The 55,526-nt window shown below is 64.9% G+C and carries 54 protein-coding genes and 2 tRNA genes (2 of these 56 only partly in view); 23 read left to right on the top strand and 33 right to left on the bottom strand.

What is annotated here, in order from left to right:
- The 4 genes from C2R25_RS07570 to C2R25_RS07560 all read left to right on the top strand — a co-directional run.
- Positions 1-683 carry the 3' portion of a hypothetical protein gene (locus C2R25_RS07570; RefSeq protein WP_103728555.1) on the top strand. 61 nt of this gene lie to the left of the window's left edge, so 683 of the gene's 744 nt are visible here — the last part of the coding sequence; its start codon lies off the left edge, out of view; the stop codon is at positions 681-683.
- Between the two features lie 154 nt (positions 684-837).
- Positions 838-1,284: a hypothetical protein gene (locus C2R25_RS07565; protein WP_233203805.1), complete on the top strand. Its 447-nt coding sequence runs from the start codon at positions 838-840 to the stop codon at positions 1,282-1,284.
- 26 nt (positions 1,285-1,310) lie between these two features.
- Positions 1,311-1,676 (top strand): hypothetical protein, encoded by a 366-nt coding sequence (locus tag C2R25_RS20165; protein WP_158250623.1) that lies wholly within the window; start codon positions 1,311-1,313, stop codon positions 1,674-1,676.
- A complete protein-coding gene (locus tag C2R25_RS07560; RefSeq protein ID WP_103728553.1) occupies positions 1,673-2,122 on the top strand; it encodes a hypothetical protein in 450 nt (149 codons plus the stop codon). Before C2R25_RS20165 ends, C2R25_RS07560 begins: the two co-directional genes overlap by 4 nt.
- Before the next feature lie 265 nt (positions 2,123-2,387).
- Here C2R25_RS07560 and C2R25_RS07555 read toward each other — a convergent pair.
- The 4 genes from C2R25_RS07555 to C2R25_RS07540 form a co-directional block, all read right to left on the bottom strand.
- A tRNA-Lys gene (locus C2R25_RS07555) sits at positions 2,388-2,463 on the bottom strand.
- 28 nt (positions 2,464-2,491) lie between these two features.
- Entirely contained in the window at positions 2,492-2,989 is a 498-nt protein-coding gene (gene folK / locus C2R25_RS07550) for a 2-amino-4-hydroxy-6-hydroxymethyldihydropteridine diphosphokinase (RefSeq protein ID WP_103728552.1), read from the bottom strand.
- Positions 2,990-3,011: 22 nt separating this feature from the next.
- Positions 3,012-3,875: an N-carbamoylputrescine amidase gene (gene aguB, locus C2R25_RS07545; protein WP_103728551.1), complete on the bottom strand. Its 864-nt coding sequence runs from the start codon at positions 3,873-3,875 to the stop codon at positions 3,012-3,014.
- A 50-nt stretch (positions 3,876-3,925) separates the two neighbouring features.
- A complete protein-coding gene (locus C2R25_RS07540; RefSeq protein WP_103728550.1) occupies positions 3,926-4,792 on the bottom strand; it encodes a class I SAM-dependent methyltransferase in 867 nt (288 codons plus the stop codon).
- Between the two features lie 119 nt (positions 4,793-4,911).
- Between C2R25_RS07540 and msrA the strand changes: the two genes are divergently transcribed.
- The gene (gene msrA / locus C2R25_RS07535; RefSeq protein WP_103728549.1) at positions 4,912-5,442 is read left to right on the top strand and encodes a peptide-methionine (S)-S-oxide reductase MsrA; all 531 of its coding nucleotides are present in this window, start codon (positions 4,912-4,914) and stop codon (positions 5,440-5,442) included.
- Positions 5,443-5,536: 94 nt separating this feature from the next.
- Here the strand turns inward: msrA and C2R25_RS07530 are convergent, their stop codons facing one another.
- Together C2R25_RS07530 and C2R25_RS07525 are read right to left on the bottom strand one after the other, a co-directional pair.
- Positions 5,537-6,886 carry a DEAD/DEAH box helicase gene (locus tag C2R25_RS07530; RefSeq protein ID WP_103728548.1) on the bottom strand — a complete coding sequence of 450 codons (1,350 nt, stop codon included), beginning with the start codon at positions 6,884-6,886 and terminating at the stop codon, positions 5,537-5,539.
- Positions 6,887-7,094: 208 nt separating this feature from the next.
- Entirely contained in the window at positions 7,095-7,745 is a 651-nt protein-coding gene (locus C2R25_RS07525) for a hypothetical protein (protein ID WP_233203804.1), read from the bottom strand.
- A 103-nt stretch (positions 7,746-7,848) separates the two neighbouring features.
- Between C2R25_RS07525 and C2R25_RS07520 the strand changes: the two genes are divergently transcribed.
- Both C2R25_RS07520 and C2R25_RS07515 read left to right on the top strand, forming a co-directional pair.
- Entirely contained in the window at positions 7,849-9,282 is a 1,434-nt protein-coding gene (locus tag C2R25_RS07520; RefSeq protein WP_103728547.1) for an FAD-binding oxidoreductase, read from the top strand.
- A gap of 122 nt (positions 9,283-9,404) precedes the next feature.
- Positions 9,405-10,193, top strand: coding sequence for a SapC family protein (locus tag C2R25_RS07515; protein WP_103728546.1), 789 nt, complete (start codon positions 9,405-9,407; stop codon positions 10,191-10,193).
- 261 nt (positions 10,194-10,454) lie between these two features.
- Here the strand turns inward: C2R25_RS07515 and C2R25_RS07510 are convergent, their stop codons facing one another.
- Positions 10,455-11,423, bottom strand: coding sequence for an N-formylglutamate amidohydrolase (locus C2R25_RS07510; protein ID WP_103728545.1), 969 nt, complete (start codon positions 11,421-11,423; stop codon positions 10,455-10,457).
- Between the two features lie 158 nt (positions 11,424-11,581).
- On the opposite strand from C2R25_RS07510, the gene cpdR reads away from it, so the two are divergent.
- Both cpdR and C2R25_RS07500 read left to right on the top strand, forming a co-directional pair.
- A complete protein-coding gene (gene cpdR / locus C2R25_RS07505; protein WP_103728544.1) occupies positions 11,582-11,956 on the top strand; it encodes a cell cycle two-component system response regulator CpdR in 375 nt (124 codons plus the stop codon).
- A 99-nt stretch (positions 11,957-12,055) separates the two neighbouring features.
- Positions 12,056-12,130 (top strand) — tRNA-Val (locus C2R25_RS07500).
- Between the two features lie 70 nt (positions 12,131-12,200).
- Here C2R25_RS07500 and C2R25_RS07495 read toward each other — a convergent pair.
- Positions 12,201-12,962 carry a crotonase/enoyl-CoA hydratase family protein gene (locus tag C2R25_RS07495; RefSeq protein ID WP_103728543.1) on the bottom strand — a complete coding sequence of 254 codons (762 nt, stop codon included), beginning with the start codon at positions 12,960-12,962 and terminating at the stop codon, positions 12,201-12,203.
- A 163-nt stretch (positions 12,963-13,125) separates the two neighbouring features.
- Here C2R25_RS07495 and C2R25_RS07490 point away from each other — a divergent pair, with 163 nt between their 5' ends.
- Entirely contained in the window at positions 13,126-14,349 is a 1,224-nt protein-coding gene (locus C2R25_RS07490; protein WP_103728542.1) for an NADP-dependent isocitrate dehydrogenase, read from the top strand.
- A gap of 133 nt (positions 14,350-14,482) precedes the next feature.
- Here C2R25_RS07490 and C2R25_RS07485 read toward each other — a convergent pair whose 3' ends face one another.
- Positions 14,483-15,328, bottom strand: coding sequence for a TauD/TfdA family dioxygenase (locus C2R25_RS07485; protein WP_103728541.1), 846 nt, complete (start codon positions 15,326-15,328; stop codon positions 14,483-14,485).
- 143 nt (positions 15,329-15,471) lie between these two features.
- Positions 15,472-16,053, bottom strand: a complete 582-nt coding sequence (locus tag C2R25_RS07480; protein WP_103728540.1) for a TetR/AcrR family transcriptional regulator — start codon at positions 16,051-16,053, stop codon at positions 15,472-15,474.
- 98 nt (positions 16,054-16,151) lie between these two features.
- Between C2R25_RS07480 and C2R25_RS07475 the strand changes: the two genes are divergently transcribed.
- From C2R25_RS07475 to C2R25_RS07465, 3 genes are all read left to right on the top strand, one after another.
- Entirely contained in the window at positions 16,152-17,222 is a 1,071-nt protein-coding gene (locus C2R25_RS07475; protein ID WP_103728539.1) for a PA0069 family radical SAM protein, read from the top strand.
- 58 nt (positions 17,223-17,280) lie between these two features.
- The gene (locus tag C2R25_RS07470) at positions 17,281-18,075 is read left to right on the top strand and encodes an enoyl-CoA hydratase/isomerase family protein (protein ID WP_103728538.1); all 795 of its coding nucleotides are present in this window, start codon (positions 17,281-17,283) and stop codon (positions 18,073-18,075) included.
- Between the two features lie 66 nt (positions 18,076-18,141).
- A complete protein-coding gene (locus C2R25_RS07465; protein ID WP_103728537.1) occupies positions 18,142-18,411 on the top strand; it encodes a hypothetical protein in 270 nt (89 codons plus the stop codon).
- A 62-nt stretch (positions 18,412-18,473) separates the two neighbouring features.
- Here the strand turns inward: C2R25_RS07465 and dnaE are convergent, their stop codons facing one another.
- The 5 genes from dnaE to C2R25_RS07440 all read right to left on the bottom strand — a co-directional run bounded on the left by dnaE (position 18,474) and on the right by C2R25_RS07440 (position 24,974).
- Positions 18,474-22,073, bottom strand: a complete 3,600-nt coding sequence (gene dnaE, locus C2R25_RS07460) for a DNA polymerase III subunit alpha (protein ID WP_103728536.1) — start codon at positions 22,071-22,073, stop codon at positions 18,474-18,476.
- A gap of 83 nt (positions 22,074-22,156) precedes the next feature.
- Positions 22,157-22,663, bottom strand: a complete 507-nt coding sequence (locus C2R25_RS07455) for a glutathione peroxidase (protein WP_103728535.1) — start codon at positions 22,661-22,663, stop codon at positions 22,157-22,159.
- Between the two features lie 23 nt (positions 22,664-22,686).
- Positions 22,687-22,965 (bottom strand): hypothetical protein, encoded by a 279-nt coding sequence (locus tag C2R25_RS07450; RefSeq protein WP_103728534.1) that lies wholly within the window; start codon positions 22,963-22,965, stop codon positions 22,687-22,689.
- A 79-nt stretch (positions 22,966-23,044) separates the two neighbouring features.
- Positions 23,045-23,740, bottom strand: a complete 696-nt coding sequence (locus C2R25_RS07445; RefSeq protein ID WP_103728533.1) for an ABC transporter ATP-binding protein — start codon at positions 23,738-23,740, stop codon at positions 23,045-23,047.
- Positions 23,733-24,974: a lipoprotein-releasing ABC transporter permease subunit gene (locus tag C2R25_RS07440; RefSeq protein WP_103728532.1), complete on the bottom strand. Its 1,242-nt coding sequence runs from the start codon at positions 24,972-24,974 to the stop codon at positions 23,733-23,735. Before C2R25_RS07440 ends, C2R25_RS07445 begins: the two co-directional genes overlap by 8 nt.
- Positions 24,975-25,240: 266 nt before the next feature.
- Here C2R25_RS07440 and purF point away from each other — a divergent pair, with 266 nt between their 5' ends.
- From purF to C2R25_RS07425, 3 genes are all read left to right on the top strand, one after another.
- Positions 25,241-26,686 carry an amidophosphoribosyltransferase gene (gene purF, locus C2R25_RS07435; RefSeq protein ID WP_103728643.1) on the top strand — a complete coding sequence of 482 codons (1,446 nt, stop codon included), beginning with the start codon at positions 25,241-25,243 and terminating at the stop codon, positions 26,684-26,686.
- Positions 26,683-27,399, top strand: a complete 717-nt coding sequence (locus C2R25_RS07430; RefSeq protein WP_103728531.1) for an SDR family NAD(P)-dependent oxidoreductase — start codon at positions 26,683-26,685, stop codon at positions 27,397-27,399. Before purF ends, C2R25_RS07430 begins: the two co-directional genes overlap by 4 nt.
- 75 nt (positions 27,400-27,474) lie before the next feature.
- Positions 27,475-27,816, top strand: a complete 342-nt coding sequence (locus C2R25_RS07425) for a PilZ domain-containing protein (protein ID WP_103728530.1) — start codon at positions 27,475-27,477, stop codon at positions 27,814-27,816.
- On the opposite strand, the gene C2R25_RS07420 is transcribed toward C2R25_RS07425, so the two are convergent.
- Complete coding sequence (locus C2R25_RS07420) at positions 27,813-29,108, bottom strand: cyclopropane-fatty-acyl-phospholipid synthase family protein (protein WP_103728529.1); 1,296 nt, start codon at positions 29,106-29,108, stop codon at positions 27,813-27,815. The two genes, C2R25_RS07425 and C2R25_RS07420, sit on opposite strands and share 4 nt — an antisense overlap.
- Before the next feature lie 52 nt (positions 29,109-29,160).
- Positions 29,161-30,528, bottom strand: coding sequence for a deoxyribodipyrimidine photo-lyase (locus C2R25_RS07415; RefSeq protein WP_103728528.1), 1,368 nt, complete (start codon positions 30,526-30,528; stop codon positions 29,161-29,163).
- A 17-nt stretch (positions 30,529-30,545) separates the two neighbouring features.
- On the opposite strand from C2R25_RS07415, the gene C2R25_RS07410 reads away from it, so the two are divergent.
- The gene (locus C2R25_RS07410; RefSeq protein ID WP_233203803.1) at positions 30,546-31,301 is read left to right on the top strand and encodes a phosphatase PAP2 family protein; all 756 of its coding nucleotides are present in this window, start codon (positions 30,546-30,548) and stop codon (positions 31,299-31,301) included.
- On the opposite strand, the gene C2R25_RS07405 is transcribed toward C2R25_RS07410, so the two are convergent.
- Positions 31,252-32,205, bottom strand: coding sequence for a metal-dependent hydrolase (locus tag C2R25_RS07405; RefSeq protein WP_103728526.1), 954 nt, complete (start codon positions 32,203-32,205; stop codon positions 31,252-31,254). The two genes, C2R25_RS07410 and C2R25_RS07405, sit on opposite strands and share 50 nt — an antisense overlap.
- 182 nt (positions 32,206-32,387) lie before the next feature.
- Here C2R25_RS07405 and C2R25_RS07400 point away from each other — a divergent pair, with 182 nt between their 5' ends.
- A complete protein-coding gene (locus tag C2R25_RS07400; protein ID WP_103728642.1) occupies positions 32,388-32,870 on the top strand; it encodes an RNA pyrophosphohydrolase in 483 nt (160 codons plus the stop codon).
- 16 nt (positions 32,871-32,886) lie between these two features.
- On the opposite strand, the gene C2R25_RS07395 is transcribed toward C2R25_RS07400, so the two are convergent.
- From C2R25_RS07395 to C2R25_RS07380, 4 genes are all read right to left on the bottom strand, one after another.
- Complete coding sequence (locus C2R25_RS07395) at positions 32,887-33,429, bottom strand: tetratricopeptide repeat protein (protein WP_103728525.1); 543 nt, start codon at positions 33,427-33,429, stop codon at positions 32,887-32,889.
- A gap of 13 nt (positions 33,430-33,442) precedes the next feature.
- On the bottom strand, positions 33,443-34,615 hold the full coding sequence (locus C2R25_RS07390; protein WP_103728524.1) for an RsmB/NOP family class I SAM-dependent RNA methyltransferase: 1,173 nt from the start codon (positions 34,613-34,615) through the stop codon (positions 33,443-33,445).
- A gap of 20 nt (positions 34,616-34,635) precedes the next feature.
- Entirely contained in the window at positions 34,636-36,093 is a 1,458-nt protein-coding gene (gene guaB, locus C2R25_RS07385; protein WP_103728523.1) for an IMP dehydrogenase, read from the bottom strand.
- A gap of 186 nt (positions 36,094-36,279) precedes the next feature.
- Positions 36,280-37,794 carry a M28 family peptidase gene (locus tag C2R25_RS07380; RefSeq protein WP_103728641.1) on the bottom strand — a complete coding sequence of 505 codons (1,515 nt, stop codon included), beginning with the start codon at positions 37,792-37,794 and terminating at the stop codon, positions 36,280-36,282.
- 205 nt (positions 37,795-37,999) lie between these two features.
- On the opposite strand from C2R25_RS07380, the gene C2R25_RS07375 reads away from it, so the two are divergent.
- On the top strand, positions 38,000-38,872 hold the full coding sequence (locus tag C2R25_RS07375; protein ID WP_103728522.1) for a neutral zinc metallopeptidase: 873 nt from the start codon (positions 38,000-38,002) through the stop codon (positions 38,870-38,872).
- Between the two features lie 48 nt (positions 38,873-38,920).
- Positions 38,921-39,556 carry a hypothetical protein gene (locus C2R25_RS07370; protein ID WP_103728521.1) on the top strand — a complete coding sequence of 212 codons (636 nt, stop codon included), beginning with the start codon at positions 38,921-38,923 and terminating at the stop codon, positions 39,554-39,556.
- Between the two features lie 59 nt (positions 39,557-39,615).
- On the opposite strand, the gene C2R25_RS07365 is transcribed toward C2R25_RS07370, so the two are convergent.
- The 6 genes from C2R25_RS07365 to sdhC form a co-directional block, all read right to left on the bottom strand.
- The gene (locus tag C2R25_RS07365; protein ID WP_103728520.1) at positions 39,616-41,364 is read right to left on the bottom strand and encodes a M56 family metallopeptidase; all 1,749 of its coding nucleotides are present in this window, start codon (positions 41,362-41,364) and stop codon (positions 39,616-39,618) included.
- Complete coding sequence (locus C2R25_RS07360) at positions 41,361-41,741, bottom strand: BlaI/MecI/CopY family transcriptional regulator (RefSeq protein WP_255400450.1); 381 nt, start codon at positions 41,739-41,741, stop codon at positions 41,361-41,363. The genes C2R25_RS07365 and C2R25_RS07360 overlap by 4 nt, the downstream gene beginning before the upstream one ends.
- A 68-nt stretch (positions 41,742-41,809) precedes the next feature.
- Positions 41,810-42,397, bottom strand: a complete 588-nt coding sequence (locus C2R25_RS07355) for an HdeD family acid-resistance protein (RefSeq protein WP_103728519.1) — start codon at positions 42,395-42,397, stop codon at positions 41,810-41,812.
- Positions 42,398-42,545: 148 nt separating this feature from the next.
- Entirely contained in the window at positions 42,546-44,354 is a 1,809-nt protein-coding gene (gene sdhA / locus C2R25_RS07350; protein WP_103728518.1) for a succinate dehydrogenase flavoprotein subunit, read from the bottom strand.
- Positions 44,354-44,737 (bottom strand): succinate dehydrogenase, hydrophobic membrane anchor protein, encoded by a 384-nt coding sequence (gene sdhD / locus C2R25_RS07345; RefSeq protein WP_103728517.1) that lies wholly within the window; start codon positions 44,735-44,737, stop codon positions 44,354-44,356. Before sdhD ends, sdhA begins: the two co-directional genes overlap by 1 nt.
- Positions 44,738-44,748: 11 nt before the next feature.
- Positions 44,749-45,144 (bottom strand): succinate dehydrogenase, cytochrome b556 subunit, encoded by a 396-nt coding sequence (gene sdhC / locus C2R25_RS07340; protein ID WP_103728516.1) that lies wholly within the window; start codon positions 45,142-45,144, stop codon positions 44,749-44,751.
- 148 nt (positions 45,145-45,292) lie between these two features.
- On the opposite strand from sdhC, the gene bla reads away from it, so the two are divergent.
- The 3 genes from bla to C2R25_RS07325 all read left to right on the top strand — a co-directional run bounded on the left by bla (position 45,293) and on the right by C2R25_RS07325 (position 47,613).
- Positions 45,293-46,189 (top strand): subclass B3 metallo-beta-lactamase, encoded by an 897-nt coding sequence (gene bla / locus C2R25_RS07335; RefSeq protein WP_103728515.1) that lies wholly within the window; start codon positions 45,293-45,295, stop codon positions 46,187-46,189.
- Positions 46,186-47,088: a 50S ribosomal protein L11 methyltransferase gene (locus tag C2R25_RS07330; RefSeq protein WP_103728514.1), complete on the top strand. Its 903-nt coding sequence runs from the start codon at positions 46,186-46,188 to the stop codon at positions 47,086-47,088. The genes bla and C2R25_RS07330 overlap by 4 nt, the downstream gene beginning before the upstream one ends.
- A 222-nt stretch (positions 47,089-47,310) precedes the next feature.
- Positions 47,311-47,613, top strand: coding sequence for a DUF1153 domain-containing protein (locus C2R25_RS07325; protein WP_103728513.1), 303 nt, complete (start codon positions 47,311-47,313; stop codon positions 47,611-47,613).
- A 72-nt stretch (positions 47,614-47,685) separates the two neighbouring features.
- Here the strand turns inward: C2R25_RS07325 and ligA are convergent, their stop codons facing one another.
- From ligA to C2R25_RS07300, 5 genes are all read right to left on the bottom strand, one after another.
- Positions 47,686-49,821 carry an NAD-dependent DNA ligase LigA gene (ligA, locus tag C2R25_RS07320; RefSeq protein ID WP_103728512.1) on the bottom strand — a complete coding sequence of 712 codons (2,136 nt, stop codon included), beginning with the start codon at positions 49,819-49,821 and terminating at the stop codon, positions 47,686-47,688.
- 101 nt (positions 49,822-49,922) lie between these two features.
- Positions 49,923-50,573 carry a hypothetical protein gene (locus tag C2R25_RS07315; protein ID WP_103728639.1) on the bottom strand — a complete coding sequence of 217 codons (651 nt, stop codon included), beginning with the start codon at positions 50,571-50,573 and terminating at the stop codon, positions 49,923-49,925.
- 16 nt (positions 50,574-50,589) lie between these two features.
- Positions 50,590-52,254, bottom strand: a complete 1,665-nt coding sequence (gene recN, locus C2R25_RS07310; RefSeq protein ID WP_103728511.1) for a DNA repair protein RecN — start codon at positions 52,252-52,254, stop codon at positions 50,590-50,592.
- A gap of 123 nt (positions 52,255-52,377) precedes the next feature.
- A complete protein-coding gene (locus tag C2R25_RS07305) occupies positions 52,378-54,870 on the bottom strand; it encodes a TonB-dependent receptor (RefSeq protein WP_103728638.1) in 2,493 nt (830 codons plus the stop codon).
- Between the two features lie 407 nt (positions 54,871-55,277).
- Positions 55,278-55,526 carry the 3' portion of an outer membrane protein assembly factor BamD gene (locus C2R25_RS07300; protein WP_103728510.1) on the bottom strand. Its footprint extends 546 nt past the window's final position, so only the last 249 of its 795 coding nucleotides appear in the window; its start codon lies off the right edge, out of view; its stop codon occupies positions 55,278-55,280.

Raw genomic sequence — 55,526 nt, 5'->3', positions numbered from 1 at the left:
GCACCCGCGCGACCACCGCGATCGATGCCACCCGGCACCCACTTCTGTCCGGCCTGTCCGCCGCCTCGGTCGCTTACGCCAATGGCGGTGCCGATGCTTATGCGACGTATCAGTCCGAGCCCGCGCTTGAACACGTCCGTAGCACCGTTGCACCGCCGATGCTGGCTGCTTTGGGCCGCGCCATGCACCTCGCCAGCGCCGAACGTCGCGCGGTGGCGGAAACGGACGCACGACTGCGTGCGGTTCCTGAGTCAGTCGATATGCGGCACGAAGGGGAACGGCGCGCCCGCGTGGCCGGAATGGATCGCGGTGCGCAGATGGCATTTGTGCAGTCGGCTGATGTGACCGACCTCGCGGCGCTAGTGGCTCGCGGCAATCTCGCCGCCATCTCGCCCGAAGCGTTCGAGGTGGCCCAGGATCGGTATCTGGCGCTTGCTCACATCGAGCGCTCTGCGTCCCACTCGCTGCACCCCAAGCGCCCAACCCTCGAACTGCTATCGCCCGCAGGCCCCGACATGGCGGCGGCGGAAGCAGCAGCACAGGCGAGCATTGCGCAGCACAACCAGCGTCGCGCTGCTCTGGATGAAGTCGAGCAGGCACTTCAAAATACCCTGTCGGTGCTCGCCGTCTCGCTCGACGCGCAGCCGTCCGATGTGCTCGACGCGGTTCTGGCGGCATCGTGACCCCGGTGTTCCTGCCTGCCCAGCCCGTCATTGCGTCCGGTGACGCTTGGCGGCGGCTGGGCTGGTCCCGTCAACTGGCCTTACACCATCAAGCCCGCAATGGCTTCCCGCGCCCAATACGGCGCGGGTTGCTCGACACGGGCGCGGTCGCCCGGTGGCTGGTGGCGCATGGTCGCAACATTCAATGGGTGTGAAAATGACAGAACAAATCGTCCGCCGCCCCAACGGCACGTTCGGTCCCGGCAATCCGGGGCGCGTCAGGGGCAGCAAGAACAAGGTGTCGCTTGCATCGCTCAAAGCGGTGCAAGATTTGTCGAGTGAAGCAATCGCGAAGCTGAAAGAACGCGTCACCGCTGGCGACATGACCGCGATCAAGTTAGTCCTCGAATACACCTTGCCTAAAGGTGGCCGAACGGTCGAATTGGACAGCAGCGATCCCAACGCAATTATCGACGCAGCGGTAATGGGTGAAATCAGTCCCGATGAAGCGGCGCGACTTGCACAAGCAACCAAAACAGCAAGTGAAGCAGCTGAACTGAAGGATTTGAAGCGTCAAGTCGAAGAACTGGAACTTCTAATCACGAGTCTGTCAAAGCGATGAGCCGGGTCAGTCTGTCAAAACGCCTCATGGCGGTACGTTCGGTCCTTTTGCCCGCAGGATCGCTTGCGCACCGCCTGCACAATTGCGAGCCATGGGAACGGAAGCGGTACGATGAGTGGCGCGATGAACGCGACGCATGGCTGGCGAGGTATGAAGCGGAGCACGGCGCAGGCGCGCTGTACGCTCACTACCTAGCCGGTGATGAACGGGCAACATCGGCACCGGCGTTGTGGCCGCTCTCGCTGCGTCTGAAGCTGTTCCCACCTGTCCCGTTTGAGCCGGTGGGCGCTGGTGGCGATGTGGGCCAGCGGCTCGCTGATCGCTGGAACGAGTTGATCCAAAATCAGGACGAAAGACCATCGCTCTTAATTTCTCGGGAGAATCGAGCATGAAGAAACTGGCGTTCCGCCCGTTCCGCGTGGCAAACAGCAGTTGGGCTGGGCTGCTGGATCGTCGTGACAACATCGTGTGGTTCGGTCGGCTTTCGTTCCCGTCCGATGATCCAGCGATCCGCATCCGCGCTGCGCGTCCACTAGAGATGCAGATGCTCGCCAGCGATGTCCTTCGTGTCGATGGGCAAGGCCTCTACGCGATACTCGATGGAATCAACCGGACCATGCCCAAGGCAAGTCCGAGGACGGTCTGGCGGCACTGCTTCGCGCTGTTCAATGTCGGATCGTTCGGCGTTGTGGAGCGGCTGCGAGCGCTGCTGCGACTTGCCTACGGACTTCCGATACCCGAGGGCGAACCCAGCTTCTGGGCCAAGCAGGTGCTGGCGGACCTATCGCGCGTTACTGACCTCGACGAAATGACGGGCAACGTTGAATGGGTGCACTGATCCTCAATCAGTCGTCGAATGAACGTAAAACGTTGAAAGTTGAGCGTAAAGCAGGACGGTAAAGCCCTACGGTAACGCGGGCGGTAACTGGAGACAGTTGATTCGTCTCAGATACCCCCCCCGGCCCCCATCGTGCCGGGCTCCAAACCTCAGGAAAAGTTGCTTGGGGGATAAACCTCGGGGTTGTTACCGTGGTGTGTCTGTAGCGATTTTAGCCACCAGTCCCAATCACTCAATTATACCACCTAAACCATTGAAATTTCGGTGGTGAGCCCTGCTGGGTTCGAACCAGCGACCTACTGATTAAAAGTCAGTTGCTCTACCGACTGAGCTAAGGGCCCTTGACTGCGCGAGGCGTCTTGGTGGAGGTCACCTAGAAGCGTGACGCGCCTTGGTCAAGCGGCCTTGCAATTGTCCCACAGTCAGGTTCGTAAGAGGATCGCGCCACTGCCGCGCAATCTTCGTCGCGGGGTCGAGCACGAAGCGCCGCTCGCGAAAGGCTGGGTGGGGTATGACGAGATCGTCCTGTGCCCAGGCACCGCCGTTCCACAGCACGATGTCGAGATCGAGCACCCGCGCGCCCCAGGCGCGGCCGGTGCGGCGTCGGCCGAAGCGGTGCTCGATCTTCTGCAGCTTGTGCAGCATCTCATCGGGCATACGCTTCGTGCGCACGATGGCGACCGCGTTGGCGTAGCGGCGACGTGAGGGACCGAGCGGCGCGCTTTCGATGACGGGAGAGCACGCGATCACCTCATACCGGCCATGGTCAAGAGCCTTCATGGCCGCAGCCAGTACGCCCCGGGGCGGGCCATAGCGGACGTGGCGCACGTTGGAGCCGAGCGCCACCAGATACCGGTTTTTCCCCATGCCCCACCCCCTCGGGTTGCGTTCAGATGTCCTGAGCGATGCGTGTGTAAAGCTGCGGGCGGCGGTCGCGGAAGAAGCCCATGCCCGCGCGGTGCCGGGCCGCGCGCGCAAGGTCGAGCTGCGCCACCAGCACGCCCGTCTCCTCCGTGCCGAATTCGGCAACGAAGTCGCCCCATTCGTCCGTGATGAAGGAATGGCCGTAGAACGTCTGGTCACTGCCGCATTCCGGCTCCGCCCCGATGCGGTTCGCGGCGATCACGGGCATGCAGTTGGAAACCGAATGGCCGACCATGGCGCGGCGCCACATCCGGCTGGTGTCAAGCGTGGCATCGTAAGGCTCGGAACCGATGGCGGTCGGGTAGAACAGCAGTTCCGCACCCATCAGGGCCATCACACGCGCCGCTTCAGGATACCACTGGTCCCAACACACGCCGATGCCGATGCGGGTGCCGAAGACATCCCACACCTTGAACCCATCGTTGCCGGGGCGGAAATAATACTTCTCCTCGTACCCGGGACCGTCCGGGATGTGGCTCTTACGGTAGGTACCCATGATCTCGCCCTCGGCGTCGATCATCGCGAGCGTGTTGTAATAATGGTGCCCGTCGCGCTCGAAGAAGCTGGTGGGGATCGCAATCTTCAGTTTCGCCGCGAGCGCCTTCATGGCGATGACCGAAGGGTGCTCGGCGGTCGGGCGCGCGTGGGCGAAAAGCGCCTCGTCCTCGATCTTGCAGAAGTAGGGACCGGAGAACAGTTCGGGCGGCAGGACGATCTGCGCGCCTTTGGCGGCAGCCTCCTCGACCAGCGTGGAGACGGCGGCGATGTTTTCGGCCTCGTCGGCGGAACCGAGGGCGAGCTGAAGGGCGGCGACGGTGATCTGGGTCATGCCGCCCAGTTATGGATTGCCCGGCCTGAAGTCCAGACCGGGCGCCCTGTTCACGCCTTCTTGCGAAACAGCAGGGTCATGCGGTCACTCTCCCCGATGGCCTGGTACTTGGCCTTGTCCTGCTCCTTCAGGGCGAGGGTCGGTGGCAAGGTCCACACGCCCTCGGGCCAGTTCGCCGTATCCTTGGGATTGGCGTTCGCCTCCGACTCGCCGACGAGTTCGAAACCCTGTCCTTCCATGAAGCGGATGACGTCCGCTTCGCGCAGGTAGCCCTTTGAGCCATCGGCATAGTCGTCCGGAGCGGTCGGCTTTGCGCGGTGCTGCTCAATGCCGATGACGCCGCCAGGCTTGAGCAGATCGCGCATGCGGGCAACCTCGCTTTCGGCGAGGTTCCAGCGCATCAGGTTGTGCAGCATGCGCGGCACGATGATGACGTCGAAGGTGCCCTTCTCCGCCTCCGGCACCGCGTCGAGCGTGTAGGCCGCGAAACGCTCTGCCGGAAAGCCTGTGAACTTCGCTACGTCCGCCGCGTAGTTGGCGGCCGCCTTGCGGATGCCGGCCTGCCGGTTCGCGTCGAAGGCGGTGCTGGTCGTATCGAAGTAGAGGCCGACAAGGCGCCCTTTCTCGCCAAGATAGAGGCCCAGGAAACGCGAGTACCATTCGCCGCCGGGCGCATACTCGCCAACCTTCATGTCCGGCTGAACGCCGAAGAAGGACAGCGTCTCGACCGGGCGGCGATACTGGTCGCGCGCGCGATCGCCGTTGCGCAGCGGATTTGCCGCAACGCGTTCGAGCGCGGGCTTGCACCCCTTGCAGGCCGGCAGTGCGGAGGGCTTCTCCGCCGCAGCCGCCGGGACGCCAAGCGACGCAGCGACGAGACCGAGGAAGGAGGACAGTGCCAGGAGGCCAGGACGCATCGCATTCTCTCCACACAGAATTGAACCGGCCGGAGAATAGGCCAGCCGCAAGCGATGACAAGGGCCGGACGCGCTCCTATCTAGCCGCTAACAGTTTGTTTCAAGGACATGTGACGACGATGGAAACGGCAATCCTGGCTGGCGGGTGCTTCTGGTGCACAGAAGCGGTGTTTCGCGACGTGGTGGGTGTAGATTCGGTGGAAAGCGGCTACATCGGCGGAACCGTCGAGAACCCCACGTACAAGGACGTGTGCTCCGGCTCGACCGGCCATGCCGAAGCGATCCGCATCGCGTTCGACACGGACGTGATTTCCTACGCCGAAGTGCTGGACGTCTTCCTCGGCACGCATGACCCGACGCAGCTCAACCGCCAGGGCAACGACGTCGGCACGCAGTACCGTTCAGCGATCTTCCCGCTTGACGACGCGCAGCGCGCGGAAGCCGAAGCCGCCATCGCGCGGTGGGACAGCGAGCACCCGGGCGAAAAGGCCGTGACCACCATCGAAGGCCCCGCCACCTGGTATCCGGCCGAGGGCTATCACCAGGAGTACTGGGAAGGCGAAGGCCAGCGCAATCCGTACTGCCTTGCGGTGATCCCGCCCAAGCTGATGAAGCTGCGCAAGAGCTTCCAGAACAAGGTCAAGGCCTGAACGAAGACAAGCCCGCCATCCTGTAAGGAAGGCGGGCTTGCAACTGGCGTCAGCGCTGCCGGTGAGCGGCGGCCTGGTGGCCCCTGCTCTGCGATCAGTGCAGCGCCGAGACGCTGAGGAATTCGGGAATCGGGCCGTTCCAGCTGCCATTGTCCTGCGCCACGACCGGCTCGGCCTCGCGGCGGCGGCCCCGGCTTTCGCTGCGATGCTCCCGACGCGGCTCTTCGGTGCGGGTTTCGCGGCGGGGTGCAGGCTCCACCGGTTCCTCGCGACGCGCTTCCCGGCGGGGCTTTTCCTCGCGGCGCTGGCGCGGCTCGGTCGCCTCGGCGAGGTCGAGCTCATAGACAGGGATCGCGCTGCCGGTCAGCTTCTCGACATTGGCGATCGCCTCGGCATCTTCCGGCGAGACGAAGGTAAAGGCCCGTCCCGTGGCGCCGCCGCGCCCGGTGCGGCCGATGCGGTGGACGTAGTCGTCCGGGTGCCAGGGCGTGTCGAAGTTGAAGACGTGGCTCACGCCCTTCACGTCAAGACCGCGAGCAGCGACGTCGGAGGCGCAGAGAATGCTGATTTCGCCCGCTTTGAACCGCTCCAGCTCAGCGTTGCGCGCGGACTGGTCCATGTCGCCATGGATTTCGCCGGCGGAGAAGCCGTGACGCTGAAGGCTCTTGGCCAGTTCGCGCACTGTGGTCTTGCGGTTGGCGAAAACGATCGCGGTTGTCACGTTGTCCGTGCGCAGGATGTGGCGCAGGGCCTCACGCTTCTTGCGGGCGGGTACGGCAACCTTGTGCTGCACGATGTTCGTGTTGGTAGAAGCGGGACGCGCCACCTCGACGTACTTGGGGTTCGTCAGGAAACGATCGGCCAGCTTCTTGATGACCGGCGGCATCGTTGCCGAAAACAGCAAGGTCTGCCGGTTAGTCGGCAGCTTCGAGCAGATCGTCTCGATGTCCGGGATGAAGCCCATGTCGAGCATGCGATCGGCTTCGTCGATGACGAGGAGTTCGCAGCCCGTCAGCATGATCTTGCCGCGCTCGAACAGGTCCATCAGGCGCCCGGGGGTCGCGATGAGGACGTCCACACCGCTCGACAGCGCCTTGAGCTGGTCGCCCATCTGAACGCCGCCGATCAGCAGCGCCATCTTCAGGTCGTGGTTCTTGCCGTACTTCTCGAAGTTTTCGGCCACTTGGGCAGCGAGTTCGCGCGTCGGCTCAAGAATGAGCGAGCGCGGCATCAGGGCGCGGCGGCGGCCATGGGCAAGAATGTCAATCATCGGCAGCACGAAGCTGGCGGTCTTGCCGGTGCCGGTCTGAGCGATGCCGATGAGATCCTTCATCATCAGGACCGGCGGGATCGTCTGCGCTTGGATCGGAGTCGGTTCCGTGTAGCCGGCGGCTTCCACCGCTTGCAGCAATTCGTCAGACAGGCCGAGGTCGGCAAAGCTCATAGGCAGTTGTATTTTCCGGAAAAAAGGTACGTTAAGCTGCGACAGAGAAGCATGGGCGGAACACAAAGCCGCCCGCGACGTTTGCCGCGCGACAGCCGGCCCTTCGCGGAAAACTGCGGGAAAGTCAAGGAAATCCGCGCGAGTGGAATGAAGCGCGGTCCTGCTCCCTCAGTCCCTCCGGCGGCGCGACCTGCCTTGAAACGCTCGCTCAGTCGTCCTGCTCGACCAGTTCCCGTATTCGTGTGAGCGTACAGCTCATCCCGCTGCGCGACAGCAGCGTGTCGCGGTCCACACAGACACGGCCGTCCGTGCTGCGCTCCATCAGGAAGCCCGAATAGAAGTCACGCGAACGGCAGGAGCGGTCAAGCTGCGCGCTCACGACACGGCGGTCCCGCATCAAAAGAAGAAGGCGATTGTCTCGACCGGGCCGCACCCCCGCAATGTCGGCAGCGGAGAGGCATTTGCCGATCTTGCGCTCCACCACATGCGGCGCGCCGTGCCCCGGCGGCCCAAGGAACATATCCGGCATCGGCATCGCGGCGCGTGGACTGATACGAATGGTCATGCGCTGTTCGACACGCACCTGCCGGGCATCCTGCGGAAAGGCCTGCCCCAGCAGCCCGCCGCCGACCGGGCCCTCGTTCATCTGCACCCCAGGCCAGTATCCGGTCACCTCCATGTCCGACTCCAGCTCCGGCCAGACAGCACTCACCGGCTGAACAGAAGACGCACCGCCCTCGTCCGGCGGGACGGCGGCATCGGCCGATCCTGCCGCTGGTAACAGCAGCATGAAAGGATACAGCAGGGCGGAGGCCAAACTCATTCTGTGATTCTTGTCCAGGAACAATGCGATGCCCACAAGATCCCTTTAGGGCAAGAGCTTGAACCGGCCCTTAACTTCGCCTCTGCAAAGCTTCAGCGCAAGTGTCGAAACCTTGGCCGCTGTGTGCCATATCAACTCGATGACTGACTCGGCATCGCCCTCCACACCATTCCTTGACGAAGCCGCCCGCCTTCTCGGCCCTCGTGGCCTGACAACGGACTCGGACCTCCTCGCCCCATGGCTGACGGACTGGCGCGGCCGGTTCACCGGGAGGGCCTGCGCCCTCGCATCGCCCGCCGACGTCGACGAAGTGGCGTCCCTCGTTCGGCTTTGCGCGCGGCATGGTGTGCCGATCGTCCCACAGGGTGGCAACTCGGGCATGTCGGGCGGCGCCACGCCGGACGAGAGCGGGGCCGCGCTGCTCCTCTCGCTGCGCCGGATGAACGCGATCCGCCGCATCGATGCCGAGGCCGGGCAGGCAACGTGCGAAGCCGGGGTCATTCTCCAGACCCTCCACGAAGCGGCCGAGGCGCAAGGGCTGCGGTTTCCCCTCACCCTTGGTGGCAAGGGCTCGGCCACCGTTGGCGGCCTGATCTCCACCAACGCGGGCGGATCGCAGGTGCTGCGCCACGGCTCCATGCGCGCGCTGGTGCTCGGGCTCGAAGCGGTGCTGGCGGACGGCCGGATCTTCTCGCAACTCACGCCGCTCAAGAAGGACAACCGCGGCTTCGACCTCAAGCAGCTGCTCATCGGCTCGGAGGGGACGCTTGGCGTCGTGACCGCCGCGACGCTGAGGCTATTGCCCGCCGTCGCGGAGCGCATCGTGATCTGGGCCGGCGTGCCGTCTCTCGCCGCCGCCCGCACGCTCCTGCTGCATTGCGACGCGGTGGAGGGCGAGGCGCTGGAGGGGTTCGAGGTCATGCCGCAGGCGAGCATCGACGCCGTTGTCGAGCATCTGCCGGCGGCCCGCCCTCCTCTGCAGGGCCGCCACGCGTGGCACGTGCTGATCGAAGTCGTCGCCGACCGCGCACAGGCCGACACCCTGCGAGCCCGGTGCGAGATCATGATGGCAGACGCCTTCGAGAAATCTCTGGTCGAAGACGCCGCTCTGTCCGCCAGCGAAGGGCAGGCGGAGGCCTTCTGGCTCATCCGCGAGACCGTCCCGGCCGCAGAACGAGCGCGTGGACCGGCCGTCCAGCACGACATCTCGGTTCCCGTGGAAGCCATGCCGTCCTTCGTTAAGACGACAGCCCCTATGCTGGAGGCTGAGTTCCCAGGTGTCGAGGCCATCGCATTCGGACATCTTGGCGACGGGAATGTCCACTACCACGTCATCGCCCCGCAGGAGACGGACGGGCGGTCCTGGAACGCCACCACCGGCAAGGCGATCAGCCGGCGCGTCCACGATCTCGTGACGGAATGGGGCGGGTCGATCTCTGCCGAACACGGCATCGGCCAGCTCAAGCGCGACGAGCTTGCCCGATTGGGCGATCCGGTGGCGCTGTCCATGCTGCGCGCGGTCAAGCAGGCGATGGACCCCGAAGGCCTGCTCAACCCCGGCAAGCTGATCTGAGACCGCATCGCACAGGACCGGTGAAATCGGGCGGATAGCCTGGGCGGCCCTGCTTGCGTGGCGGCAGGCGAGCCACTAAAGCGTGCGCCTTTCGTAGACGACACCCTCGCGGAGAGTATCCCATGGCCAGCGCGCCTCAGAATCCTGCACTGCCCCTGTTCTACCGGGACCTCATCCCGCTCAACTCGCAGCAGCACGCCAACTGGAAGACCCGTTCCACGGATAAGGCAACCTGGCTCGCCGGCATCAACTCTGTGCCGCTCACGGTCGAGGAATTCCCGCAGGCACAGCGCAATTTCCCGATCATCTTCACCGCCGGCGAGAATCCAATTCCGCTGGTGCTGATGGGCATGAACGAGGGCGTGAACGTCTTCGTCGACGAAGACGGCTCGGTGAACACTCCGGTGTACATCCCGGCCTATGTGCGCCGCTACCCCTTCATGCTGGCCAAGCTGCGCCAGGATTCGGACGAGCTTTCGCTCTGCGTCGATCCCACCAGCGACCTTGTCGGCGAAATCGAGGATGGCGAAGCCCTTTTCAACGCTGAGGCCCAGCCGACCGAAGCCACCACCAACATGCTCAAGTTTTGCGAGAACTTCGAGATCGCCGGCACCAAGACGGCGCAGTTCATGGCCGAACTCCAGAAGCACAAGCTGCTGATGGACGGCGAACTGAACATCGACGTCGGCCAGCCGCAGCCCTTCAACTACCGGGGCTTCCAGATGGTCGACGAGAGCAAGCTGCGCGAAGTGCGCGGTGACGTTCTGCGCCAGTGGAACCAGAACGGCATGCTGGCCCTGATCTACGCACACCTGTTCTCGCTGGAACTGGTTCGCGACATCTTCGGCCGCCAGGCCTCCCAGGGCAAGGTGCCCAACCTGGCCGCCGCCACGGGCGAAGTAAACGCCTGATTCACCATTCAAGTGGGTGGGGTTATGACACTTATGTCACAGTCCCACCCAATTCATGCGACGGCGCAGAGTGTCCGCTGGACTTTCAATCGGTAGCCTGCTCCAAAGAATCGCTTGAATCTCGGCTTGGGTAGACCTATGTGTGGTTTGCCCGGCCGGTGCTACCCTCATGGCCCGTTCGGGTTGGTGCACCTCGTGCACCTCCTCCCTGAACCTTGGCCACCTCGCGCATGCGCGAGGTGGTTTTTTAATGCCTGACGTTCACTCGGCGGCCAGAGGCCAGCCCTGCCCGCTGGTTTCGCGCCCCAGCTCTGCCGCACCAAGCTCCGCTACAATCCCCGCCAGCCGCCGCACTAGCCCTGCCAGATCACGGTTCATGCCGGGCATCCCCTCGCCCGGCTCGACAAGCGCCGAATCCAGGTAGCGGCTCCGGTCGATCTCGATTTGCAAAGCATGAATTCCAGCATGCGGCGCAGCGTGCCGCTCCAGAACATAACCTCCGGCGTAAGGCCGATTGTGGACCGCAGGCCGGCCAACCTGCCCGAGATACTCGAACGCGGCCGCCACTATGGCGTCATGGCAGCTGGCGCCGAACCGGTCTCCGATCACCACTTGTGCACGCGGGATACCGGCGCGGACGGGCAGCGGCGGCATCGAATGGAGGTCAATCAGCAGCGCGGCGCCCCAACGGTCACGCAGCCGCGCCAGCACGCCTGAAAGCGTCGCGTGATAGGGTTCATGGACCTGCTCGATCCGCTGGACGAGATCCTCCCTGCTGAACCGCCGCCGCCACAGATCCCCGACGATCGGCAATCGCCGGGGGACCAGTCCCAGGCCGCCCCGTGCGCGGCGACTTGGTGCGGCGATGCCCCCCGGAGGCCGGGCATCGCGCAGGAACATGTCCCAGTCGATGTCGTCCGGAGCGCGGTTGAGGTCGACCATCGCGCGCGGCGCATGAGCGACAAGCAGGCTCGCCCCGGTGACCTGCGCCACGTCCCGCGCGACGGCGTCGACGTGCCGGTCCTCCAGCCTGAGGACCGCAGAGAGGCCGTGCCGCAGATCGGCTAGCAGCCCTCGCGAATAGCCCCGGCCACCATGCGGCGCTGCGATCAGTACAGGTATTCGGGAGGGCTCTCGCTCCAGAAGGAAGAATGCGGCGCCCTCGGGAGAACCGGGAATGCTTCCCCCTGCCTTCTCCTGCGAATCTGTCTCGTCCGATCGCTCGACCATCGCAGTACGCTGGTCGTTTAACGCCGCCGTGTCAAAGCGTCCCGATCTAGGTCACCTCGGAATCGGCGGAAGAATTATAAGTCACGGCGCTGTAGATCTTCGTTCCAGACACTGGCGCCGGCTGGCGCAGGACAGACATTCCAGATTGGACCGCAACGATGATCCGCATCCTCCTTGCCGAAGACGACGAAGCCATGCGCGTATACCTCCAGGGCGCCCTGCAGAACGCGGGCTACAGCGTCGTCGCGGTCGACTGCGGGACGGCAGCGATCCCCCATCTCATGAACGATGACATAGACCTCCTGCTGACCGACATCGTCATGCCGGAGATGGACGGCATCGAACTGGCCCAGCAGTGCGCGAAGATCTCGCCGATGACCAGGATCATGTTCATCACGGGATTTGCCGCCGTGTCCCTGCGCGCCGGACGCGAGGCACCACAGGCCAAGGTGCTTTCAAAACCCTTCCACCTGCGGGACCTGGTCATGGAAGTCCGCCGTGCGTTCAACGTGCCGGAGCATGCCTCCGTCTAATTTCGAAATTTTCTTCATCACCCTCTTGCCAGCCCGAAAAACCCCCGCTAGAGGGCCAGTCCTCCGGCGGGGACACTCACCGGAACGCTCGAATGGAATGGGCGTATAGCTCAGTGGTAGAGCACTATGTTGACATCGTAGGGGTCGCAAGTTCAATCCTTGCTACGCCCACCATTCCAGAAAACCCCGCGGGTCCTCGGACCTGGCGGGGTTTTTCTTTTGCCTCTGTATCGCCGCTCCGAACCTACCGACCCTGCCAGCGCGGGGCCCGCTTTTCCGCAAAGGCACGCGCGCCTTCCCTGGCATCTTCGGATGAAAAGATTGTCTCGATGTAAGGCCCTTGCCGCGCGGTGATCTCGTCTGCGGGCCAGTGCCACGAATCCCGGATGATCGCCTTGGACGCTGCGACGGCAAGCGGACCGTTGCCGGTGATCGCACGGGCCAGCTCGCGCGCGGCCTCGATGGCGGAGCTCTGCGTGATGCGGTTGATCAGGCCGAGTTCCAGCGCCCGCGCCGCGCTGATCGGATCGCCCGTCAGCGCCAGTTCCATAGCGAGCGCCCGCGGCAGGAGGCGCGGCAGCTGGACCACGCCGCCACCCGCCGCGACCAGCCCGCGCTTCACTTCCGGGATGCCGAAGCGCGCGCCCGCGCTGGCGACGATGAGATCGCAGGCCAGCGCGAGTTCGAAGCCCCCGGCGAGCGCCGGACCATCCACGGCGGCAATCACCGGCTTGCGCGGCGTCCAGGTGCAGATGCCGCCAAAGCCGCCCCGCTCGTCCACCGGCAGTTCGCCTCGCAGAAATCCCTTGAGATCCATGCCTGCGCAGAAGAAGCCACCTGCCCCCGTCAGGATCGCACAGCGCAGGTCATCGCGGGCTTCCAGGCGATCCATCGCCGCTCCGATCGCCCGCGCGGCGTCGCGCGTCATTGCGTTGCGCTGCTCGGGCCGGTTGATCGTGACTTCGAGAACGCCGTCAGCCTCCGTAACCAGCACCTCTTCGCCCATCCGCTCGCCCCTCTCTACGCCTGTTTCCATTCCGCACACGCTGGAGGCACAAACCCGGCCTGTAAAGCCGCACGGACGCGATCTTTGGCCCGCCATGCCTTGCCATGCGTGCCCCGCCTGCCTAGAGACTGGCGCAATTCTCACCCCAGGTGGAGTCTTTTGAATGGCGAAGATCAAGGTAGCGAACCCCATCGTCGAGATGGACGGCGATGAAATGACGCGGATCATCTGGCAGTGGATCCGTGAACGTCTGATTCTCCCCTACCTGGACATCGACCTCAAGTACTACGACCTCTCGGTCGAGAACCGCGACGCCACGAACGACCAGATCACCATTGATGCCGCGAACGCCACCAACCAGTACGGCGTCGCAGTCAAGTGCGCGACGATCACTCCCGACGAAGCCCGCGTCGAGGAATTCGGTCTCAAGAAGATGTGGAAGTCGCCCAACGGCACGATCCGCAACATCCTGGGCGGTGTCGTCTTCCGCGAGCCGATCGTGATCTCGAACGTGCCGCGCCTCGTTCCGGGCTGGACCGATCCCATCGTGGTGGGCCGCCATGCCTTCGGCGACCAGTACCGCGCGACCGACACCAAGATCCCCGGCGCCGGCAAGCTGCGCCTGGTCTGGGACGGCGAGAACGGCGAGAAGATCGACCTCGACGTGTTCGATTTCCCGGCTCCGGGCGTCGCCATGGCGATGTACAACCTCGACGAGTCGATCCGCGACTTCGCACGCGCTTCGTTCAACTACGGCCTCTCGCTGGGCTGGCCGGTGTACCTCTCCACCAAGAACACCATCCTCAAGGCTTATGACGGCCGCTTCAAGGACCTCTTCCAGGAAGTCTTCGACAACGAAGGCTTCGCGCAGAAGTTCAAGGACGCGGGCATCATCTACGAACACCGCCTGATCGACGACATGGTCGCATCGGCGCTGAAGTGGTCGGGCAAGTTCGTCTGGGCCTGCAAGAACTACGACGGTGACGTGCAATCCGACACCGTCGCGCAGGGCTTCGGCTCGCTAGGCCTGATGACCTCCGTCCTCATGGCACCCGACGGCAAGACCGTCGAAGCCGAAGCCGCGCACGGCACCGTGACCCGTCACTACCGCCAGCACCAGCAGGGCAAGGCGACCTCGACCAACCCGATCGCATCGATCTTCGCCTGGACCCGTGGTCTCATCTATCGCGGCAAGTTCGACAACACGCCGGACGTGGTGAAGTTCGCCGAGACCGTCGAGCGCATCTGCGTCGAGACCGTCGAAAGCGGCAAGATGACCAAGGACCTCGCACTCCTGATCGGTCCGGATCAGAGCTGGATGACCACGGAGCAGTTCTTCGAGGAAATCGTGAAGAACCTCGAAACCGAGATGGCCAACTGGGCCTGATCCCTATCGCTCGGCGGTGAACGCCGCCGAGCCAACGAAAAGGCCCGCCTCCATCGTGTGAAGGCGGGCCTTTTCTTTTGCCGGTGTTCGGGCGCCCTCCCCGCAGGCGCGCCTGCGGGGTACGTCGCGAACCTCAGCCGAAGGTCCAGGGCTCTTCGCCTTCCAACTTGGTGCGGTGCATCATGCGGCCGCAGGTGGGATCGTAGGCTTCGGCGCGATGCATGGTGCCGGTGTTGTCCCAGATCACCATGTCGCCCACTTCCCATTCATGGCTGTAGGTGAATTGCGGACCGGTCGCCCATTCGCGCAGACCGTGAATGATGCGCGCGCTTTCGAGATGGTCCACGCCCTGCACATGATGGCAGGTGCAGCCCAGCACGAGCGACTTGCGGCCCGACTTGTGCTTCCACACCAACGGCAGGACCTTCTCACCGATGCCCTGCATCCCCTTGAGCTTGGCGAGGCTCGGCTCGGGTTCGTAGTAGAAGAGCGAAGCCCACGGCCCGTGCACGACGCGCAGGTCTTCGTAGTAGGCCTTGTCCTCGTCCGAGAGGGCTTCGTAGGCGGCGTAAGTGTTGGAAAAGCCGGTGTTGCCCGTCCCCTTGGGGCTCGGCACCTTGCAGGTCAGAAGCGAGGCGAGGATCGGCACTTCGTTTCGGGTGCCGTCGATATGCCAGTAGAGCGAGCCCTTCAGGTACTCCGCCGCCATCGGGTTTTCCTTCACATCCAGCGTGATCTTGCTGGGTCCACCGTCCGGCCCTTCCGGGGCGTATTGGCCGAGCGTCTTGGTGAAGGCGATCTGCTCCTCGTCGTTGAAGTTGATTTTGGGAAACACGAGGATGCCGCGCGCTTCCAGTTCCTCGCGCAGCTGCGGAGCGAGTTCGCCGGAAAGCAGTTCGTCCTTCGAATTGAGAATGCGGCTGCCGATGTTCGGCTTGATATGTTCAGCCTTCAGCTGAACCGAGGTGGTGACCGTCATGACCCTGACTCCCAGAAATGCCGTATGAGAACACTGTTACCATGTTCGCGCGACGGTGGGTAGAATCAAGCCGGCTTCCAGCCGATCGCACCCGGGCAGTCGAACTCAACGCCCGTACGGTATGTCCACGCGCTGCCGCGCGATCAGGGGGCCAGCTTGTCCAGCCAACCCTCGACGATGCGGATCGCCTCGGCATGGCCGGTGGTCACGCCCAGCCCGTGCTCCATAACGATGGCACGGCCGATCCCTGCCAGGACCACGCTGAGCCCGGCCGCGTCGAAGCCTTCCAGCCTGCTCAGCCGGTCGCCCAGCAGACGCTTCAGTATCTCCACCTGACGGGCGCGCATTTCCTCGCTGTGCTGGGCCATGTACTCGCGCACGGCGGGGCGGTGGTTCGCCAGTGCCATGAACTCCAGCGCCATGGCGACCCGGCTGGTATCGATGAAGAAGTCCCACAACGCCCGCAGCGGGTCTTCCGATGCCAGCGCTTCCTCGATCATGCGGTCGCTCTGCGCCGCGCCTTGGCGCGAGACTTCGACGAGGAGGTCGTCCGTGGTCGGAAAATAGTAATGCACCAGCGAGGGCTTCAGCCCCGCACGCGCGGCGACGCGCCGCGTGCTGACGGAGGCGTAGCCTTCGTCGCGGATCAACTGGTTGGTCGCTTCGATGATGACGGCCCGAGTCGCGGACGTCTCGGCTCCAACCCTGCGCGTAGCGCCTGCCATTGTATTCCCCTTTCCGTCCCGCCTACGGGGGGATGGGCGCAAGATCAACCGAACAGACCGGATTGACTTTCGTTCCCGTTTTGTTCAGAGTGCATTCCATGAACGCAGTCAAGGGAAGAGGAGCGACAAGCAGCGCGGCAAGCAGCCGGTTCAACCTGCCCGCGCGCGAAACCGACGGCGACTGGCTCGACATGGCCGAAACCGTCGACGGACCTTCGCGGCACCCGGCCACCACGGTGACGGAGGAGCATCCGCGCTCCATCCTTTCCTTCAACGCGTCGCCCGACGTCCCGTTCGACCGTTCGGTGAACGCGTACCGGGGCTGCGAGCACGGCTGCATCTATTGCTTCGCCCGCCCCACCCACGCTTATCACGACCTGTCTCCCGGATTGGATTTCGAGACGAAGCTCTATGCCAAGCCCACGGCGGCCCGGCTGCTGCGCGAGACGCTGGCGAAGCCCGGCTACAAGCCCGCGCCGATTGCGATGGGCACGAACACCGACCCCTACCAGCCCATTGAACGCCGCTACCGGATCACGCGCGAGGTGCTGGAGCTGTGCCTCGAAGTCGGCCACCCGGTCACGATCACGACCAAGTCGGACCGCGTCCTGCACGACATCGGCCTCCTGTCGCAGCTCGCTGCGCGCAATCTCGTCCACGTTGGCATTTCCGTCACCAGCCTTGATCCGGTCCTGTCGCAGAAGCTGGAGCCGCGGGCGGCCTCCCCGGCCAAGCGCATGGCCGCACTGGAACGGCTGGCGGGGGAAGGCGTTCCGGTTCACGTCTCCGTGGCGCCCGTCATCCCCTCCATCACCGACAGCTTCATGGAGGCCATTCTGGAGGAGGCGGCCGCGCGCGAAGTGCGCTGCGCAACCTGGATCATCGTGCGCCTTCCTCACGAAGTTGCGCCCCTGTTCCGCGAATGGCTCGATGTTCACTTCCAGGATCGTGCCGCCAAGGTGATGGCGACGATCCGCTCCATCCGCGGCGGGCGCGATAACGATCCCAACTTCGGCACGCGCATGAAGCCCGAAGGGGTCTGGGCCGATCTGCTCCGGCGGCGCTTCCGGGTGGCCACGGCAAGGCTCGGCATGACGGGACCGTCGGTCGCGCTGGACTGCTCGCAGTTCCGCCGCCCCTCCTGCGACGGCCAGCTCTCGCTTCTGTAAGCAAGTGCGATTGCCGCGCGGAGACACGCAAAGTCCGCGCGCGCTTCTATCGTAAGGCATGACTGGAACCTTGCTCGTCGACCGCCGTGATGCGGTGGAAATCGTCTCCCTCAATCGCCCCGGAGCCCTCAACACCTTCGACGAGGAGATGACCTTCGCCGTCGCCGATTACTTCGCCGGCCTGTCGGATCGGGCCGAGGTCCGCGTCGTCATCCTGCGCGCGGAAGGGCGGGCGTTCTGCGGCGGGCTGGACCTCGGCGGCTGGGCCAACGACGGTTCGCGCGGGGAACTGCAGCACTACTGGCGGCTGCAACGCTCGCTCGGCAGCATCCTCGAACGGATGCGCGCCTGCCCGCAGCCGATCATCGGGCTTGGCCACGGCGCGGCCTGCGGAGCCGGCTTCTCGCTGCTTCTGGCCGCCGATGTGCGCCTCGGCACCCCGGATCTGCGGATGAACGCCGCTTACATAAAGGTGGGCCTGGGCGGATGTGATCTGGGATGCAGCTACTTCCTGCCGCGGCTGATCGGTGCCTCCGTCGCCTCCGAGTACATCCTGACCGGCCGCTTCATGACCGCGGAGAAGGCGCTGGCCTGCGGGCTGCTCAGTCGCATCCTCCCGGCCGAGGACCTGCTGGAGGCGGGACTCTCGCTCGCGGCGGAGATGACGGCCAACGCACCCATGGGCCTGCGCCTCACCAAGGACGCGCTGAACCGTAATCTCGATGCCCGCTCACTGTCGGACGCCATGGCTCTCGAAGACCGGCAGCAGGTCATGATGCTGATGTCGGAGGATTTCGAGGAAGGCGTGGCCGCTTTCCGGGAAAAGCGCGCACCGCGCTACCGCGACCGCTGACCCCGGCAACCACGATCACGATGGCGCGTTCCGTCACCAGTCACCAACTGGGACAGGAGCCGACTTATGGCTGAAGAAACCGTCACCACCGAACGCCCGGCAGACGCTGCTCCGGGCAACACCACCATCATTCGCGAAACCCGATCGACCGGAAGCGGCACCGGCATCATCATGGCGCTGGTCCTGCTCGTGGCGATCGTCGGCGGCATCTACCTGTTCAGTCAGAACAGCGAGACGGCCAAGGACAACGCGATCGCAGAGGCTGCAGGCGACATCGGGAATGCCGCGAGCAAGGTGGGCGACGCCGCTCAGGACGCCGTTAACACCGAGAAGTAACCCGCGCGAGGCAGCCCTGCGCCGGGGGCTGTCCTCACACGGGCATGTGATCGGCGTCCGAATCAGGCCGCCATAGCGACGCGCTCCGGCCCACGCTTGGCCGTGAGCGAGACGTTGGAGATGCCCTCCACGCTTTGAAGGTGCTCTGCAAAGTCGCCATCAAGCGCGAAATCGCGGCCAAGCCGGACCTTCTGCGTGCGCCCGTCGCCAAGATGGAGGGTGGCGATCACCTCGCCCGCGCCACGTGCGCCCGGTCGCATCAACAGCGCGAGTTCGCGGACCGCCTCCACCCGATCGATATCCAGCTTCAGCACCATGCGGGCGTCCGCCTTGACTTCGCTGAGCGGTCGCCCTCCCCGCACGGTGACGCGCGGCGGCTCGTCCTGGCTGGGTGAATCCAGCTCCACGTTGAGCAGGATGCAGGCGCCCTCCCTCGCCCATTTCACGAAATTCTCAACCAGGCTTTCCTCAAAACACGAAGCCGAGAAGTTGCCGGAGGAATCGGAGAACTCCGCCATCACGAAGTCCTTGCCCTTGCGGGTCTTGCGCTTCTGTACGCTCTCCACCATCGCCGCCATCACCGCGCCCGTGCGGCCACCGCCGCCGCCCGCCATGAGGCTGGAATAGGTCCGCGCGCCGTTGGCCGACGCGACGGCACGGTACTGCTCGACCGGGTGCGCGGCGAAGTAGAAGCCGAAGGTCTCGCGCTCCTTCGCCATCTGCTCGGCGCGGTCCCACTTGTCGGCTTCGACGAGGCGCAGCCCCTGCTCCACATGATCGTCGCCGCCAAACAGGCCGTGCTGGCTGGAGTTGCGTTCGCGTGAGGAGCGGTCCGCCTCGGCCAGCAGGGTGTCGGCGTTCGCAAGGACCTTGGCGCGGTTGGGTTCGAGCGCGTCGAATGCGCCCGCAGCGGCAAGGCTTTCGAGCTGGCGCCGGTTCATGGAGCCTGCCGGAGCGCGGCGGAACACGTCGTCGAGGCTCTCGAACGGGCCGTTCGCCTCTCGCTCTGCGACGATGGCTTCCATCGCCTTTTCGCCGACGTTGCGGATACCCGCCAGCGCGTAGCGGACGGCGTGGCTCTCCGCCGTTTCCTCGACGATGAACTCGGCTTCCGACCGGTTGATGTCCGGCGGGGCGAGTTCGATGCCGTTGCGGCGCGCGTCGTCGACGAAGATCGCGAGCTTTTCCGACTGGTGCATGTCGAAGCACATGGCCGCCGCATAGAATTCGTGCGGGTAGTGCGCCTTGAACCAGGCCGTGTGATACGCCAGCAGCGCGTAGGCGGCGGCGTGCGACTTGTTGAAGCCGTACCCTGCGAACTTGTCGATCAAGTCGAACAGCTCGTTGGCCTTGGCCGCGTCGATGCCCGAGACTTCCCGGCAGCCATCGACGAAGCGCTGGCGCTGCTTGTCCATCTCGGCCTGGACCTTCTTGCCCATCGCGCGGCGCAGAAGGTCGGCATCGCCCAGCGAGTAGCCCGCCAGGATCTGCGCGGCCTGCATGACCTGCTCCTGGTAGACGAAGATCCCATATGTCTCGCCCAGGATGCCCGCCAGCTTGTCGTGCGGATACTCGATGGGAGCAAGCCCATTCTTGCGCTGGCCGAACAGCGGGATGTTGTCCATCGGCCCGGGGCGGTAAAGCGAAACGAGCGCGATGATGTCGCCGAAGTTGGTCGGCTTCACCGCCGCCAGCGTACGGCGCATGCCTTCCGATTCCAGCTGGAACACGCCGACCGTGTCACCGCGCTTGAGCAGTTCGTAGACCGCAGGATCGTCCCATCCCAGGGTCGAGAGATTGATGGTGATGCCGCGCCGTTCGAGCAGATCGCACGCCTTGCGCAGCACGGACAGCGTCTTGAGGCCAAGGAAATCGAACTTAACGAGCCCGGTGTCCTCGACATACTTCATGTCGAACTGCGTCACCGGCATATCCGAGCGCGGATCGCGGTATAGCGGCACGAGCTGCGCCAGCGGGCGATCCCCGATCACCACGCCCGCCGCGTGGGTAGAGGAGTTGCGCGGCAGGCCCTCCAACTGCACGGCAAGGTCCACCAGACGGCGCACTTCGCGGTCGTTGTCATACTCGCGCTTGAACTCGGCCACCGGCGGGTCCTTGGTCACGCCGTGCGCCTTGCGGCCCTGGATCGTCTCGGTCAGCGTCCAGGGGTCAGTGGGATGGTTGGGCACCATCTTGCACAGGCTGTCGACGCGGCCGTAGCCCATCTGCAGGATGCGCCCGCAGTCGCGCAGCACGGCACGGGCCTTCATCTTGCCGAAAGTGATGATCTGCGCGACGTGATCGTGGCCGTACTTCTTCTGGACGTAGCGGATCACCTCGCCACGGCGGGTTTCGCAGAAGTCGATGTCGAAGTCCGGCATCGAGACGCGTTCCGGGTTCAGGAAGCGTTCGAACAGCAAGCCGAGTTTCAGCGGATCGAGGTCCGTGATGGTCAGCGCCCAAGCCACCAGCGAGCCCGCGCCCGAACCACGGCCCGGCCCAACCGGGATACCGTTGTCCTTGGCCCACTTGATGAAGTCGGCAACGATGAGGAAGTAGCCGGGGAAGCCCATGCCGACGATGATCTTCGTCTCGAAATCGAGCCGGTCAGCGTATTCGAGGAAGTCCTCGGTTACGCCCTTCTCGCGAAGCTCTTCGTAGGCACCGCGCCGCTCGTCGCCCTGCAGCGCCATGGCCGCGTCCAGCTCCTCCTCGGTGACACCGGGCCAGTACGGGGCGAGGCGCGCGGCAAGCCCCCGGCGCGAGTCGTCCGCGAGCATCCGCGCTTCGCCCTCTCGGTCACCGGCAAGGCTTGGCAGTAGCGGCTTGCGCTTGGGCGGCGCATAAGCGCAGCGCTGCGCCACGACGAGCGTGTTGGCGAGCGCTTCGGGCAGGTCGGAGAACAGCTCCGCCATTACGTCGGCAGGCTTCACCCACCTCTCGGACGAGGAACGGGGGCGATCCGCCGCATCGACCTGCGTGGAATTGGCGATGCACAGGAGAGCGTCGTGCGCGGAGTGGAAGCCCTGGTCCGGGAACTGCGCCGGGTTCGTCGCCACCAGCGGGATGTCCCGCTGATAGGCAAGCGCAATGAGGTCTTCCTCGCTCTCGTCCTCTTCGGGTTCGCCGGTCCGCGTGATCTCGATGTAGAGACGGTTGCCGAACAGCGACTGCAAGGTATCGCAGTAGCTTTCGGCGCCCTCATGCCGCCCCGCTGCGTAGAGCCGGGCCAGCGCGCCTTCGTTGCCGCCCGTCAGGCAGATCAGCCCGTCCGTGTAACCCCGCAGCGATTCCAGTTCGACATGGGGATCCAGCTCCAGCGGCCGATCAAGGTGTGCGCGGCTGACGTGGTGGCACAGGTTAAGCCAGCCCGCCTCGTTCTGTGCGAAGAGCGCGAGCCAGTCGATCGCCCGGTCCTGCCCCTGGGCGACGGCACCCGGACGACCGATGGCAAGGAACGTGCCGATGACCGGCTGCACGCCCATACCCTTCGCCGCGCCCGCAAAGGTGGGGGCCGCGTAAAGCCCGTTCCGGTCGCAAAGGCCTGCGGCGGGAAACTTGCGCTCCTTTGCCAGCTTGGCGACCGCCTTCGGATCGATCGCGCCATCCAGCATGGTGAAGCTGGAAAAGATGCGAAGGGGTACGAAGGGAGCATGCGACATGGCCGGAATCTAGGCATCGGGCAGCCGTGCAATCAAGGGCTGCGGCGGCAAAAGTCAGGGGAAACTCCGGTTTTCCGCCCGGCTCAGGCGGACGGAGCGGCCAGAAGCGCCGCGATGTCCTTCTCCAGCGCGGCCGGCTTGTCGGTTGGTGCATAGCGCCGCACCACCCGCCCCTGCCGGTCCACAAGGAACTTGGTGAAGTTCCACTTGATCGACTTCGATCCCAGAACGCCCGGTGCCTCGGCCTTCAGCCACTGGAACACCGGCGCGGCATCGGCGCCGTTGACGTCGACCTTGCCCATCAGGGGGAAGGACAGGCCAAAGTTCACCTGACAGAAGGACGCGATCTCGTCAGCATTGCCCGGCTCCTGGCCGCCGAACTGGTTGCACGGAAAGGCGATGACTTCGAACCCGCGGTCGCGATACTTGCGCCAGAGCGCCTCAAGCCCCTCGTACTGCGGGGTGAAGCCGCACTTGCTGGCGGTGTTGACCACCAGCACCACCTTGCCCAGCCGGTCGGCCAAGCTCTGCTCCTCGCCGTTCGACAGAGTCGCGGTGAAGTCGGCGATGGTGCGGGGATCCTTGGTCATGCGGGGCCTTGTCGGAGGTGGGATCAGGCGCCGGGGAAATCGGCGCGGCGATAAAGATTGCGGATTTCACCGATGCGGAAGGTGTGATCGCCATCCTTCTCGATGGCATAGTCGTCCTGCTTTTCCTCAGGCAGCCCCATGACGAAGGCGATCAGTTCGGCCACGGTGCCGCGCCGGATCGTCTTGAAGTTGTGGAACAGCCCGCCGCCGTCCTCGCACCTGTGAAGTTCGGCGGTGTCGTTCCAGCCGAAGCCCCGCGAAGGCGTTGTGCTGGTCTCGATGGTGGACGGAGTGTCGCTCATCGGCGCTGTCCTTTCTTCAATCTGCTATTCTGTGATGCAGATTGAAAACGCGAGTTCCACGCCGGTTCCGTCCCCTCCCTCAGGTGAGAACGCCGTCGTGGAGCCGCACGACCCGGTCCATCGCCGCTGCCAGCCGCTCGTTGTGCGTGGCGACAAGGGCGGCGCTGCCCTCTCCGCGAACAAGCTGAAGGAACTGCGCAAAGACGCGGTCCGCCGTCGCCTCGTCGAGGTTGCCGGTGGGTTCGTCGGCCAGAACCATGCGCGGGCGGTTGGCCAGCGCCCGTGCCACCGCGACGCGCTGCTGCTCACCGCCGGAAAGCTTGCTCGGCCGGTGATCCAGCCGCTGGCCGAGGCCGAGCGCCTCCAGCAGTTCGCGCGCCCGCTCCTCGCGGGCAGCGCGCGGCTTGCCGGTGATGAGCTGGGGCAGCACCACGTTCTCGATCGCGTTGAAATCAGGCAGCAGGTGGTGAAACTGGTACACGAAGCCGATGTGGTCGCGCCGGACCGCCGCCCGCTGGTCCTTGCCCAGTTTGCTGGCATCAATCCCGGCGATCTCGATCCTGCCGCCGAAGCCGCCTTCCAGAAGGCCGATGGCCTGAAGCATGGTCGACTTGCCCGAACCGGACGGGCCGAGCAGCGCGACGATCTCACCCGGACGGACAGTCAGGTTGACCCCGCGCAGCACGTCGATCCGCACGCCGCCTTGCTCGAAGCTGCGGGTCACGTCCGTCAGGCGGACCACGGCGTCTGTGGGGGAAACGTCGATCTTATTCATAGCGCAGCACCTGCACGGGGTCGGTGCTCGCCGCCTTGTAGGCGGGGTAGAGCGTGGCAAGGAAGCTGAACACCAGCGCCATGACGGAAATCGAGACGATCTCCACCGGATCGGAGCGGGCGGGCAGTTCCGTCAGGAAACGGATCGAGGGATCCCACAGGTTCTGCCCCGTGACGATCTCGACTGCGCGAACGATGGGCTGGCGGAAGTAGAGGAACACGAAGCCGAGGATGAGCCCCGCCACGGTCCCCATCGCGCCGATGCAGAACCCTGTGGTCACGAAGACCTTCAGCAGCGAGCCGCGCGTGGCGCCCATGGTGCGCAGGATCGCGATGTCGCGCGTCTTGGCGCGCACCAGCATGATGAGCGAGGACAGGATGTTGAACACGGCCACAAGGACGATGATCGAAAGGACCACGAACATCGCAACGCGCTCGACCGCCAGCGCTTCGAAGAGGGAGGCGTTGATCGTCCTCCAGTCCGTGACGACAGCCTTGCCGGCCAGCTGGCGCGAAAGCGGTGCCAGGATTTCGCCCACCTTGTCCGGATTGGTGGTCGTCACCTCGATCATGCCGACAGCATCGCCGCTGAGGAGCAGGGTCTGCGCATCGCTCAGGGGCATGACGACGAAGGCGTTGTCGTAATCATAGACGCCGATCTCGAACACAGCCGCCACACGGTAGGCGATCTGGCGCGGTACCGTGCCGAAGGGCGTCGAGCGGCCCTGCGGGTTGATGATCGTGATGACGTCGCCGACTTGCGCGCCCAGGTTCTGCGCCAGCTGCTTGCCGATGGCCACGTTTTCGGAGCCCGGCTTCAGTTCGGCCAGGTTGCCCGCCTTCACCTTGTCCGCGAGGCGGGCGATGTCCTCGTTCGTGTTGCCGCGCACCAGCACGGCCTCGACCCGGCCGTTAAAGCTGCCCAGCAGCGGCTGATCGATCAGGGGCGAGGCGCGGGTGACGCCGGGCGTCTTGCGCACGTCCTCCAGCACGTCCTGCCAGTTGTCGATCCGGCCGCCGTAGGCCTGGATAATGGCATGGCCGTTGAGGTTGACGATCTTGTCGAACAGCTCCGCGCGGAAGCCGTTCATCACGCTCATGACGATCACCAGCGCGGCCACGCCGAGCATGACGGCGACCAGGCTGATGCCGGCCACAAGGGCAATGAAACGCTCGCCCTTGCCGGGCAGCATGTAGCGCTTGGCGATGGTCAGTTCAAAGGGGGAAAGGATCAAGCGGAGGTCCGTCTCAAGATCAGGCGCGGGATTGAAGAGGCATTAGGATGCGCGGGTGTCGCTGGCAAGCGACGGGCGCGCATATGGTTCCCGGCGGTGTTTTCCAGCCCGCGCCCGCTCCTTTGGGAAACGCCTCCCTCAAGCGCCGGAAAAATTTTTTCACCCTGGGAACAAGTCTCGAGTTCTTGTCTACCCCCTTGCTTTTCGCTGCAATCGCATCCAAATGCGCCTCGCGTTTTGACGCGCCAGTCGGGCTGGACATTACCATGAACATGACACACCCCTTTCGTGATGCCGATGGGGACAAGCTGCGCGAAGAATGCGGCATTTTCGGCGTTATCGGTGCCAAGGAAGCCGCGGCAATCGCCGCCGCGGGGCTCCACTCCCTCCAGCATCGCGGGCAAGAGGCTGTAGGGATCACGAGCTTCTCCGGAGCTGAATTCCACTCTCACCGCGGCATCGGTCACGTGGCTCAGGTGTTCAGCCAGAAGGAAGTGGACACGCTGCCCGGCTCTATGGCCTCCGGCCATGTCCGCTACGCCACGACGGGCGGTTCGGGCCTGCGCAACGTTCAGCCCCTCTTCGCGGATCTTGCCGCCGGTGGTTTCTCGATCGCCCACAACGGCAACATCTCGAACGCGATGACGCTCAAGCGCGATCTCGTCTCGAAGGGTTCGATCTTCCAGTCGACCTCCGATACCGAGGTGATCATTCACCTGGTCGCCACCAGCCGCTATCCCACCCTGCTTGACCGCTTTGTCGATGCGCTGCGCATGGTGGAAGGCGCCTATTCGCTGATCTGCATGACCGCAGAAGGCATGATCGCCTGCCGCGACCCGCTCGGTATCCGCCCGCTGGTCATGGGCCGCATCGGCGATGCCACGGTCTTCGCTTCCGAAACGGTCGCCTTCGACGTGATCGGCGCCGAATTCATCCGCTCGATCGAACCCGGCGAACTCGTCCAGGTCGATCACAAGGGCACGATTTCCAGCCACCGCCCCTTCGGCAATCCGGCGCCGCGCCCCTGCATCTTCGAGCACGTGTACTTCTCGCGCCCGGACTCAGTGATGGACGGCCGCTCGGTGTACCAGGTGCGCAAGCAGATCGGCATGGAACTGGCCAAGGAAGCCTTTGCCGACGCAGACGTGGTGATCCCGGTGCCCGATAGCGGCGTTCCTGCCGCGATCGGCTATGCGCAGCAATCCGGCATTCCCTTTGAACTGGGCATCATCCGCTCGCACTACGTCGGCCGCACTTTCATCCAGCCGGGTGACGCAGCCCGCCATGCCGATGTGAAGCGCAAGCACAACGCCAACCGCGCCATCGTGGAAGGCAAGCGCATCATCCTCATCGACGATTCGATCGTGCGCGGCACGACATCCAAGAAGATCGTCGAAATGATGCGCGATGCCGGCGCTGCCGAAGTGCACATGCGCATCGCCAGCCCGCCGACCGAGCATTCGTGCTTCTACGGGGTCGACACGCCGGAGCGTTCCAAACTGCTCGCCGCGACGATGGACACCGAGGCGATGGCTGACTTCATCAAGGCGGATAGCCTCGCCTTCGTTTCCATCGACGGTCTTTATCGCGCCGTCGGTGAGGCGGAGCGTGCCACGAAGTGTCCGCAATTCTGCGATGCCTGCTTCACGGGCGACTATCCGACGCGGCTCACCGACTTCGCTGACCGCGAGGCGGAGCTCAACGCGGCGTGAGCGGCAGGTTCGAAGGGCAGGTTGCGCTGGTCACCGGCGCGAGCCGCGGCATCGGCGAGGCCACGGCAATCGCGCTCGCGGCCGAGGGGGCGCACGTCGTCCTGACCGGGCGCGACACCAAGGCCCTGGAACGAGTCGAGGAGCGCATCTTCCAGGCCGGCGGCGCATCCACGATCGCGCCTGTAGACCTTGTGGAACCGGACGGCATCGCCCGGCTCGCCACCGCGATCCAGCAACGCTGGGGCAAGCTGGACATACTGGTCATCAATGCGGCGATTCTGCCGGAACTGACCAGCGTGGCCGATATCGACCAGCGGGCGTTCAACAAGGCTCTGACGACCAATGTTCTGGCGACTCAGGCCCTGCTCGCTAATTTCGATGCCCTGCTGAAGAAGAGCAAAAACGCCCGGGTCATCGGCATGACGACGACGGTGGCGCAGGCGCCAAGGGCCTACTGGGGCGCTTACGGAGCCACCAAAGCGGCCTTCGAAGTGCTGCTGGACTGCTATGCGCAAGAGACGGCGAAGGTGTCCGCAATTCGCGTGGCGATCGTCAACCCCGGCGCAACCCGTACGGCGATGCGCGCGCGTGCCTATCCGGGCGAGGCTCCCGCTTCCGTCAAGCCGCCCGAAGTGGTAGCAGATCGCGTGGTCGCACTGCTTGCGGAGGACTTCCCCACCGCCCATCGGGAAACCGTTAACCAGCAACGATAAGGTGCTGGTAAGGTCAATCTGGGACACCGGTTGTCCAACGGGCGTTTGAAATGCCGGACCGGCTTGAGGCAGCACATGGTTTACACCCAGCAGGATCGTTACGCCGCCGCTGCGCAGGAAGACCGTAGCGCGCGGCGCAGTCGCATCTCCATCCCCGCGACCCTGCGCCCCTCCGGTTCCAAAAGCTTCCAGACGGCGGTGCGCGACCTGTCGCTTGCGGGCTTTTCCGCCACCGCGATGAGCGCCATCCCTCCACGCACGATGTGCTGGCTCACCTTTCCCGAAAGCGAACCGCGCCAGGCCAAGGTGGTGTGGTGGGAGAACGGACTTGTCGGCTGCGCCTTCGAGCAGCTTCTCGAACAGCCGGAGCTGGAGGCGATGCTGGCTCGGTGGAACGGCGACGGACGTCTCCGCTAGGCCTGCCGCTTGACCAGGGTCACCTGGGCAACGTCCACCCCGCCGCCAAGGAATCCTCCTTCGCAGTACATCAGGTAGTAGCGCCACAGCCGCACGAAGCGTTCATCGAACCCCGGCGGCAGCACTCCCTCCTCCACGGCGGCATCGAAATTGGCTCTCCAGAAGCGCAGCGTCCGGGCATAGTCCTGTCCGAAGCGGACCCGATTCTCCCACGTCAAACCCCGCTCCGCAGCGAGGGCGCGAAACTCGCTCTCCTTGATGAGCATGCCTCCTGGGAACACGAAGGTCTGGATGAAGTCGGCACTTCGGGCGTACCCTTCGAAGAAGGAATCCGGCATGGATATGAGCTGCAGGGCTGCCCGCCCGCCGGGCTTGAGATTGCGCGCTACGCAGTCCAGAAACGCAGGCCAGTAGGATCGGCCGACCGCCTCCACCATCTCCACCGAAACGATAGCGTCGTATTGTCCGGCGGTGTCGCGGTAGTCCTGCTTGCGGAAGCTGACACGCGCCCCGTCGGCGCCCCACCGCGTCCTGGCATAGGCGAGCTGCTCCTCCGACAGGCTGATCGCATCGACCTGCGCATCGAACGAGCCGGCGAGGAAGGCTGCGAGAGTCCCCCATCCGCACCCGATCTCAAGCACACGGCTGCCTGGCTCCAGGTTCAGCCGCTCGCAGATAGCCCCGATCTTGGCCGCCTGCGCCGCATCCAGCGTGCTGACGAACTGGCTATACGCGTTCGGTTCCGCTGTGAGCTCCGAAAACAGCGCGCTGGAGTATATCATGGTTTCGCCCAGCCACGTCTCGTAGAAGTCGTTTCCGAGATCGTAGTGAGCGTGGATGTTCTTCAACGACCCACGCCGCGTATTGCGGTTCAGCGCGTGGAGAAGCCGCGTCAGGAGGCGCCAGGGTCCTTGCGCACGCGCGGTGTCGCCAAGCGCCACCGCATTGTCCATGAAGAGGGCGAAGAGCGGCACGGGATCCGGACTGTCCCACTCGCCCGCCTCCCAGGCCTGGTACCACCCGACCGAGCCTGACGTCGCAAGCCGCAGCAGCGCGCGCCAGCTGCTCAACTCCACGACAGCATCGAAGCCCGGTTGCCGCCCCCCGAGAAGTCGCGTCCGGCCCGTGGGCAAGGTAGCCGATATCGACCCCCGCTCGAGCCCGCGATCGATCCGATCCAGAACCTTGTGAACGCCGCCCGACCACAGCCTCGCCAGCCACTGCGGGCCGACGCCCACGGCTCGCCCCCCCTCGATCAGTTCGCCACCTCTGCCCGGCGTTTGTGCGTTCATACAAGGAACATGACAACGATCCCGCGGATCGGCAAGCGCTGCTGCGCTATCCTTAACCTGTCTTCGCGTCCCGCCAGGCGGCCAGGGCCCGTTCCCGCGCCTCCCGGTGGTCGATCAGCTTGTCCGGGTACCCAGCCGGCCGGTGTGCGGGCGACGGATCATGTATCTCCCCATCGGGCAGGTCCGCCAGTTCGGGGACCCATGTGCGGATGTAATCGCCCGCATTGAACTTCTCGGACTGGGCGAGAGGCGCCATGATGCGGACGAACATGTTGGAATCGATTCCAGAACCCGCCGTCCACTGCCAGTTCACGGTGTTGTTGCCGTAGTCCGCATCGACAAGGGTGTCCCAGAACCACCGCTCGCCTTCCCTCCAGTCAATCAGGAGGTGCTTGATGAGAAAGCTTGCCGCTATCATGCGGACGCGGTTGTGCATCCACCCGGTATGCCACAACTGCCGCATGCCCGCGTCCACGATCGGGTAGCCCGTCCGGCCCTGCTGCCACGCCTTCAGCTCCTCCTTGCTCGTGCGCCAGGGAAAGTGAGCGAACGGGTCGCGGGCGGGCCGGGTTCCGTAGTCAGGGTACTGCAGGATGACGTTCTGGGCGTAGTCACGCCAACCCACTTCGCCAAGGAAGATATCGGTGGAGCCGCCCGCCTCCGCCACCGCATGCCAGACCTGCGCCGGCGAGATCTCACCAAAGTGCAAGTGAGGCGACAGCATCGACGTCCCTTCCTCGCCCGGCAAATTCCGCCGGGCTTCGTAAGTGGCCACAGCCTCCCGGAAGGCGGACAGGCGTTCATGCGCGCCCGCTTCACCGGGTTCCCATGTATCGCGCAGGCCACCGGCCCAATCGGGGCGCAGCGGCAGGAGCTTCAGGTCCGCGATCGCTTCGGACTTAGGCCAAGTTTTCGGAGCCGGGAGATTTGTCGGCCTCGGCAGGGGCGGCGGCGGGGGCATCCGCTCCCGCAGGGCGCGCCAGAAAGGCGTGTAGATCTTGTAGGGATTGCCTGTCGCGGTCGTCACGGATCCTGGCGGCGCCAGGTAGTTGCCGTGGTGCAGACAGAGCCTTCGCTTCCGGGCGACGGCTGCTTCCGCGTTCCGCCACCAGGGTTCGTAATGATGCAGGGCGTGGATTTCCTCCGCACCGGACTCGGTCGCAAGGGCGCCGAGCACCTCATCGCTTCGGCCACACCGGACGATCAGCCTCGATCCGAGGCTGCGCAAATCCATATCCAGTTTTTCGAGTGAGTGATGCAGCCACCAGCGTGACGCCCCACCCATCGCGCGGTGACGCGCGGTCTCATCGTCGCAGATGTAGACGGGAATGATGGGGCCCTTCCGGGCAGCCTCGGTAAGGGCCGGCTGATCGGCAAGACGCAGATCGCGTCTGAACCATACGATGGCGGGTGAGTTCATGGGCACGCAACGCCTGCTTGGAATCTGCGTTCCCCGAGACGATGACCGCTTCTTCTCAAATCTATCCTCCGCGTCAGGGCACCGCCCTTGTTTGCGCTGCCGCTTGCTGGCTGGGCTTCTTCGGTGTGGTTCTCGCCGTGCACAGCGGACATGCCGAAGCGCTCGACAGCACGGGGCTGCTGTTCTGGAGAGGCGACACCTTGCGTCCGCTCGGATCCGCCCGGCTGCTGGAAGCCGTGCGTGACGTGACCGCGCTCGGCGGCGTCCTCCTGCGGAACCTGTTCGCGGCGGGGTGCGCCATAGCGCTTCTCTTCATGGGACTTCGCCGCGAAGCTGCCCTGCTGACCCTGACTGTGGCGGCGGGGTGGCTGGTCAACAGCCTCGTCAAGGGGCTGGTCGGGCGCGACAGGCCGGACATCGTGCCGCATTTGATGGAAGCGGGCGGACACAGCTTTCCCAGCGGCCACAGCTTCAACTCCGCAGTCGTGTACATTTCGGCCGCCCTCGCCTTCGCCGCCATGGCCGACCGAAGCACAGTCAAGGCAACGCTGGTGGCCGCCGCCATGGCCCTCAGCCTTGCGATCGCCTGGAGTCGTGTCTGGCTCGGGGTCCATTGGCCGACCGACGTGATCGCCGGCTGGCTGGGCGGGGCCGGCTGGGCGTTCCTTGGAAGCGCCCTCCTGCGCCGCACCGCTTCTGCGACCGTCGCCGCAGTCGAGGAGATCAACGAAAGTGGCACTCCGGATCCACTGGAACCTCGGCAGAAGCCGTAAATCCGGAGCGGCCGGGCAGATCGCTGAACCGGGCATCGCCGAATGTCACGACGGCCATGCAGCCACGGCGCTCCACCCGCGCGAACGGCAACTGCGACCATGCCAGGAACTTGATTACCTCCGGGGAGGCTCTGGTGGCCGCAATTACGGCGGAATCTCTCATATTGTCCGGATAGGATGCCGCCGAACGCGGCATTCTCAGGCCCTCGCCCAAAGGATCGTAGAAACCGTGGAATATTCGCCCGTCGTCCCACCACGCAAGATTTCGCCTCCAGAACAACAGAGCCTCGGGCGCGGCGAAGATGCGCTCCGGCCGATTGCCGTGCCGCTCCCGTACGGACTGGCGGGCCTGACCCGAAACAAGGATGTTCGTTGCGATGAAGGCGGCGGCAATGGCCAGGCTTTGAAGGGCCGGACTGCTCCGTCCCGTCGAGCGGGAGCGCGCGATCCCGGCAGCCAGCATCAACAGCATCCAGGGAGATACGATGAACAGGCCATCCGTGTGGAACCAGTCTGAACTGAAAGGCGAAAGAAGTTGGACTGCGTAGGTATTCTGAAGATCCAGCAAGGGATGCGTCAGCGCGCCCAGGTAGCAGATCGCCACCAGCCAGCCGGCGTGCATGGGCACGCCTGACGCATGCTGCCGGCCAGGCTGGCTCTGCCATCGGTCCAGCAGCCACAGAAGGAGGGCCAGGACAGGAGGCATGATCAGCACGCCTCCCACCAGCCCATGCGTGAAGCCTCGATGCATCGCGAGCGGCGCCCACGAGGCCCAGCCGAAGAATACGTCGATGTCCGGCATGTTCGCCGCCAGGATGCAGCCTGCAAGCCCCTTGCGGGTGCGATGCTTCAGGCCGGCTTCCGCCATGGCCCAACCAACGAGGCTATGAGTTAAATTATCCATTCCGACCCGAAAGTTGCACGTCATTTCTCAACTGCAGTCGAAGCGTTGCGGTCTTTATCACAAACACGCCTCGGGTTGCGATAGCGGCTAGTCAAGCTGGCATCGTTCGGCCATGCTCTCCCCAACCCCCGAGCGGCCGTTCGGTACCGCCCGGCCCCTCTTTACTTGGAAAATCCATGCCGATGAATGATCCGTCGTCCTTGCCGTACCGTCCCTGCGTAGGTGTGATGCTGGTGAACGCCGATGGAAAGGTGTTTGTCGGAAAACGCATCGACAACATCGAAGGGGACTGGTGGCAGATGCCCCAGGGCGGTGTGGACGAAGGCGAGGACCTCAGGCAGGCCGCCTACCGCGAGCTTTGGGAGGAGACCGGCGTGACGGAGCAACACGTCAAGCTCCTGTCCCAGACGCGCGAAGAACTCCTCTACGATCTGCCGCCCGAACTCGTAGGAAAGCTATGGAAGGGAAAGTATCGCGGCCAGCGCCAGCACTGGTTCCTGGCGCGGTTCGACGGCAGCGACAGCGACATTCGGCTCGATGCTCACCAGCCTCCCGAATTCTGCGACTGGAAATGGGTTGAGGCCGAATTGCTGCCGGACATCATCATCCCCTTCAAGAAGCGCGTGTACCGTGCTGTTCTTGAGGAGTTCCGCGCACTGATCTAGGCGCCCCGTCCGGGGCTCAGTTCTCCGACATCGGCTTGGTCGCGGCCGCTTCAGCCGTGACCATCCGCGTCCCCGTCGACCCCTTCGCGATGGCGGTAGCGAGCGCCTGGGTTTCGGCGCAGGTCGCACCGCAGAGGGTCTGGAGACGAGCAAGGTTGCGGGCCGCCTTCTCCGTCGCGCCCTTCTCCGCAAGCGCCACTCCCTCACCCGCAAGCGCCGCCACATTGCGCGGGTCCCGGTTCAGCGCCACGCGGTAGTAATGCAGCGCCTTGCCCTGCAGTCCCTGGCGACGGGTTGCATCGGCCAGCGGCAGAAGCACCGCCACGCTGCCCGGTTCGACCGTGAGGGCGGCTTCGAACGCGTCGATCGCGGCGTCGAGATCCCCCGCTTCGGATGCGGCCCGCCCTTCGTCGAGAAGGGCTACAGCCCGGGAATCCAGCTCTTCGGGAGGCTGCGAAAGGAGAACACTTGAGGACGTGGCAGCGAGAAGGGAAAGAGCGACAGCAACAGGCGTATAACGCATCACCAGGTCCTTGGCCGAGGTATTCGTCCTCATCATGGCCGAAGCGCTATCACAGACGGGAGAAGCGCGCGACGAAAAAGCCGTCAGTGCCATCGCGCCATGGCGAGAGGCGGACGCCGTCTCCGCGTGCAACGCCGACAGGCAGCCCTGGTCGGTCCACTTCCCAGCCGGGATGCCTCATCAGGAAGCCTGCAGCCTGATCCGCCCCTTCTGCATCCAGCAGCGAGCAGGTCACAAACACCAGTCTCCCACGCGGTTTCACCAGTCCCGCCGCCACGTCGAGGAGGCGGGACTGGATCGCCACGTATCGTTCAAGCTGCTTTTCGGTCAGCCGCCAGCGTGCTTCCGGGTTGCGGCGCCAAGTGCCCGTTCCGGAACAGGGCGCATCGACCAGCACGGCGTCCGCGGCGCCGAGAAATGGCTGCAGCGCCTCCAACTCGCGGTTGGCGTCCAGCAGGATCGTCTCGATGTTGCGCGCCCCCGCCCGCTCGGCACGCGGCGCGAGGCGGGACAGCCGCGCCCGATCGGCATCGCAGGCGATCAGTCGGCCCTGGTTCTCCATGGCGGCGGCAAGCGCGAGGGTCTTGCCTCCGGCACCGGCGCACAAGTCGACGACCGTCTCGCCGGGACGCGCGCCGACGACCTCGCACGTCAGCTGGGAGCCTGTGTCCTGCACTTCGATCACACCTTCGAGATAGGCGCGGGAAGGCTCGATTCGGTTTTCTGGCGGATAGCGCCAGCCATTGGCGGCCACTGTCTTCTCGCCGCCTTCGGGCAAGGGCTGCGCGCCCGCCTTCAAGGTGTTCAGGCGGATATCCAGAGGCGCACGGTCCAGCAGCGCTGCAGCCTCCTCGTCCTCGAGGCCGCTATCGGCGAGCCGCCGCACCAGCCATGCCGGTGCCACGCCGGATGGGGCGACCGGTTCGTCGTCCCGGATCGGTGCCGGTCCATGCCGCGAGCCGTCGAACAAGGCCGCCACCTGCTCGTCCAGAGCAGCCAGACGCACCATTGCCGCCCGGCCGGTCACAGGGATTTCGCCGCAGGCGCGAATGGCGCGATAGGCGAGTTCGCGCACCGCGCGCCGGTCGCCACTCCCCGCCCAGCGACGCGCCCGGAACCACTCCGCGATCAGGCGGTCGGCAGGTGCCCCGTTCGAGCGTGCAGCTTCGATGACGAGGTCGAGGACCTCGATGGCAGCCTGGACGCGGGCGGCGGGGGTCATCGCCCGTGTGCCTCAGCCGCTCAGCGCGTGGGGTAGTTGGGCGCTTCGCGCGTGATCGTCACGTCGTGAACGTGACTTTCCCGAAGACCCGCGTTCGTGATGCGAATGAACTTCGAGTTCTTGCGCAAGGCGTCAATCGTCGGCGATCCGGTGTAGCCCATCGCCGCCTTGATGCCGCCCACAAGCTGGTGGATCACGTCCTTCGCCGGCCCCTTGTAGGCGACCTGCCCTTCGATACCTTCGGGGACCAGCTTCATCTGGTCCTTGATGTCGCCCTGGAAATAGCGATCCGCCGACCCGCGACCCATAGCGCCTACCGAGCCCATGCCCCGGTACGACTTGTAGGCACGCCCCTGATAAAGGAACGTCTCGCCCGGCGCTTCCTCGGTGCCGGCCAGCATCGAGCCGACCATGATGGTCGAGGCGCCGGCGGCGAGAGCCTTGGCAGCGTCACCCGAAGTGCGCAGACCACCGTCGGCGATCACCGGCACACCGGCCTTGTCGGCCTCCTCGGCCGCTTCCATGACGGCGGTCAGCTGCGGCACGCCGACACCTGCGACGATGCGCGTGGTGCAGATAGAACCCGGTCCGATGCCCACCTTCACGCAGTCCGCGCCGGCATCGATAAGGGCCTTGGCCGCTTCGGCGGTGGCGATATTGCCGGCGATCACCTGGGCGGAGTTGGAGAGCTTCTTCACCCGCTCCACCGCCAGCGCCACATCCTTGTTGTGACCATGCGCGGTGTCGATGACTACGACATCACATTCGGCGGCAAGAAGCGCCTCGGTGCGGGCGAAACCCTTGTCACCAACCGTGGTGGCCGCCGCAACGCGCAGGCGCCCTGCTTCATCCTTCGTGGCTTCCGGGAAGAGAACGGCCTTCTCGATGTCTTTCACGGTGATGAGGCCGACGCACTTGAAGGCTTCGTCGACGACCAGGAGCTTTTCGATACGGCGGGCATGCAGCAGGCGCCGCGCCTCGTCCTGACCGACGCCGACCTTCACGGTCGCGAGGTTCTCGTGAGTCATCAGTTCACGCACGGGCTGCGCGGGGTTGTCGGCAAAGCGCACGTCGCGGTTGGTAAGGATACCCACCAGCTTGCCCGAGGCCTCCACCACGGGGATGCCGCTGATCTTGTGCGCCATCATCATGGCCTGCGCTTCGCCCAGCGTGGCTTCCGGGCTGATGGTGATGGGGTTGACCACCATGCCGCTCTCGAAGCGCTTCACCTGGCGCACCGCTGCGACCTGTTCCTCGATCGAGAGGTTGCGGTGCAGAACGCCGATGCCGCCCATCTGCGCCATGACGATCGCCATGTCGGCTTCCGTAACCGTATCCATGGCCGAGGAGATGACGGGAATATTGAGGCCGATGCTGCGGGTGAGCATCGAACGGGTATCCGCCTGAGTGGGCACGATATCGGACTTGGCCGGACGCAGAAGTACGTCGTCGAAAGTAAGTCCGAGCTGGATATCCATGTGCGCCACCAAAATGCTTCAAGGGAGAATCGTGGCGGCCCATGTAAACAAAGGGGCCGGTTACCGCTAGGGGTAGTTGGCACGGAATTTCAAGGTTCCGCAACTTCCGGTCCGGAAAAAGGCCTGCCGGCTACACGCCAGAGACGGGGCGCGGAAGTTGCCGAGCGTCGGCTGCGCCCTCGCGGCTCAGCGTTGCGCTGGTGTTTCGGGAAAGCGGCGGGTGTTGGCAAACCACCGGCCGAGGGCCGTGAGCATCTTCACGTCCTCGGTAGCCCCGCCGAGTTCGAGAGGATGGGACAGGTCATCGCTCGGTCGATGGTAATCGCCATCGAAGAATGCCCGCATGCGCGCGATCTCACCGTAAGCGGTCGTCACCATGACCGTCGGTACGTCGTGCTGCAACAAGGCCCATCCATCCTGCCGTTTGACGTATTCGTTCGCCGCGTTGCTGTCGCTCAGGCTGAAACCTTCGGCCTTGGCCACGCGCGCGATATCCTTGTCGAGCGTCGTCATTCCCCTGCCGACGATGGCGAACGGCGTCTTTTTCGGAGCGATGGCCACCGAATCGATGTTGAAGGCGGCGACGATCCTTTCCAGCGGTATCGGAGGATTGTCGGCGAATGCGTGAGCGCCCAGCAGCCCGAGTTCCTCGGCCGTCGTCGCAAGGAAGTACACGTCCCGGTCCATCTGGCCGCCCCGGGAAAGCCGCCGCGCCACTTCCGTAAGCGCCGCCACACCACTGGCGTTGTCTATGGCGCCATTGCAGATCGCGTCCTTCGCATCGCCGGCGCCACACCTCCCGAAATGATCCCAGTGCGCGACGAAGAGCACAGCGCCGGCCTGCTTGTTGCGGCCCGGCAGCTTGCCGATCAGGTTGTGCGTGCGAATTGTCGTCTCATCCGTCCGCGCCTCGAGGGTCGCGGTCAGATCGAGGACCATCGGCGCGAAATCATCCCGGTCAGCGGCCTGCTCAAGCGCGTCGAGCGAGTGCGCGGTGCCCTTCAGCAGCGTCTCCATCGTCGCTCGCCCGACAAACGCCTCCAGATCGCCTCCAAGCGATTCGTCCGAAAGAGCATAGCCGGACTGGCGGCGACGGCTCGCCACCTGATCGAGCGTTCGTTCGCCATCGAGCACCGTGAGCACGGCAGACGCTCCCATCGCGAGAAGATCGTTCTGCCGTACGCTGTCGGGCGTATCGCCTTCGAGCAGCACGGCAATGCGCCCGGCAAGCTCGGTTCGGGTGAAATCACGGTTTCGGGCGCGCCCCACGAACAGCAGAGGCGCGCTGCGCACCAGGGCCCGCCGGCCGGAGGTAAAAACGAGGACATCGGCAGGCGCCAGCGTGGTGCGGTAGCCTTTGCGGAAGAACTGCGCCGTGCCTTTCCCGGGTTGATGCGCAACGATCATGACAGGTGCGAACCACTCATTCCCGGGATCATTCGTCCCGGACACGAGGCCGATGTCGAACCATTGTCGTGCCAGGTATCGCAGCGTCTTGGCCTCGCCGTCGGTGCCCGGCTCACGGCCCCCGTATTCGTCACTCGCCAGGATCTGGATGTGGGATCGAAGGCGGTCCTCGATCTCTCGATCGCCTCTGCTGGCGCTCGTCGCGGGAACGGGCACGGCGACGGCAAGGGCAAGCGCGGCGCAAACGCCCGCTCTCCACACCTTGTCCCCTGCTGCCCTGATCGCCCGGTTCATCGCTTTGGCCCTATACGACACGAATCCCGCCGCGGTTGCAAAAATCGCCTCCTCCAAGGACCGACCGCAGCATTTTTCCCGTTTGCACTCAACCTGAAGCATGGTGGCCACACCGCCCGTCTTCAAGGAACAGGTTCATGGCTGAAGAATTGATCCTCGGACGGGAACATGCCGGGCTCCCGCACCAGAAGAGGATAGCACCAGCATGCGGCTAGACGATTTCGATCCCGACAGCATCCGCGTCACCGAAGGCGGCCGCAGCGGGGGATTCCCGCTGGTCGGCGGCGGAAAGCTGGGATGCGGGACGCTCATCATCGTGCTCATCGGCGCCCTTGTCTTCGGCGTGGACCCGGGACAGATGCTCGGCACGATTGAAAGCGTCCAGCAGCAGCAAGGCCCGGCGACGACGCCGCAGGAGACCGCCAACCGCTCCGCAAGCGAGATCTGCCGCTCGAATGCCTATTCCCTTGAAGCCTGCAATGCGCTGAGTTCGTTGAACCGCACCTGGCAACCGCTGTTCCAGAAGGCGAACATCCCCTTCGAGCAGCCCACCCTGACCTTCTACACCGGCGGGACGCGCAGCGGCTGCGGGGCTGCGCAGAGCGCGATGGGACCGTTCTACTGCCCCGCCGACCAGGGTATCTACATCGACGTCAGCTTCTACGACCAGCTTGAACAGCAGCTGGGCGCCAAGGGAGACTTCGCCCGCTACTACGTCATCGCACATGAATACGGACATCATGTGCAGCATATCACCGGCGTAAACCAGCAGGTGCGGCAGGCACAACGTCAGAACCCCGCTCAGGAGAATGCGCTGCAGGTCAGCATGGAGTTGCAGGCGGACTGCTATGCCGGCGTCTGGGCGGGGCGAAACCGCGATCTCATCGAACCCGGGGACATGGAAGAAGGCCTGACCGCCGCAAGCGCCATCGGGGACGATGCGCTGATGCGAGGCGCGGGTCAGGCCGTCAATCCGGAGAGCTTCACGCACGGATCCAGTGCCGAGCGGATGCGCTGGCTGAAGCGGGGCCTGGACACTGGGAACGAGGATGCTTGTGACACGTTTTCAAGACAGTAACACAGGATATTGAAGCCGTAGTCTTCGGCTTCCGAAGGAGAACAGGGAATGAGCCGCAGATGGCTAAGCGCTGCCGTGGTGGCCGGAATGATGATCACGCCGGCCATGGCCAGTCAGGACGACAAGCCGATCACTTCGCGCGACCCGGACGCCATGGATGTGGCCAAGACGCCGATCACGGACCTCAACGTAGGCCGCGACGATGAGATACCGCCGCTGCTGATCAAGGCCTCGACCGAGCCTTATTCGCTGGAGGGGCTTGGCAAATGCAGGCAGATCGCCGGGGCCATTCAGGAACTCGACGAGATTCTCGGCCCCGACATCGATCTTCCCGCCAGCGAGCGGGACCGCATCAGCGCCGGCCGCGTCGGCAAGTGGGTAGTCGCGTCGTTCATTCCATTCCGGGGGCTGATACGCGAAGTCTCAGGTGCCAATGCCCAGGACCGCAAGGTGAATGCGGCAATCCAGGCCGGCCTGACGCGCCGGGGCTTCCTTAAAGGCGTTGGGAAGACGATGGGGTGCAGATACCCGGCATCCCCCGCACCCGCCAGCGTTGTTCAGGCGCGGCTGACTGAGATGAAGGCAGCGGAAACGAAATCCAAGTCACGCAAGAAAACCGCGTCCGGAGATGAGATCGCGTACAAGTCGGAACCGGAGGCGAAGCAACCCGCGCCCAAAAACTGATTCCCTTGGCGGTCCGTCATTTTGCTAACGCGGGAGGGCTCATCCCGGGCTCCCCGACGTCAGCGCCTGGCTTCCGCCAGTTCCTTATCCAGATCGGCCACGATTTCCGCCCGTATGGTTGAGGCGAGCGCCCTGTCTGCAGCGATGGAGGCACGGGCAAGGCGCAGGCCCTGAAGGACAGCCACCCGGGCGGCCTTCGGCTCACCTGTGCAGATGATCATCTCATTCCTGTTAGGTGATGGGGTGTGCGTATGCCGGGCGCCGTCGGCGGGGCAATCCTCATCCACGACCATCGTCCTGTGGAGGGTCCGGCCGCCATCCTGCTGGACGATGCTGAGGGAGCGCTTCCTGCCGTCAGCCGAAACGGTTTCCTCGACGCGCGGCGCTCGCGCCCGAGCTTGCAGAGCGTAACCTTGCGCCTTTAAGGCATAGTCGAGCGAATGGGACGCGCGCCTCAGTGCGGCCGTGGCCTGCCGCTGGGCTTGTTCCTGCTGCTCCCCGGCCATGCGCGCCGCTTTCAGCGATGCCTCGGCCTCCATGTGGATGCCTCGCGCGGCCGGAACAGGCGGCACAGGAGGAACCGGAGGAACAGGAGGAACAGGAGGAACAGGAGGCAGCGGAGGAACAGGGGCCACGGGAACGCCGTTCGCACGGTAGTGCCGCGGAAGCTCCGGCACGACGGGCGGTACGGATTGCGGCGCAGCAACGGCCTCTCCCGTAGGGATCGCTCCGGCCTCGCGAGCGGGCATCGTCGCGTCGGGAGCGGCGACGGCCGGGTCAGCGTCCGAACTGAAGCGAGCGCCCATGGCCAGTCCCGGATCCTCCGCTTCCGCCTCGCTGACAGTCGCGGTTGCCGGCACCCCGATGACGGCGGCCGCGAAGAGGCTGCGGCCGAGAATGCGCCGCGTCATCGGGACTTCCTTGGCGGCGAGCGCCTTCAGGCGCTGGATGATCGGCTTCCCCGATGACAGCGGCCCCGCCATAGGTGCAGCCAGGCTCAACCGGGCATCGCCTGTCATGGAAGCAATCAGGCGGCCGTAACGCGCCTTCTCCGCCCGACTGCGACCAAGCATCACGCGTGAATCGCAGAACGCCTCCTGGTCCGCGCGAACGGCTCGCCAGGCCGACCAGCCAAGGGGATTGAACCAGTGCAGCGCGAACAGCGGCTGCATGAGTATGAGGGCAAGCAGGTCATTGCCCTTGTGGTGCTCCAACTCGTGCGCGATGACGAAATCCGATATTTCGCAGTCGGCGTCGGCGAGGAAGCCTTGCGGAAGCACGATGACCTTGTCGAATATGCCGAACGCGAGCGGCGCACGCACCGCCGGCGTCTCGACGATGCGGACAGCGTCGGCCCGGGCGACCAGCTTCGCGCCTTCCAGCAGATCGCGGCGCATTCCGCGATAGGTCAAAGCCCGCCAGATGATGAAGGCTGCAGCACCGCTCAGCCAGACACCGGCGACGATGGCGCCGAAGTCCACCTGAGACCAGAACGAGGGCTCTGCGACGGGTGTGGCAATGCCCTCAGCCAGTGTGCCCGTCATAGGCAGCGTTCCTGCCACAGACGAAACCTCCCCCTCCGGCCCGCCGCCCCGCCCCACCTCGACAGTATCGAGCGCAAGGTCGAAATGCGGAACGAATTCCGGGCGCACCACCAGGGGCGGGATGACAAGCCGTATCATCGGCAAGGCCCAGAGGGCGTAGGCCGCGCCCGGCCCGAACCACCGCACGACCGGTCGCCGGACAGCCAGTACCAGACCCATGAGCACACCCGTCGCGACGAGCGTATCGGTAAGCCAATCGATCATGACTTCAGCTCCCTCAGAAGGGCTTCGATTTCAGCTATGTCGTCGTCCGTAAGAGCCTCGCTCTCGGCGAGGTGTGCAAACAGAGGCGCTGCTCGTCCGCCGAACAGGCGATCGACGAGACGGCGGCTTTCCGCGCCTACATAATCCGCGCGCCGGATGCGCGGCGTGTACAGGAACCGCTTGCCATCAGCCTCGGTGTCGAGCGCCCGCTTCGCCACCAGACGCGAGAGCAGCGTCTTGACAGTTGGCAGGCTCCAGTCCCGGGTCTCGCAGACCCGCTTGCAGACATCCTGGGCCGTAAGGGGACTTTCATCCCAAAGCGCCTCCATCACCGCGTGTTCGGCTTCGGAAATCCGCTCGGGCAACTCTGCGTCCACGCACCGCTCCAATGTTGACAGATGTAATCGACTACATCTGTAATTGTGAACGGCAGATGAATGGTTGGTCAGGCTTTGCGGAGGGCAAGCGCCAGCTGGATGAGGAATACCCCGCGCACGATGAAGCTGATCGCCACCAAGGTCGCTAGAAAAGCAAGGCCGACCCAGGCGCCGGAGAGCAGGAGAATGAACCCCAGCACAACGTCCAGACCGCCAAGCAGAAGCCGCCAACCGCGATCCTCCCGCACGCGAACGGCGAAGGCAATCTGGAACACGCCCGACAGGATCAGCCAGAAGCCGATCGCGACGACGAGTGAAAGTGCCCCGGCCACCGGGTTCGCAATTGCAAATACCCCCGCGAGAAGAGCGAGAATGCCCAGCAGCAGCTCTGTCCATCGGGCGCGCCTGGACAGGGCGGTCCAGCCAGCGGCCAAAGCCGCCACGCCGCAAACCACCAGCGCGATACCCAGAAGCAGCCCTGTCGCGACGCCCGACACCAGCGGGTTCACAAGGACGATCAGCGCCACCAGCAGGAGCAGCAGACCATAGGCCATCACCCAGCCCCACGAACTGCCGGGCGTCCTCTCGATCTGGCGGACGACGGGATCATGCCCCACGTCTGGAGTGAGCAGCGGATCTGGTTCGGTGCGTTCCATGACCGGTCCTTTCTGGACAACCCAATGCCCGAGCCATCTGGAAGTTGCCCGCTCCCGGTCCGTTCAGCCAAAAAAAGGAAAAAGGGCGGCGTAGCCTTGCCGCTACGCCGCCCTCCTCTCGTTCACCGCAATGCGGCGAAATGCCGTATCAGTACACGCGTGCCTTGGGCTTGATGTACTCGACATCGTCCGTGAGCGTGTATTCGTGGACCGGACGGTAGTCGATGCGGACCTCGCCGCCCTTGCCGCCCCAGCCGTTGAACCAAGTTGCGGTGTGCTTCATCCACTCCGCATCGTCCCGGTTCGGGAAGTCCTCATGCGCGTGTGCGCCGCGGCTTTCCTTGCGGTTCTGTGCGCTATGAAGCGTCACGGTCGCCTGCGAGATCAGGTTGTCCAGCTCCATCGTCTCGACGAGGTCGGAGTTCCAGATCAGGCCACGGTCGCTGACGCTGATATCGTTCATCCGCTGATAAGTCTGCGCAAGCTTTTCCTTGCCTTCGACCATCAGCTCGTCGGTGCGGAACACCGCCGCGTGCAGCGACATGGTGCGCTGCATCTCGGTGCGGATTTCCGCCGTGGAGGAACCGCCCTTGGCGTGACGGAAGTGGTCGAGGCGCGTAAGGGCCAGGTCTGCCGAGTCCTTCGGCAGTTCCGGCTGCTTGGCTTCGGGCGTCAGCAGTTCCTTGAGGCGGTGGCCGGTAGCACGGCCGAACACCACGAGATCGATCAGCGAGTTCGAGCCCAGACGGTTCGCTCCGTGGACCGAGACGCAGGCCGCCTCGCCCACTGCGAAGAGACCCGGAACGACCGTTTCGGGGTTGCCGTCAGGACCGATGGTCATGACTTCGCCGTGGTAGTTCGTGGGAATGCCGCCCATGTTGTAGTGGACCGTGGGGACCACCGGCAGCGGCTGGCGCGTGAGGTCCACGCCTGCGAAGATCTTGCCGCTCTCGGTGATGCCGGGCAGGCGCTCCGCCAGAACCTTGGGATCGATGTGATCGAGGTGCAGGTAGATATGGTCCTTGTGCGGACCGACGCCGCGGCCTTCGCGGATCTCCATCGCCATCGAGCGCGAGACAACGTCGCGGCTGGCAAGGTCCTTGGCCGACGGTGCATAGCGCTCCATGAAGCGCTCACCTTCGGAGTTGGTCAGGTAGCCGCCTTCGCCGCGAGCGCCCTCGGTGATGAGGACGCCGGCGCCGTAGATGCCGGTCGGATGGAACTGCACGAACTCCATGTCCTGCAGCGGCAGGCCGGCACGCAGCACCATGCCGCCGCCGTCGCCGGTGCAGGTATGGGCCGAGGTCGCGGTGAAGTAGCAGCGGCCATAGCCGCCGGTGGCCAGCACCACAGCCTGCGCGCGGAAGCGGTGGATCGTGCCGTCGTCCATGCACAGCGCGATCACGCCGACGCACTTCCCGTTCTCCATGATCAGGTCGATCGCGAAGTATTCGATGAAGAAGTCCGCCGCATACTTCAGCGACTGCTGGTACAGCGCATGAAGCATGGCGTGGCCGGTACGGTCGGCAGCCGCGCAAGTACGCTGTACCGGCGGGCCTTCGCCCATGTTCTGCATGTGGCCGCCGAAGGGGCGCTGGTAGATCGTACCGTCCGCGTTGCGGCTGAAGGGCACGCCTGCGTGCTCCAGTTCGTAGACCGCAGCCGGAGCCTCGCGCACCATGTACTCGATCGCATCCTGGTCACCCAGCCAGTCCGACCCCTTGACGGTGTCGTACATGTGCCAGGTCCAGTGGTCGGGCGTGTTGTTCTTGAGGCTGGCGGCAATGCCGCCCTGCGCCGCCACGGTGTGCGAGCGGGTCGGGAACACTTTGGTGATGCACGCCGTCCTCAGGCCGGCTTCGGCCGAACCCATGGTGGCGCGCAGGCCCGAACCGCCGGCGCCGACGACGACGGTGTCGTAAGTGTGGTCGATGATCTTGTATGCGGGCGCGGACATTATGCGTGAGCTCCCAGCGCGAGGCGAATGACGCAGAAGACGCCGAAGGCGCCGCCGCCGATGGCGGCCAGGTTAAGCGCGATCAGCAGGAACAGCTTGTTCGCGTCGTGGACGTAGTCTTCGATGAGGATCTGGAGACCGAGCCGGGCGTGCCAGAAGACCGAGACCACCAGCAGGATGATCATCACCGCCGGGACGGGCCGCGAGATCCACTCGACCACCGTGCCGTACGACATGTCAGGCAACAGCAGGATCGACACCACGAGGAAGAGGACAGTCAGCAGGTTGCTGAGAGCCGTGAAGCGGTGCACCAGCCAGTGATGCACGCCGCCCTTGGCCGAGCCGAGGCCGCGTACGCGACCGATGGAGGTTCCGTTACCCATGTTTCCTTACCTCAGCGAAGCAGCAGGATCGCCCAGAAGGCGATGGTCAGCAGCACGCCCGCGATCGGGCAGATGGTGGCCCAGGTCTTGTTGACCTTGAGCTCGTAACCTGCGCCGGTGTCCAGCACGAGGTGGCGAAGACCGCTGCACATGTGCGAGAAGAAAGCCCACGATATGCCCACGAGCACCAGGTAGCCGATCGGCGTCGTCATGGCCCAGGCGAACGTCGCGTAGGAAGCAGGGCCTCCCGCGAGCGCTCCGAGCCACCACAACAGCACACCGAGGCCTACAAGGGCCATGCCATCGCCGGTGATGCGATGCAGGATCGACACGAACATGTGCGGGCCCCACTTCCAGATCTGGAGGTGCGGCGAGAGCGGACGGTTCTTGGTCCCGGCATTTGCCATGGCGCTTACGAATCCCCTTGCCTGCGGCAGTGTCATGAACTGCCCTCATGCAAGCCCCCTTAGACAAATCGAGCCACGGTGCAAGGGTATCGCACCCATGCCCTCGCCGGACTGGTCACTGCTAAACCCGCGCTCTAAAGGAGCGCTCATGAATCGCAGTCTATTTATCGCCGGCCTGGGGATCGCTTCGGCTCTGGCTTCCCATGCCGCATACGGAGCGACGCCGGACACAGGTTCGCTCCCTGCCCTTGCGCAGGCCTGCGCCGGAAACGACGCGTGGGACGCCCCGGCTCCGCCTGCCCGCATATTCGGCAACACCTTCTACGTAGGCACGTGCGGCATCTCCGCCATCCTGGTGACCGGGAAAGAGGGCCACGTGCTCGTCGACGCCGGCGTGCCCACGGCTGCGCCCCTGGTGCTCTCCAGCATCCGTCGCGCCGGCATCGACCCCAGGGACATCCGCTGGATCGTGACCAGCCACGAACATTTCGATCACGTCGGAGCGCTCGCGGCGCTTCAGAAGGCCACAGGTGCAAGGATAGCCGCACTGGCAACGCAGAAGGCGGCCCTGGAAAGCGGCCGCCCCCACAGGGATGATCCCCAGTTTGCCGTCCTTGACCCTATCGCGCCCGCAGTCGTCGCCCGTACGCTGAAGGACGCAGACACGGTGGCCGTCGGCTCCATCGCCCTGACCGCCCATGCGACACCCGTCCACGCGCCGGGCTCGACAAGCTGGACATGGCGATCCTGCGCAGGCGCAGGCAACTGCCGCACGATCACGTACGCCGACAGCTCCTCCACGATCTCCGCCGATGGATACCGGTTCAGCGATCACCCCGCCCGCGTGGCGCAGATCCGGCGCGGGCTGCCGGTCATGGCCGGCCTTCCCTGCGACATCCTCCTGACGCCCCATCCCGGCCAAAGCGCAATGATGGAGCGCTTCGCAGGCCGCAAACCCCTGTCGGATGCCAGCGCCTGCCGCGCTTACGCCAAGGCTGCGCAAGTGCGATTTGAAGACCGCCTTTCCGATGAGGGCCGCAAGTGAGCTGGAAAGTTACCGCATTCGCCCCCCGTCCCACTATCGAGGGCGCGCTTGTCGCTCATGAAGACGCTTGGGACTGGGATCCGGAGATCGTCCTGTCCGGACGCGAGGTTGCGGAGGACCAACCGGACGACTGGCAACTCGAAGCCTGGCTCGATCGAAAGCCCACCAGCAGGGATAAGCAGGCCATCCTGGCGCTGTTCGCGGAAGAGAGGCCTGATCTCCTCATCGAGGAACTGCCGGACACGGACTGGCTCGTCGCCAGCCAGGAAGGGCTGGAGCCCATCCGCGCCGGGCGTTTCCATGTCCACACGCCTGACCATCCCGCGTCTGAAGATCCCGCCGTCGTCGACTTCGTGATCCCGGCCAGTCAGGCGTTCGGCACCGGGCATCATGCCACCACCGCCGGCTGCCTTGCCATGCTCACGCACATGAAGGCGCAGGGGCTCGTGATTCGCAACTGCGCCGATATCGGAACCGGAACCGGCCTGCTCGCCTTCGCGGCGCTTGCCTTGTGGCCCCGCGCCCTCGCGACGGCCAGCGATATCGACGCTGTCTGCGTGGGTGTGGTGGAGGATAACGCAGCCGCCAACGGCGTGGCGATAGGCGCGCGTCCGGGCGAACTGGTGATGACGGTCGCGAACGGAATGGCCCATCCCGTCCTTGAAGCACGAGGGCCTTACGACCTCATCCTCGCCAATATCCTCGCGGGGCCGCTCGTTTCGCTTGCTCCCGACTTCGGCAAGGCCCTTGTGCCCGGCGGGCACCTGCTGCTGGCAGGCTTGCTGGAGACGCAGGAGGCGGCCGTGCGTGCAGCCTGCCGTAAGGCGGGGCTGCGCCTCGCCGCGCGGATGGTCAACGGGGACTGGTCCATCTTGTGGCTGCGCAAGCGACCCGCTTGATTTCATCCGCATCGGAGCACCCGAGCCGAGGGCTCCCGGAGAGGCGGTCCTGAATCGAAAGGATGACCTCGATCGATCTGGCGGCCACCCTGCCAAAGACGGGACGGCACGGGTTTGAACGTAAACGGACATTAACCAAATTCGGTGTTTCGCGTTTAAATAATTGCGGCGATGTTGGTCGCCGACAGGGGGTTGGCCGCCACCACTCGAAAGGCACCAGCCATGGAAGATATCAAGACCGAGCGCCCGTCCGTGGTGATCGGGCCGCTCGGGGAGCCGCTAAGCGACGAGAACCTGCCGCCTCCCAACACCTCGCGCTGGGTGGTGCGGCGCAAGGCAGAGGTCGTTGCAGCGGTGAACGGCGGCCTGCTTTCGATCGCCGAGGCGTGCGAGCGCTATGGCCTGACGCTGGAAGAGTTCGCCTCCTGGCAGCGCTCTGTCGAGAGGGAGGGTATGGCGGGCCTGCGCGCCACGCGGGTGCAGCATTACCGCCAGGTTCATGAGCGGCGCGGTCGTTTCAGCTAAGGCTTCACGCCACGGGCGCCCCCTGCCCGTGGCGCCGTGCTGGCTGGCTCCGCCGTGTCGGCTATGCCGCCTCTAGTCGGCCGTCCTGACGATCTCGGCCCAGGCGGCTTCGTCGATCACTTCGATGCCCAATTCGGCCGCCTTCTTCAGTTTCGATCCCGCACCTGGTCCGGCGACGACCAGATCCGTCTTCGGTGACACGGAACCGGCCGCCTTGGCGCCCAGCCGCTCCGCCTGAGCCTTGGCCTCATCGCGGCTCATTGTCTCCAGCTTGCCCGTAAAGACCACGAGTTTCCCGGAGACCGGGCTTTCCAGCGTCTCGACGATGTAAGGGGGCGGAGAAACTTCGCTCAGCAGGTCGTCCCAGACCTGCCGGTTGTGCTCCTCGTGGAAGAAGTCGCCCAGCGCCTCCACCACCACGGGCCCGACGCCGTCAATCGATACGAGTTCGGCATAGGCGTCACTGGCATCGTGCGCGGCCGCTTCGCCGTCCTTCACATGCGCCTGTTCCGCAAGGGCGCGCAGCTGCGGCAAAGTGACGGCGCGCTTCATGAGGTCGCGGGCGGTGACGGCCCCCACGTGGCGAATGCCAAGTCCGAAAAGAAGCCGGGCCGCATCAGGCTGCCGCTTGCTTTCCACAGCTGCCAACAGGTTGTCCACAGACTTGTCCTTCCAGCCTTCGAGGGCAAGGATATCCTGCCTCCGCCGACGCAGACGGAAAATGTCCGCCGGGCTCTCGAGCCAGCCCCTGGCAAAAAACTCCTCGATGGTCTTCTCGCCCAGCCCTTCGATGTCGAGGGCGGCGCGGCTAACGAAGTGTTTCAGGCGCTCCGTGCGTTGCGCCGGGCACACGAGGCCCCCGGTGCAACGGACGTCCACCTCCCCCTCGGCCGCAACGGCCTCGGACCCGCACTGCGGGCAATGATCCGGGAAGGTATAGGGATCACGCGCCACCTCGCGGGTGAGGTTATCCACAACCTGTGGAATAACGTCGCCGGCGCGCTGCAGAACGACGCGGTCCCCCGGCCGCACACCGAGCCGCGCGATCTCGTCTCGGTTATGCAGGGTGACGTTCGTCACGGTCACGCCTCCGACAAGCACGGGCTTGAGACGACCGACCGGAGTCAACTTGCCCGTGCGGCCGACCTGTATGTCGATGGCTTCGAGCACGGTTTCCGCACGTTCGGCAGGGAACTTGTGCGCCAATCCCCAGCGCGGCGCTTTCGCCACGAATCCGAGCCGCTGCTGCAGATCGAGCCTGTCGACCTTGTACACCACGCCGTCGATCTCGAACGGCAGGGCGGCCCGCGCGTCGCGGATGGCACGATAGGCCTCGAGCATCTCTTCAAGTGAATTGCACAGGCGGAACTGCGGCGAGACCGGCAGCCCCCACCGCTCGATCCGACGGATCACCTCATGCTGCGTTTCGCCCGGCACCGCGCTCACCGCGCCCCAGCCGTGGGCCCAGAACCGCAAGGGTCGCTTCGCCGTGACGGCGGCATCTTTCTGCCGCAGCGACCCTGCGGCAGCGTTGCGGGGATTGGCGAATTGGCGGACCTTCGTGTCGTCGAACGCCTCCCCCCGCGCATCCGCCAGGGCGCGCGCGTCGTCCATCAGCTGGGCGTTGAGTGCGAGAAACGCAGCCTTCTCCATGTAGACCTCGCCGCGCACCTCGAAGACGTCTGGAACATCGTCGCCCCGCAGTTCCTGCACGATGTCGGCGATGTGCGCGACGTTGGGCGTGACATCCTCACCCACCTGCCCGTCCCCGCGCGTCGCAGCGCGAACAAGCCTGCCGTGCTCGTAGCGCAGGGAGCAGGACAGCCCATCGATCTTGTCCTCCGCCGTGACGGCAAGCGGGGCATCGGCCGGGAGGGAGAGGAACCGGCGAACGCGGGCAAGAAACTCTGCCACTTCCTCATCGCTGAAGGCGTTGTCGAGGCTCATCATCCGCACGGCGTGCGTCACTTTGCCAAGCGGCGATGCACTGACTTCGTGTCCCACCTTGTTGGTGGGCGAATCCGCACGAACGAGGTGGGGGTAAGCCGCCTCAAGCGCGGCGTTGCGGCGGACCAGAGCGTCGTACTCCGCGTCCGCGATCTCCGGCGCATCCTCGACATGGTAGAGCCTGTTCGCCCGGTTGATCTGCCGCGCGAGGCGCATCAGTTCGTTGGCGGCTTCAGCTTCGGAAGGGAGGGTGTCAGTCATTGTCGAGAAGTCCGGGTGTGGTGGCGCATGGCCTTTGTCGCGCTCTAGCCTGCAGACGGCAAGAACGGGAAGTATCGTCTGCTACGGGCGGGGCGCCCCGCTTAGATGATGACGCGTTGCGGCGGCATCTGCTTGTCGAAGGCTTCGCCGGCATAAGGCCCTTCGCGCCCGACCCAATGTAGAAACACGTGAGCAGACCAGTCGTTCGGATTGGGAGTCGTGCGACCGTGGTGATGATGGACACCCTGGTACAGCACGGCGTCGCCCGCGTTCATGGCGACCGAGCCCGTCGCCTCCTCCGCACCGAAACCGGCGTCCGCGCGTTCGTAAGGCCTCTCGACCCGCTGCGATGCAACTTCGAGGGCCCAGGGCCGGTCATGCAAGTAGGCCAGCGTCAACGAGAGCGAATGCTCGCAGGCATAGCGATCCCCGTGCACGCGGCAGATGTCTCCGCCCCGATAGAGCCGGAAATAGGCGTACGTGGGCAGGATCGGCTCGCCCACCAGCCGTTCTATGGCGGGCGTCATACCCCAGTGAAACGTGGCCAGCGGCGCATAGTGAAACCCGTAGATCTCACTGGCGGCCTGCCTCAGCAGCGGTCCTTCCCGGCGAAGCTGTTCCAGGCTGACACCTTGCTGGCGAAGGTCCGCCTGCATCCGGGCCATGAAGCCGTTGGCCACCTCCCTGGGCAGGAAAGCGGGAAGCGGCGCATAGCCATCGCGCCGGTAAGCGGCTGTTACGTCATCCGTCACAAGGTATTCCTTCGTTTCAGGCCCGGACGAGGAGTCGGTCGGCCTGTGCACGCGCTTCGTCGGTCACTTCGGCCCCGGAGAGCATGCGGGCGATTTCTTCCTTCCGCTCGGCGGCGCTCAACGGGGTGACGGAGGTGCGCGTGACCGTTCCCTGGCTCGATTTCGCGATCATGTAATGGCGATCTCCCCGTGCCGCGACCTGCGGAGAGTGAGTCACGGCCAGAAGCTGCCCGTTCGCCGCCAGGCGGGCCAGCCGCTCGCCAATGGCGTCGGCCACGGCGCCGCCGACGCCGCGGTCGATTTCGTCGAAGATTACAGTCGCGGCGCCGCCCTCTTCCGCGAGCGCCACCTTCAACGCGAGAATGAAGCGCGAAAGCTCTCCGCCACTGGCGATCTTGCCCAGAGGCGCGAAGTCCGAGCCCGGGTTGGTGCTGATGAGAAACTCTACCGCATCCATTCCCGAGGCACTCCAACGCTCCTCCGGCAGCCGCACGACCGAGGTCCGGAAACGGGCCGCGTCGAGCTTCAAGGGCGCCAGTTCGGCCGCTACCGCGGCGTCGAGCCGACGCGCCGCTGCGCGGCGCACGTCATGCAGCGCGCCCGCCTTTTCCCTATAGGCCAGACCCGCCTTCTGCGCGGCCTTCTCCAGCTCGACGATATGCTCGTTCCCGCCCTCGATATCGTCGAGAGCTGCCCGCATCTCGGCCATCTTCACCGGAAGATCGTCCACCTGGCAGCCGTGCTTGCGGGCGGCGGCGCGCAGGTCGAACAAGCGCGTCTCGATCCGGTCCAGTTCGGCCGGATCGAAGGCGAGCGCTTCTGCCGCGCGTTCCAGCTTGTCCTCAGCCTCTCCGGCTTCGATCACCGCGCGGTCCAGCGCCGCGAGCGCTTCTCCCAGAAGCTCATGCTCACCTGCGATGCGGTCCAGCCGACGCGCCGCACCGCGCAAGTTCGCGAGCGCCGAATCGGACCCACTCCAGAGGTGCTGCAGCGCGGCCAGGTCATCCGCCAGCTTCTCCCCCTTCTGCATGTCCGCCCGTGCGTTCGCGAGCAACTCCTCCTCCCCCGCTTCGGGGGCAAGCTGGGTGAGTTCGGCCAGATGCGCCAGCAGCAGGTCCTGATCCTCGGCGGCCCGCAACACACGATCCCGGGCGAGATCGAGCACGTCCTGCGCCGCGCGCCACGCCTTCCACGCCGCCTCGACCTCGACCACTTCACCACCGGCGAACCGATCCAGCAAGGCGCGGTGCCCGCGGGCGTTGACGAGCCCGCGATCATCGTGCTGCCCATGGATCTCCACCAGCGCGGGAGCGATTTCGCGAAGCAAAGCGACACTTACGCTCTGATCGTTGAGGAAGGCCTTCGACCCGCCATCGGCACGAAGCTGCCGTTTGAGGATGAGCGGTTCACCGGGTTCAAGCTCCAGCCCCGCCTCGTCGATCACGGTCAGGACCGATGCAGGCAGCGCGGAAACGTCGAAGCTGGCCGTCACGCTCGCACGGTCCTCTCCCCCGCGCACGAGGCCGCTGTCGGCTCGGTTTCCCAGCACGAGTCCCAGGGCATCGAGGAGAATCGATTTACCCGCACCCGTTTCGCCGGTCAGCACGCCGAGCCCTCGGGCGAAATCAAGATCGAGAGCCTCGATCAGGACGATGTTACGGATGGAAAGCCGACTGAGCATGTTCGCCAAGCGTTCTAGCGGATGGCGAAAGCCTCGTCACCCCGCTTCGCGACCTTGTGTGTGCAGTCGTGGAAAGTGACGCGACGGGCGGAGTCGAAGCTCCACCCGTGCCTTCGGCGATCTTCAGAAGTTCGACTTGATCGTGAAGCCCCAGGTCCGGGGATCGCCCGGAAGACCGGCGATGAGGCCGGTGTTGCCCGGTCCGACGAAGAGCTGCTCGAAGTAGTCCTCGTCGAAGGCGTTGCGCACCCAGGCGTAGACATCGAAGCCGCCCTCGGTCCGGAAACCCGCCCGGAAGTTGTGCAGGCTGTAGCCGTCGATCCAGGTATAGGCCGAGGGGCTGGGATTGGACGAGAAGTTCGTGCGGACACTGCCATCATAGCCGAAGTAGACCTCGCCCTCGCGACCCAGAAGCGACACCGGCCTGTTCGCCTCCGCGCCGAACGAAAACGACCACTCCGAGATGCCGGGGAGACGCTCTCCGGAGATGTCGCAGTTCGCGGGGCTGAGGCCGGGCGTGCCCGGAGCCGCCGGAACCTGGCCCGCTTGCGCGGTCGTACCGCCGGAAAGCTCAGGCGGGCACGGCGCATCTACGAACTTGCGGTACGTGGCGTCCGTGTAGGCACCGTTGGCATAGGCGTTGAACCGCTCGCTGGGACGGATCGAGAAATCCACCTCAACGCCCTGCGATCGCACCGCACCGGCATTGGCGAGATAGCCGCGAAGGACGCCGAACTGGCCGTTGTTCACGTTCGCCTGGTAGTTCTTGATGTCCGTCCGGAAGATCGAGAGATTGAAGGTCGCCTTCCGATCCCAGAACTGCGTCTTGAGCCCTGCCTCGTAGTGGTGGACCGATTCGGGCTTTACGGTCGCCACATCGTAGAGAGGCGTCACGTTGTCCTGTGCAAGCGGCACGCCGTTCTGATTGATGCCGCCCGACTTGAAGGACTTTGCGTAGGTGGCATAGACCAGCACGTCCGGCGCGACCTTGTAGCTGGCGGTAAAGTCGTAGCTGAAGTTCCAGTCGCTGAAGCTTGGGGAGATTTCCTGCGGCGTGAAGATCGCCAGCTGCGCCGCCTGCAACGCGGTGGGGGTGCGGGTCGCCAGCACTTCGTTGCCGGCGGCGTCGAACACCCGCCGCTGATAGAAACCTTCCTTCTTGTCGTAGTTCAGGCGGACGCCCGGCTGCAGGGTGAGTTCCGGCGTCACGTGCCAGCTCAGCTGCCCGTAGAGCGCGGCGCTGGTGTTCTTGAGGTACTGGGTGTTGTAGGCAACCAGCCCGTTCAGCGTCGCCGGATCGTTCGACAGCGGGTTCGACGGGGCTATGCTCCAGCGGCTCGACGCGGCGCCATGTTCCTCGGTGCCTTGCGTGTCGATGCGCTGGTAGAACCCGAAGGCGCCCACGACGAAGTCGATCGCGTCGCTGCTGTAGTTGTACCGCAGCTCCTGTGTGTACTGGTCCTGCTGCGAGGGGTTCTGCGACTTGCTGACGATCGGCAGGCCCGTGAAGTCACGGTCGTTCGACGGGTCCCAGTCCCAGAACCGCCATGCCGTGATGGACGACAGCGTACCGGGCCCCACCTCCCACTTCACACGCAAAGAGGCGCCGCCGATCTTGTTCTCGGCCTGCAGCGGCGTGTCGAGATCGGTCCTGCGATCGAAGGGGTCGCGGCTAACGGGCGCGTAACCCTGCGCCGCCGCTAGAGCCTCGAACTGTCGGTTGAGCGCGCGCTGGGTTGCCCCCGTCCGGACGTAGACCGATCCGCAGCAGTTGGCGTCCTGCGCGCTGAAATCGCCGGCAAGCGTAATGTCCAGCGTCTCGGTCGGCGTCCACAGCAGCTGTCCGCGAAGTCCCAGATTGTCCTGGCTCTGGATCCACTGGCTGGTGGTGACATTGTAGATGGTGCCACGCCGGTCCGTGGTGGAGATCGCGAGGCGCGCCGCCACGGTTTCACTCAAGGGGCCGGAGATCGCCGCCTTGGCCTGCTTGAAGTTGTAGTTGCCGAGCGAAACTTCCACCCTTCCTTCGAAATCGAAGGCAGGCTGGTTCGTTGTGATGTTGATGGCGCCTGCCGTGGTGTTCTTGCCGTAAAGTGTACCTTGCGGACCGCGCAGCACCTCGACCTGCGCGACGTCAAGGAAGTCGAAAGTCGCGGAAGCCACGCGCGAGTTGTAGACATCGTCCACATAGATGCCGACGCCCTGCTCGATGCCATCGTTGGTCAACCCGAAAGGCACGCCCAGTCCGCGGATGTTGACCGCCGTGTTGCGCGGATTCGAGGAGTAGAACTGGAGCGTGGGCGTCAGCTGCTGCAGGCGGCCGACGTTGAACGATCCCGTGGCGTCGATGTGTTCGCCGCCAACGACTGAGATGGCGACGGGAACGTCCTGGCTCGATTCCTGCCGGCGTCGGGCAGTGACGAAGATTTCGCCGCTTCGGTCGCTGGCCCCGGTCCCTACGGAGCTGGGGCTTTCCTTCGGTGCTTCGGCAGCGACGGTGGCAGCGGCCGCCGTGGCAGTTGGTTCCATGATGTCGGCGCGGGCCGGCGCGATACCGGTAGCCGCGGACGCAAGAGTGGTCGTGGCAAGCAGAATGCTGCGGACAAACGAAGTCATGTTCAAATCCTTTGTCAGGGAATTGAATGCATCCGGCTGTCCGGTTTGCACCTGCTGTTCGGCCGCCCCCTCCGGGCCGGCAGGTATGGCGCGCTGTCCGGATCCGCGGCTTCGTGGTCGAATGCCGGGCCGGACTGATGTGAGAGGGGGAAATCAGGAAGCGCGCCTATGCGCCCCCCTGTTGCCGTCTCCCTCGTTCTGCGCTGTTGAGCCTTATATCTCAAGCCACGAGGTAGACAATAGATTTCAGCTATCGCGCCCTAAAGCGCAACTGCATTCCAGTTCGTGACAGGAAGCAGGCACGCGCTTTCACACCGCGGCTTCAGGCAAGCCCGGCGTGATGCGGTAAACCCGCGAGGATCAAGCGCTCTTGAGGATGATTCGCGCGGCTGAACCGCGCGTCTCGATCACGCCGCGACGTTTTCCGGCGCGTGCTTGGCCATCAGCTTGTAGGCACGGGCGTACCACGAGCTGCGGGGATAGTTCTCTTCCAGAACTGCAGCGGCCTTCTGCGCCTCTTCCGGGATCCCCAGAGAGAGATAGCCCTCAACCAGACGGTACAGCGCCTCGGGCGTATGGCTGGTGGTCTGGAAATTATCGACCACATTGCGGAAGCGCAGCGTCGCGGCGAGCCACTTGCCGCTGCGTTCGTAGGA

Origin of the sequence: Novosphingobium sp. HII-3 (assembly GCF_002916655.1) — a bacterium.
GTDB lineage: Bacteria > Pseudomonadota > Alphaproteobacteria > Sphingomonadales > Sphingomonadaceae > Novosphingobium > Novosphingobium panipatense.
The sequence above is the reverse complement of the archived record's forward strand: the minus strand, read 5'-3'. Positions and strand labels throughout refer to the sequence as shown.

What these genes read in the sequence shown, in the direction of transcription:
- C2R25_RS07485 (WP_103728541.1), bottom strand. Translation starts at nt 15,328, where the DNA reads ATGACGGTCACCACCTCGGTTCAGCTGAAGGCTGAACATATCAAGCCG.
- C2R25_RS07480 (WP_103728540.1), bottom strand. Translation starts at nt 16,053, where the DNA reads ATGGCAGGCGCTACGCGCAGGGTTGGAGCCGAGACGTCCGCGACTCGG.
- C2R25_RS07405 (WP_103728526.1), bottom strand. Translation starts at nt 32,205, where the DNA reads ATGGATAATTTAACTCATAGCCTCGTTGGTTGGGCCATGGCGGAAGCC.
- sdhD (WP_103728517.1), bottom strand. Translation starts at nt 44,737, where the DNA reads ATGGGTAACGGAACCTCCATCGGTCGCGTACGCGGCCTCGGCTCGGCC.
- C2R25_RS07425 (WP_103728530.1), top strand. Translation starts at nt 27,475, where the DNA reads ATGGTTTACACCCAGCAGGATCGTTACGCCGCCGCTGCGCAGGAAGAC.
- purF (WP_103728643.1), top strand. Translation starts at nt 25,241, where the DNA reads ATGAACATGACACACCCCTTTCGTGATGCCGATGGGGACAAGCTGCGC.
- C2R25_RS07450 (WP_103728534.1), bottom strand. Translation starts at nt 22,965, where the DNA reads ATGAGCGACACTCCGTCCACCATCGAGACCAGCACAACGCCTTCGCGG.
- ligA (WP_103728512.1), bottom strand. Translation starts at nt 49,821, where the DNA reads ATGACTGACACCCTCCCTTCCGAAGCTGAAGCCGCCAACGAACTGATG.
- C2R25_RS07370 (WP_103728521.1), top strand. Translation starts at nt 38,921, where the DNA reads ATGAGCCGCAGATGGCTAAGCGCTGCCGTGGTGGCCGGAATGATGATC.
- C2R25_RS07540 (WP_103728550.1), bottom strand. Translation starts at nt 4,792, where the DNA reads ATGCGTCCTGGCCTCCTGGCACTGTCCTCCTTCCTCGGTCTCGTCGCT.
- C2R25_RS07395 (WP_103728525.1), bottom strand. Translation starts at nt 33,429, where the DNA reads ATGATGAGGACGAATACCTCGGCCAAGGACCTGGTGATGCGTTATACG.
- C2R25_RS07415 (WP_103728528.1), bottom strand. Translation starts at nt 30,528, where the DNA reads ATGAACTCACCCGCCATCGTATGGTTCAGACGCGATCTGCGTCTTGCC.
- C2R25_RS07380 (WP_103728641.1), bottom strand. Translation starts at nt 37,794, where the DNA reads ATGAACCGGGCGATCAGGGCAGCAGGGGACAAGGTGTGGAGAGCGGGC.
- C2R25_RS07365 (WP_103728520.1), bottom strand. Translation starts at nt 41,364, where the DNA reads ATGATCGATTGGCTTACCGATACGCTCGTCGCGACGGGTGTGCTCATG.
- recN (WP_103728511.1), bottom strand. Translation starts at nt 52,254, where the DNA reads ATGCTCAGTCGGCTTTCCATCCGTAACATCGTCCTGATCGAGGCTCTC.
- msrA (WP_103728549.1), top strand. Translation starts at nt 4,912, where the DNA reads ATGGAAACGGCAATCCTGGCTGGCGGGTGCTTCTGGTGCACAGAAGCG.
- sdhC (WP_103728516.1), bottom strand. Translation starts at nt 45,144, where the DNA reads ATGGCAAATGCCGGGACCAAGAACCGTCCGCTCTCGCCGCACCTCCAG.
- guaB (WP_103728523.1), bottom strand. Translation starts at nt 36,093, where the DNA reads ATGGATATCCAGCTCGGACTTACTTTCGACGACGTACTTCTGCGTCCG.
- cpdR (WP_103728544.1), top strand. Translation starts at nt 11,582, where the DNA reads ATGATCCGCATCCTCCTTGCCGAAGACGACGAAGCCATGCGCGTATAC.
- C2R25_RS07455 (WP_103728535.1), bottom strand. Translation starts at nt 22,663, where the DNA reads ATGACCAAGGATCCCCGCACCATCGCCGACTTCACCGCGACTCTGTCG.
- C2R25_RS07390 (WP_103728524.1), bottom strand. Translation starts at nt 34,615, where the DNA reads ATGACCCCCGCCGCCCGCGTCCAGGCTGCCATCGAGGTCCTCGACCTC.
- C2R25_RS07445 (WP_103728533.1), bottom strand. Translation starts at nt 23,740, where the DNA reads ATGAATAAGATCGACGTTTCCCCCACAGACGCCGTGGTCCGCCTGACG.
- C2R25_RS07530 (WP_103728548.1), bottom strand. Translation starts at nt 6,886, where the DNA reads ATGAGCTTTGCCGACCTCGGCCTGTCTGACGAATTGCTGCAAGCGGTG.
- C2R25_RS07495 (WP_103728543.1), bottom strand. Translation starts at nt 12,962, where the DNA reads ATGGGCGAAGAGGTGCTGGTTACGGAGGCTGACGGCGTTCTCGAAGTC.
- C2R25_RS07490 (WP_103728542.1), top strand. Translation starts at nt 13,126, where the DNA reads ATGGCGAAGATCAAGGTAGCGAACCCCATCGTCGAGATGGACGGCGAT.
- folK (WP_103728552.1), bottom strand. Translation starts at nt 2,989, where the DNA reads ATGGGGAAAAACCGGTATCTGGTGGCGCTCGGCTCCAACGTGCGCCAC.
- C2R25_RS07355 (WP_103728519.1), bottom strand. Translation starts at nt 42,397, where the DNA reads ATGGAACGCACCGAACCAGATCCGCTGCTCACTCCAGACGTGGGGCAT.
- C2R25_RS07325 (WP_103728513.1), top strand. Translation starts at nt 47,311, where the DNA reads ATGGAAGATATCAAGACCGAGCGCCCGTCCGTGGTGATCGGGCCGCTC.
- C2R25_RS07400 (WP_103728642.1), top strand. Translation starts at nt 32,388, where the DNA reads ATGAATGATCCGTCGTCCTTGCCGTACCGTCCCTGCGTAGGTGTGATG.
- bla (WP_103728515.1), top strand. Translation starts at nt 45,293, where the DNA reads ATGAATCGCAGTCTATTTATCGCCGGCCTGGGGATCGCTTCGGCTCTG.
- C2R25_RS07470 (WP_103728538.1), top strand. Translation starts at nt 17,281, where the DNA reads ATGACTGGAACCTTGCTCGTCGACCGCCGTGATGCGGTGGAAATCGTC.
- dnaE (WP_103728536.1), bottom strand. Translation starts at nt 22,073, where the DNA reads ATGTCGCATGCTCCCTTCGTACCCCTTCGCATCTTTTCCAGCTTCACC.
- C2R25_RS07465 (WP_103728537.1), top strand. Translation starts at nt 18,142, where the DNA reads ATGGCTGAAGAAACCGTCACCACCGAACGCCCGGCAGACGCTGCTCCG.
- C2R25_RS07375 (WP_103728522.1), top strand. Translation starts at nt 38,000, where the DNA reads ATGCGGCTAGACGATTTCGATCCCGACAGCATCCGCGTCACCGAAGGC.
- C2R25_RS07420 (WP_103728529.1), bottom strand. Translation starts at nt 29,108, where the DNA reads ATGAACGCACAAACGCCGGGCAGAGGTGGCGAACTGATCGAGGGGGGG.
- C2R25_RS07305 (WP_103728638.1), bottom strand. Translation starts at nt 54,870, where the DNA reads ATGACTTCGTTTGTCCGCAGCATTCTGCTTGCCACGACCACTCTTGCG.
- C2R25_RS07520 (WP_103728547.1), top strand. Translation starts at nt 7,849, where the DNA reads ATGACTGACTCGGCATCGCCCTCCACACCATTCCTTGACGAAGCCGCC.
- C2R25_RS07475 (WP_103728539.1), top strand. Translation starts at nt 16,152, where the DNA reads ATGAACGCAGTCAAGGGAAGAGGAGCGACAAGCAGCGCGGCAAGCAGC.
- aguB (WP_103728551.1), bottom strand. Translation starts at nt 3,875, where the DNA reads ATGACCCAGATCACCGTCGCCGCCCTTCAGCTCGCCCTCGGTTCCGCC.
- C2R25_RS20165 (WP_158250623.1), top strand. Translation starts at nt 1,311, where the DNA reads ATGGCGGTACGTTCGGTCCTTTTGCCCGCAGGATCGCTTGCGCACCGC.
- C2R25_RS07560 (WP_103728553.1), top strand. Translation starts at nt 1,673, where the DNA reads ATGAAGAAACTGGCGTTCCGCCCGTTCCGCGTGGCAAACAGCAGTTGG.
- C2R25_RS07510 (WP_103728545.1), bottom strand. Translation starts at nt 11,423, where the DNA reads ATGGTCGAGCGATCGGACGAGACAGATTCGCAGGAGAAGGCAGGGGGA.
- C2R25_RS07515 (WP_103728546.1), top strand. Translation starts at nt 9,405, where the DNA reads ATGGCCAGCGCGCCTCAGAATCCTGCACTGCCCCTGTTCTACCGGGAC.
- sdhA (WP_103728518.1), bottom strand. Translation starts at nt 44,354, where the DNA reads ATGTCCGCGCCCGCATACAAGATCATCGACCACACTTACGACACCGTC.